The organism is Streptomyces sp. NPDC107498, assembly GCF_055582805.1.
On the sequence record NZ_JBVJPE010000001.1, the window covers coordinates 227184 to 282520 of the forward strand.

The window sequence follows — 55337 nt, forward strand, 5'->3', positions numbered from 1 at the left end:
ACACCGCGCTCAGCCCGCTGACCTCACAGTTGCGCTCCGCACACAGCGAAGCGGGCGCGGGCTTCGGCCTCACCTGGCCGGCATCGTTCCCGTTGGTCCGCATCGACCAGATCCTCGTCAGGGGAGTCAGCCCCGCCTCCTCCTGGTCGCTCCCGGCCACGGGCAGCGACCACCTCCCCATCGCGGCCTCGCTGCGGCTGTGACCAGCCACCCGACCCCCTGACTACGATGACCAATAACCTGTGCCCGCCCATGAGCAGATCGGTGGCATGTCGACCATCCGAGTACCAGGCCCCGTCAGCGTCCTCGTCGTCGAGGACGACGCCGTCATCCGCCGCGCCGTCCAGCTCTTCCTGGAGCGTTACGGCTATCGGGTCGCAGTGGCCGCGGACGGCCTGGCCGGCCTGGAGGCATTCCGAGCCGACGCCCATGACCTGCTGATCCTGGACGTCATGCTGCCCGAGCTCGACGGCATCGGGCTGTGCCAGCGCATCCGGGAGGAGAGCTTGGTACCGATCCTGATGATGTCCGCCCGCGGCGACGCCCTCGACGTCGTCGCAGGCCTGGAAGCAGGCGCCGACGACTACGTCGTCAAACCCGTCGACACCGCTGTCCTCGTCGCCCGCATCCGCATGCTGCTGCGCCGCGCGAACTTCGGACGCCCCGAAGAGGCCGAGAAGCCTCCGACCCGCTCCCCGGACACTCACGTACGCGCCGACCAAGCCGGTGCGGTGCCCCCCGGAGTGCTGGTCTTCGGCGACGTAACCGTGAACACCGTCGGTCTGGAAGTGCACCGCGACGGCCGGCCCGTCCCGCTGACCCCCACCGAACTACGCCTCCTCCTGGAGTTCGCCGCGGCACCCGGCACCGTGCTGGACCGCCGACGGCTGCTCCGCGACGTCTGGGACTACGGCTGGGAAGGGGACTCCCGGGTCGTGGACCTGTGCGTACTGCGCCTGCGCAAGAAGATCGGAACCGGCCGGATCGAGACCGTCCGCGGCTTCGGCTACAAACTCGTCCGCGACTGAGGGACCGAACCGGCCCATGGCACTCCTCAACCCACGCACCCTGCGCTGGAAGATCGCGGCCTTGACCGCGGCTGCCTGCTGCGCGGTGGCCGCGGTGATCGGCGTACTCGTCCACCGAGCCATGTCCGAACGCGGCGACCGCACCGGCGAGCAGCGCGTCGGCGCCCGCCTGACCGCCGCAGAGCGCGAATACAGCCGCACGGGCACCACACCTCTCGACGTCGAGGTCCTCAGCCCCCGACAGCTGGAAGCGCCCCTCGCACACGCACTGGCAGCCAAGAACCCGAACGATCTGTACGTGACCTGGTACGACCGGAAACCCCCCAACTGGTACTGGCTGTGGGCAGCCCAGCCCGTCGCCGGCGACCGGGTACTCGTCGCGCGGACGGACATGAGCACAGAGGTACGCAGCCTCCAGCTCCTGGACCGCAGCATCGTCAAAGCCGTGCTCGCCGCCCTCGCCGTCGTCGTGCCGCTCGCCGCGCTGGCCACCGAACCGGTGAACCGCCGACTGCGCCGTGGTTCCCGCACCGCCCGGGCCATCGCCGACGGCGATCTCGACGCCCGGATCGGCTCCCGCGGCCGGGCCCGTGACGAGATCACCGAGATGTCGGCCGCCGTGGACGTGATGGCCGGAGCCCTGCAGCGCAAGCTGGAGAACGAGCGGCGGTTCACCGCGGACGTCGCCCATGAACTGCGCACCCCTTTGATGGGCCTGTCCACCGCCGCAGGGCTGCTCCCGCAGGACGACGAGGTGGCGGAACTCGTACGCGACCGGGCCCTGGCACTGAACGGCCTGGTCGAGGACCTCCTGGAAATCTCCCGGCTCGACGCCGGCGCCGAACGGGCCCGGACCGACGTCGTACCCCTGGGGGACCTGGTCGCCGACGTCGTGCGCCGGACCGGGACGCGGACCGTCGTCACGACCAGGGACGCCCAGGTCGTGGAGACCGACCCGCGAAGGGTGGAGCGGATCGTGGTCAACCTGGTGACCAACGCACACCGGCACGGAGCCGCCCCTGTCGAGGTCACCGTCACGGGCACGCGGATCGTCGTACGGGACCACGGACCCGGCTTGCCCGCCACGCTCCTCGCCGAAGGACCGCAGCGCTTCCGTACGGGAACCTCCGAGCGGGGACGCGGCCACGGCCTCGGGCTCACCATCGCGCTGGGGCAGGCCGATGTCCTCGGAGCGGGGCTGACCTTCGCCAACGCCCCCGACGGAGGCGCGACCGCCACCCTCGACCTGGTCTCGATCCCGTCTGAAACGTAACCGCAATACGACCCCGCGGCGACGGAAACAGGGGCGCACGAGACCGGAAGCACGAGCCCTCGAAGGTGAGTTCAGGTGCGGGATCCGCACCAGACCCGCCTTGGAGGCACCCCGTGTCCGACAGCCCCCGCCGTTACCGCCCCCGTCCGCGCCGGCCCGCCGTCCTGTACCTGTCCGCCGTCCTCCTCGTGAGCGGCACGGCCGGCGGTCACGCCTTCGGGGGCAAAGACCTCACCGACCTCGGCAGAGAAGCGACTTCCGGCCCAGGCGCCGCAGGCACCGGACCGGGTGCCGTCCTGAGCCGGGCGATGGACCTGCCGTGGCCGACGGAAGGCCAGGCGAGCGCGGAGGTCGAAGGCGTCGGAGGCCTCGGGACCCAAGGCGAACAGACACCGGTGCCGATCGCCAGCATCACCAAGGTCATGACCGCGTACGTGATCCTCACCGACCACCCGATACCGGCGGGGGAGCAGGGCAAGACGGTGACCGCCGACCGGCAAGCCGCCGACGAGTCGTACTCCTCGAGCGAATCGACCGCACCCCTCGTGGCGGACCGCGAGTACACCCAGCGCCAGCTCCTGGAGCTCATGATGCTGCCGTCCGGGAACAACGTCGCCCGGCTTCTGGCCCGTTGGGATGCCGGAAGCCAGGAAGAGTTCGCCAAGAAGATGAACAAGGCCGCCTCGAAGCTCGGAATGGACCGCACGGTCTACACGGGAGCCTCGGGCATAGAGCCCAGCACGAAGAGCACGGCGACCGACCAGCTGAAGCTGGCCCGCGCCGTCATGAAGGACGAGGCCTTCCGCCAGGTCGTCGCCACACCCACCGTCACGGCCCCCGGCGTCGGCGTGCAGATCGACAACAGCAACAGACTCCTCGGCCAGGACGGAGTGATCGGTCTCAAGACCGGCTCCTCCACCCCGGCCGGCGGCAACCTCATGTGGGCCGCCACCAAGGAGATCGAAGGAACCTCCCACCTCATCCTCGGTGTCGTCCTCCACCAGCAGGCCGGCACCGACCCCACCCACGCCATGGCCGCCGCCTTCGACGCGAGCCGCACCCTGATCACCGCCATTCGCAGCGCCCTCCCCCAGGCCCTTGCGGAGCCGTGAACGGGCCTGAGCGTTGTCGAGCCACTCGGCGACGGCGTGGTCGCGACCGGGAGAGGCCGCGACACGCCCCCTCCCACCATCACGGCGACAGCCACAAGCACGGCCGGGCGTTCCCCGTCCCTCCACCGGCCCGACGGAGAAGGCACCGGGTCAGCGACGGACGGGGTTCCCGCGCGGGGCGATCCGGGCGTTGGGCAGGGCGGGGGCGGGGAGGCGGTCGCCGGGGTAGCCGGCGACCTCGCCGAAGCGGTCGGAGGACTTCTCCCACTCCTCGCGGGCCTCGACGACGTCCTCGTGGCTGCGGCCGATGAAGTTCCACCACATCACGATCTCCTCCTCGAACGGGGTCCCGCCGAGGAGGACCGCGCGGGCGGGGGCGTCCGACTCGTTCGTCAGGGTCAGCGCCCCGGCCCCGGTGGGGGCGTATCCCAGTTCGGCCGGGCGCAGGAGCGTTCCGGCCATGCGGACCTCCCCGGCGTCGACGAGCAGACCGTGCTCGAAGCCGGGATCGACGGCGAGGGTGACGGTCGCGCCCGGGTCGACGAGGAGTTCGGCGCCGAGCAGCGGGGTGAAGGTCCGTACCGGAGAGGTCGAGCCGGCGAGCGAACCGAGGAAGACCCTGAGGTCCGCGCCGTCGACGCGGACCGTCTCCGGTGCGTAGTGCTGGAAGTCCCGGGCGGTGTTCCGGTGTTCCTCGGGGAGGGCCACCCACAGCTGGACGCCGTGCAGGACGGTGGTGCGGGGGGTGGAGACCTCGGTGTGGCTGATGCCGTACCCGCCGGTCATGAGGTTCAGCTCGCCGGGCCGTACGTACACGTGGCTGCCGAGGCTGTCGCGGTGCTCGATCTCGCCGTCGAACAGCCAGCTGACGGTCTGCAGTCCGATGTGCGGGTGCGGGGCGACGTCCATGCCGCCGGACTCGGCGACGTCGTCGGGGCCGTAGTGGTCGGCGAAGCACCAGGCGCCGATCAGGGTCCGCGCGCGCTGCGGGAGCGTACGCCGTACGGTCATCGCCCGGGGTCCGCCCAGCGGGACGTCCCGTGCCGTCAGGACCTCGATCTCCGCGATGTCCATGCCAACCCCTCCGATGAAGCCGTGAGATAGTTCCATTTTCAACAATCATGGACGATGATAGCCCCTGCGACGGTGACACGCACCGTTCGCGGAAGCGGCCGGCACGGCCCGGAAGGAGCGCACGGTGAGCGACACGGCAGGAGCCCCGGCGGACGGGCGGATCCACGTCGACAAGCAGAGCCCCAAGGCCTACCACGCGCTGGTCCAGACGGCGGACGCCGTGCGCGCGACGGCCGCCGAGGCCGGGCTCGACCGCGTCCTGGTGGAACTGGTCAACCTCCGCGTCTCCCAGATCAACGGCTGCGCGTACTGTCTCGACGTGCACACCAGGGCCGCCCTGCGCGCGGGCGAGACGACCCGCCGCCTGGGCGTGCTCGCCGCCTGGCGCGACACCGAGCTCTTCACGGACCGGGAGCGCGCCGCCCTGGACCTCGCGGAGGCCACCACCGACCCCGCCGACTCCCTCGCCCGGGAGCGCGCCCACGACGGCGCCCGCCGGTCGCTGAACGACGACGAGATCTCGGCGGTGATCTGGGTCGCGATCACGATCAACGCCTTCAACCGGGTCTCGATCCTGAGCGGGCACCCCGTACGGGAGGCCCCCGCCAAGCCCTGATCCGGGGCGGCGGGAACGACGAAGGCCCGGTGCCGTCGGGGCACCGGACCTTCGGAGGTTCGGTCGGTCGTGTCGGGTCGGTCAGGCGGAGACGGGGAGCAGTGCGGCCACCGGCGCCGCCTGGTCGGTGAGCTGGTGCAGCTGCCCCAGCTCGTTCAGCCGGTCGAGGCCGTTCAGCTGGCCGGCGATGCCCGGGAACCGCCCGCGGGACTCCTCGGGGATGCCGGTCGTGGCGAGCGCGTCGAGCTCGCTGATCGGGTTGATCTTGGGGCCCAGCGGTCCGGTGGCGTCGGCGGCGGTCGCGGCGGACGCCGCGGCTCCGCCGAGGCACGAGAAGGCGGCGGCGACGGCGAGGATCGAGGAGATGCGTCGTGTTGAGGTCACACCCTCACAACGGACCGGCCCGCCGCGGGTCACGGCCCGCCCCCGCTCTCGCCGTTCCCACCGTCCGAACGGGGGTCCCTCCGCACCGGGGCTCAAGGGGCGCTGCGGACGGGGAAGCTGAAGGCGTGTCCGTTCTCCTTGAGCCACGGCAGCACCTGCCGCAGCGCCGCGACGGTCTGGCCCCGGTCGCCGCCGCCGTCGTGGAAGAGGATCGTCGGCCCGTTCGACAGCTCGTTCTTGACGGTGGCGACGATCGAGGCCGTACCGGGCTGCTCGAAGTCCTTCGTGTCCACGTTCCAGCCGAGCGGCCGCATCCCCGCGGCGGCGGCGAGGCGCCGGCTGTCCGGGGTGAAGGCACCGCCCGGGGCCCGGTAGTACTCGACCTTCGCTCCCCCGGCCGCGTCCTCGATCATCTTCTTCGCGTCGAAGATCTGCTGCTTCTGGTACGCGACGGACTTCTTGTCCATCGTCGTGTCGTGGGACACGGTGTGGTCGCAGAGCCGGTGGCCCTCCGCGACGACCCTCTTGACGATGTCGGGGTGCTGCTCGGCCATCGGGCCGACCATGCAGAACACGGCCTTGACGCCGTTCTCCTCCAGGATGTCCAGCATCTGCGGCGTCCACCGCGGGTCGGGCCCGTCGTCGATGGTGATGTTCACGGCCGAACCCCCCGCCTCGGCCGCGTGCGCGATGCTCTCGGGCACCTTCTGCGGCTGCACCCGGGCCGGCTGCCCGGGCTTCCCGGCGGGACCCTGCGAGGCCGGCGCGCCCCCCGCCCCCGCGGCGGACTCGTTGTCCATCAGCGCCGCGGCGCCCCACACCGCCAGGCTCAGTCCCACCGCCGAAGCCACCACCGCTATGTGCGCGGTGTACTTGCCCTGCCCCATGGAATCCCCCACTCCCCGTTTTCCGATCATCTCCCTGGTGAGAGGACGGTACGAGGAGCCGCAAGGTTTCACCGAATCCCGACCAACTGCCGGGACGCGCGGAGGGCCGGACCGCGCGGGGGCCGCTGACCGCGGCTCAGTTCGCGGCGAGGGGGAGGTGGTAGAGCGCGAACGCCCGGCCGATGACGGGCTGGGCCACGTTGCGCACGCGCACCCCGCCGGCCGTCATGCCGTGTTCGGTGCCGAGGTGGGCGTGGCCGTGCACGGCGAGGTCGGCGCCGGCCTCGTCGATGGCCTCGGCGAGGAGGTAGCTGCCCAGGAAGGGGTAGATCTCGACCGGTTCGCCGGCGAGCGTGTCGGGGACGGGCGCGAAGTGGGTGAGGGCGATCCTGGCCGCGCAGCCGTCGGCCGACATGTCGGCCAGCGCCCGGTACAGGCCTTCGGCGCTGCGGCGGGCGCTGCGGACGAAGTCCTTCATCTCGCGCTCGCCGAACTCCCCGGCGCTGCGGCCCGCGAAGCCCCCGCAGAAGCCCTTCGCCCCGGCGATGCCGACCTTGCGGCCCGCCACGGGCAGGACCACCCGGTCGCCCTCCAGGACCGCGACCCCGGCCTCGGTGAGGACGTGGGTGATGTCGGCCTCCCGCTCCGAGTGGTAGTCGTGGTTGCCGAGCACGGCGACCACGGGGACGCCGAGGTCGCGCACCTCCTCCGCGACCACCTCCGCCTCCGGGACGGTGCCGTGCCGGGTGAGGTCTCCGGCGAGGAGGAGCACGTCCGCGCAGTGCGGCAGGGTCTCGAAGGAGGGGCGCAGCAGACCCCGGCAGTCCGGGCTCAGGTGGATGTCGCCCACGGCGGCCACCCGGACGACGGCTCCGTTCCCTTCGGCGCCGGGGGTCATGACAGCTCCTCGGGCCGGTCGGGCGGGTCGGCGCGGGCGACCAGGAGGTCCGCGTGGACGGGGATGCCGGCCAGCTCGGTGCCGGCGAGGCGGAGGATCTCGTCACGGCGGTCGGCCGTGGGGAGGGTGCCGGTCAGCAGGATGCTCGCGCCGCGCACCTCGACGCGGACGCCGAGTTCGGCCACGTCCTCGCGCGCGAGCCGCTCCCTGAACCGGGCGATCCGGTACTCGCTCTCGCCACCGTTCATCGCTGTCCTCCGTCCCGTTCTGCGAGGTGCGGTGCCCGGCGGGCGGTCGCGCAAACCTTCCGGTCAGGCCGGCCGGAGAGCGATCCGGAAGCCGCTGCGCGGCGCGGTGGGGATCCGCCGCAGGGGGATCCCCAGGTCCTGCGGGGGCACCGTCCACTCCTGCCGGGCCAGGGTGCCCGCCAGGGCCGCGAGGACGGCGACGGTGGCGTCCTCGCCGGGGCAGCGGTGCCCGGTACGGGCGTCGCCGCCGCCCTGCGGGATCAGGACGTCCGGGTCCGGGGTCCGGGAGAGGAAGCGCTCGGGGTCGAACCGGTACGGGTCCGGCCAGAGGTCCGGATCGTGGTTCTGGCCGTACACGTCGAGCAGGACCAGCGTGCCCTCGGGGATCCGCTCCCCGTGCCGCTCCAGGTCGCGGGCGGCGAGGCCGCCGACGAACGGTGCGAAGGGGTAGAAGCGGCGGACCTCGTGGGCGAAGGCCGTCGCGTAGGCCCCGGAGCCGTCCTCGCGGAGGCGCTCCCGGGTCCCCGGCCACCGGTGCAGCGCGTGTCCGGCGAACGCCACGAACCAGGCGACGGCGATCGTCGGGCGGGCGATGTTCAGGAGCTCCACGGCCGCGGTGCGGAGGTCGAGCGGAGCTCCGTCGGCCCCGCGGTGCCGGACGAACGCCCCGAACGGCGTGTCCTCGGCGGACGGCGGCGTCGCCCGCGCCCTCCCGACCGCGCCCGCGAGGACCTCCTCCTGGCGGGCGCGGGCGCGGCGGGCCCGCAGATGGCGCGGGCCGGGGGTGGCGAAGCCGTCGACCATGGCGACGCAGTCCCGTGCCAGGCCGCGGACCCGGACGTCGTCGTACGGCAGCCCGGCCCAGTCGCGGACGGCCCGCGCGAGCACGAGCGCCGCCTCGTCGAAGAGCACGACCTCGCGCCCGGCGGAGGCGGCGAGCGCCGTCCGCCAGGCTGCCCCGGCGTGCTCGACGAGGGAGGCGACGGCCGTGGGATCGGTCAACCGGGTGACGAACAGCTCCTTGCGGACGCGGTGGTCCGGGCCGTCCAGGGTGTGGACGGCGCCCCGGCCGAAGAGCGTGTCGAGCACCGGTCCCGGCAGGGCGCCGGCGCGGCGCACGTGGTCCTCGTCGTAGAAGAAGCGCACCGCCTCGGGCCCGTGCAGGGCGACGACGGTCCGGCCGAGCAGCCGGGTCCGGAGGACCTCGCCGTTCCCCGCCCGGCGACGCGCGTCGGGCAGCCAGGCGTATCCCTGGAGCAGCAGGGCGGCGGTGCGGTCCTCCGCCAGGTCCTCGATCAGTCGGATCATGCCCGGTCCGGTACCCCCGCCGGAGCGGGGGCACGCGCGCGTACGGCCGAGTGGCGGCACGCGCGCGTCCGGGCGGGACGGGCCCCGCACGCGTGCGTACCGCCCCGCGTCCCGACCGGCGGGGCCTTCCCCGCGCGCGTCCGCGAGCAGGGTGCGGACGGGCGTGGTCGCGGCGGGCGGCTTCCGGGCTTCCCCCGCGCCTCCGTGAGCAGGTGCGGACGGGCGTGGTCGCGGCCGTCGGCTTCCGGGCCTTCCCCGCGCGTCCGTGGGAGGTTCAGCCTCCCAGGGAGCGGGTGGCCGGGCCCTGGAGGAGCGTGCCGTCGGAGGCGAAGCGCGAGCCGTGACAGGGGCACTCCCAGGTCTGCTCGGCCTCGTCGAAGCCGAGTGCGCAGCCCATGTGCGTGCAGCGCCGGCCGGTGCGCAGGCCGTTCGCGTAGTGGCGGGCCACGGTGGCCTGCCGGCGGACGACCCCGGGGAGTTCGCGGGCGGGCAGGCGGCGGCGCGGGTCGAAGAGCTCCGTCCAGGCCGGACGCGGGCCGCCCGTCAGGTGTGCGCCGAGGAGGCGGCCCGCGGCGACGCCGTTGCTGAGGCCCCAGCCGCCGAATCCGGTGGCGACGTACACGTGCTGGGTGTCGGGGTGTTCGTGGCCGACGCACGGCAGTCCGTCGGTGGTGTGGACGTCCTGGGCCGCCCACCGGTGGACCGTCGGCGCCTCGGCGAAGCCCGGCAGCCGGGCGCGCGCCCAGGACTCCAGGCGCTCGTACCGGCTGCTCACGCCCCCGGCCCCGGGGGCGAACGGTTCGCCCGCGACGATCAGCAGCCGCCGTCCTCCGCCGAGCGGGGCGGTCCGCACCGACCGGGTGCCGTGTTCGTCGGTCAGGTACATGCCGTACGGCGCACGGCGTTCCTCCACGGGGGCCGCGACGACCAGTTCGCGGCGGACGGAGAGCCGGACGAGGAGGGTGGTGGGGCAGCGCAGCGGGAAGTGGGTGGCGAGGACGACGTCCCGGGCGTGGACCGTGCCGCCGCCCTCCAGGGCGAGGCGGCAGTCGGCGCCCTCCCGCAGGCCGGTGACCCGGGTGCCCTCGTGGAGACGGCCGCCGAGCGCGACCAGGTCGTCCGCCAGGGCCAGCAGGAAGCGGCGGGGGTGGAACTGCACCTGCTCCTCGACCCGGACCGCCGCGGCGACCGGGTACGGCAGACCGGTCCCGGTCACCGCCGTGGCCCGCAGGCCCGCCGCGGAGGCGGCCGCCGCCTCCGCCCGGATCGTCCCGGCGCGCGTCTCGTCGAGGGTGTACGTGTACGCCGGCCGGCGCTCGACCTCCGCGTCGACGCCCCGCTCCCCGCAGAAGCGCAGCACCTGCCGCAGGGCGTCCTCCTGGGCCTCGGCGTACGCCTCGGCCGCCGCCTCCCCCCGGCCCTCGCGCAGGCGCTCGTAGCACAGCCCGTGCAGGGAGGTCAGCTTCCCGGTGGTGCGTCCGGTGACCCCGGCCGCGATCCGGTCCGCTTCGAGGACGACGACCTCGCGCCCGGCGCGGGCCAGTTCGCGGGCGGTGCACAGTCCGGCGACACCGGCTCCCACCACGACCACGTCGGCGGCGAGGTCTCCCTCCAGGGGCGGCCGGGCGGCGGCGGGCGGCGCCGACTCCATCCAGTACGAAGTCGCGGACATGATCGCTCCTCTCGGCCCCGGCCCGTGGGGCGACTACCCGGAGCCGGTGCCCGCAGTCGGGCGGGCGCCGGCTCCGGGGAGAGGCGCGCGGGACCGTACGACGGCGCAGTGGGGGGACGCGCCTCAGGACGAGCGATCCGGTCCGGCCGGGCTGGCGGCGGGTCCGCCACGGCCGGGGTTTCCGCCACCTGGACACGGGCGGCACACCCCTGGGTCCGGAGGACCGGGTCAGGGTGGTCGCGCTCGTCGTCCCCCCGGCGTGGCGGGACGTCTGGGTCTGCCCGTGGCCGAACGGGCGCATCCAGGCCATCGGCACGGACGCGGCGGGCCGCCGGCAGTACCTGTACCACCAGGACTTCCGGCGTCGGCGGGAGGAGGCGAAGCACGCGCACGTGCGGCGGGTCGCCCGCGGCCTCCCCCGGCCGCGCCGGGCCGTCGCACGCGATCCGGAGCGGCGCGGACCGTGCCGGGACCGGGTGCCGGCCTGCGCGGTGCGCCTCCTCGACCTCGGCTTCTTCCGGATCGGCGGCGAGCGGTACCGGCGGGACAACTCCTCGTACGGACTCACGACCCTGCTCCGCGAGCACGCGCGCTGCGCCCGCGGGGAGGTCCGTCTCGGCTATCCGGCGAGGTCGGGCCGCCGGCAGGCGCGGTCCCTCGTGGAGGGGCCGGCGTACGAGGTCGTGCGCGCGCTGTTGCGGCGGCGGGGCGGGGGCGACCGGCTGTTCGTGTACGGGGAGGGACGGTCCTGGCACGAGGTCCGCGCGGAGGACCTCAACGCCTGTCTGCGGGAGCACTCCGGGAGGGACATCACCGCCAAGGACTTCCGGACCTGGCACGCCACGGTCCTCGCCGCCGTCGCGCTCGCGGTCTCGGCGCCGGTGGCGGACGGCTCGCGCGCGGCGCGGGCGGAGGCGGAGCGGCGGGCGGTCCAGGAGGTCAGCGGCTACCTCGGCGACACGCCGTCGGTCTGCCGCGCCTCGCACATCGACCCGCTCGTCGTCGAGCGCTTCGAGGAGGGCGTCGCCATCGCCCCGGTGCTGGGGCGGCTGGGCGAGGACGGCGGCTTCGGGCACCCGGCCACGCGGGGCGCGGTGGAACGGGCGGTCCTGCGCCCGGTGGACTGAGGGCGCCGCTCGCGACCGTCGGCCCGAGGACGCCGCCGGCCGGAGCGCGCGGGAGGGACGGCGCTCGCCGGAACGGCGGAAGGGATGCGCTCGCCGGAGCGCGCGGGAGGGGCGGCGCCGCCCGTGGTGTCCCCGCCGTCGGGGGCGTCGCCCGCTCCTCCGGGTGGGTCAGGTGCTCCAGCGCAGGACCGCGCCGAGGCCGCCGGCCGGTCCCTTCGCCTCCTCGGGGACCAGGAGCACCTCGGAGTCCGCGGCGACGCAGGCGCGCAGCAGCGCGTCGTCGGCGCGTGCCTCCCTCGGTCGGCCGAACCCCCAGTTCTTGGCCTCGGTACGGCCCAGGGCGATGTCGTACGGGCCGGGGCCGACCCAGATCAGACGTCCCGCGTCGGCGGCGTCGAGCCCGAGCAGCAGGGTGGCGACCCGGTGCTCGCGAACGGCGTCCAGCACCGCCGGAACGCCTTCGGCGGCCGGGCCGGGAGCGCCGTCCACGGTCCCCGCGCGGTGTTCGCCGGGCCGTCCCCGCGCTCTGCGGAAGTCGTCGAGGGCGCTGCGGACGCGTTCCCGCGTGTACCGCGCGCGGGCGTCCTCTATCTCGCGGTCGAGGGTCTCGGTGGAGGCGCCGGGCGCCCGGCTGCCGTGCTCGACCTCGACGGTGTGGCTCCGCAGCTGCTGCGGGAGCCGGTCCCGCACCGCCTTCCGTTCGCGGGCGTCCCCCGCGAGGACCAGGAGGGTCCCGGCGTCCTGCGGGCAGCGCCGGACGAGCTCGGCGGCGATGATGTCGGCCGTCTCCTCCCAGGCGTTCTCGACCTTGTTGTGGTAGTGCCATTCGTACCGGTCGGCGGGGAGGCCGCGGTGGCCGCGGCCCTGCCACGTCCTGCCCTCCGCCCGGCCCGTTTCCTCCGTGCCGAGGGGGCCGCGCAGTTCGAGGTCGGCGCCGGTGCGGTCGATGAGGGCCACCTGGCAGACCGGTTCGTCGCTCCGCAGGTGCAGGAGCGGGGCGATGTGCGGGAGGCTCGACCACATCGCCTCGACGCCGGACGGCGCCCTCGTCAGGGGAAGGTCGAGGACGACCTCCCCGGCCGTGGCGAAGAGGGCGCGGCCGGGCGGCGATCCGGACGCCGGTTCGCCGCGGAGCCGTTCGGCGACCGCGCCGACGGTGAGGGGGTCCGTCCCCTCGTCGACGAGTTGCCGGGCGACGGCGCGGTCACGCAGCTTCTGGATCTGCGCCCCGTCCTCGGTGTCCCGGCCCGTCTCGACGAAGACGGAGGCCCAGGGGCCGGGGCGTTCCAGGAGGGGTTTGAGGAAGTCGAGGTCCATGGTGTCCCCAAGGGGGTGGGAAGCGGTCACGGGAGACGGTCTGCCGTCGCTGCTCCGGAGGGCGGGTCGTACGGACTCCTCCGCGGCGGCTGCCCACCGCCCCGACCGGCAAACGACGCGGTGCGGACCGACGGGCGGTCCCGGCGGTCCGGACGGTCACGCCCCCTCGTCCTCCGGAAGGCGCTCGTCCTCCGCCTCGGTCTCCACCACGTGGACCGCGGCCTCCTCCGCGGGTACGGCGCCGTCGGCGGCGGGCGGCCGTGCGTCGGGCACCTCCTGGGCCAGCCGTTCGTCGAGCGGCTCGCCCTCCTGCTGCTCCCGCTGGGTGGTGCCGTACCGGTCGACGCCCTCGGGGTGTTCCGGCGGGGAGTAGCCGGGGGCGGCCGGGTCGTCGAGCGGGTCCGTGGCGAGCGCGTTGTCCGGGTCGAGTTCACCGCTGGGGCGGTTGCCCGCGTCCGAGTGGGTGGGCTGGTACACGTCGTCGCCGCGGGCCGCTTGCGGGTCGGGCTCGTTGCGGGCCATGAAGGGGTTCCTTTCGGGTGGGTCGTGTCGGACGGTCCGTGTCGGACGGGTCCGGTCGAACGGGCCGTGTCGAACGGGTCCTGTCGGGCGGATCTTCGGCGGGTCCGGTCGGGCGGGTCTTGTCGGACGGTCGCGGGCTCAGCGGGTCGCGAGGACGATCGCGTACACGAGGAAGAACAGGGCGCACGCGATGACCAGCAGCCACACGATGAGGAGGGGGCCCGTCGCCCAGCCGCGCCGGGGCGGCCGGTAGGGGCCGGTGCCCGTCCCCGTGCCGGACTCCGCCGGCGGCGTCTCGCCCGCGGGGACTCCCCCGCCGGCCTCGACGCCCGGGGTGCGGCGGGGGTCCGGGTCCGGGTTGCTCGGTCCGGTCATGGCGTTCATCTCCCTACGGCTCGCCGGCGCCCGAGGGGGCGCCGTCGGCCGGGACGGTCGCGAAGGGGCTGGTGTCGAGATGGGCGAGGAGGTCGGCCGGGTCCGCGTACACGGCGGCGGCGCCCGCCTCGGTGAGGTCGGCGCGGGGTATGCCGCCGCACAGCAGGCCGGCGCTCACCATGCCGGCGCGGCGGGCGGCCTCCATGTCCCAGACGCTGTCGCCGACGAAGACGGCCCGGTCGGCGGGGACGCCGACGAGCGAGAGGGCGTGTTCGAGCGGGTCGGGGGCGGGTTTGCCCTCCTCGACGTCGTCGGCGGTGGCGGTGTCCGTGAGGGCCTCGTCGGCGTCGAGGGCGCGGCGCAGGGCGGCGAGTTCCCGGTCCTTGGCCGAGGTCACGAGGACGACCTTCCATCCGTCGTCCGCGAGGGTGCGGAGCAGGTCACCGGCCCTGTCGAAGGCCTGGAGCCGCTCGAAGGAGGTGGCGTAGAGGGTGTCGTGGGCGGTGCTGAGCCGGTCGTCGTCCGAGGGGTCGCGGGAGCGGCCGAGCAGGTGGTCGACGAGCTGCTCGCCGGGCAGCCCGATCGCCCGGTGCACGGCGTGCGTCGGCACCTGGTGGCCACCCTGCCGGAGAGCCTCCCACCAGGCCACGACGTGAAGGTGGTTGGTGTCGACGAGGGTTCCGTCGACGTCGAAGAGCGCGGCGCGGTCCATGGGGGCCCCCTACAGGTCGCGGAGGGCGGGCAGCAGCGTCGACTCCGCCCAGCGGAGGAAGGGCAGCTGGTGGTCGCCGCCGATCTGGACGAGGGCGAGGTCGGTGAAGCCGGCCTCCGCGTAGGGGCGGGCCGCCTCCAGGACGGCGTCCACGTCGTCCCCGCAGGGGATGTTCTTCGCCACGTCCTCCGGGCGGATGTGCTGGGAGGCCTGTGTGAAGCCCGCCGGGAGGGGGAGTTCGGCATTGAGGCGCCAGCCCCCCAGCATCCAGCGGAACTGTTCGTGGGCGCGGGCGATGGCCGCGTCGCGGTCGGGGTCGTAGCAGACGGGCAGCTGCCCGAGGCGGGGCTTTCCGGCGCCTCCCTGGGCGTCGAAGGCGTCGAGGAGTTCGCGTTTCGGCTCCGTGGCGACCACCAGGTCGGCGTGACGTCCCGCGACCTCGCAGGACCGCGGCCCGGAGACGGCGATGCCGAGGGGCGGGGGCGTGGGCGGGACGTCCCAGAGCTTGGCGTCGTCGACCTGGAAGTGGCGGCCGTGATGGGTCACGTACTCCCCGCCGAACAGGGCGCGGATGATCTCCACCGCCTCGTCCAGCATCTCGAGGCGTACGCGGGCCGAGGGCCAGCCCCTGCCGACGATGTGTTCGTTGAGGTTCTCGCCCGAGCCGAGGCCGAGCCGGAAGCGGCCCCCGGACAGGAGTTGCAGGGTGGCGGCCTTCTGCGCGATCACCGCGGGGTGGTAGCGGAAGGTCGGACAGGTCACCAGGGTCATGAGCGGGATCTCGGAGGTCGCCTGCGCCGCCGCGCCCAGCACGCTCCACGCGTAGGGGGCATGTCCCTGAGAGGGCAGCCAGGGGAAGAAGTGGTCCGAGATCACGGAGAACCCGAATCCCGCCCGCTCCGCCTCGACCACGTGCTCGACCAGCTCACGGGGGCCTGCCTGCTCGGTCATCATCGTGTACCCGATACGCATCATGTCCGGCGACTTGCCGCGACCGCGGGGTCCGAAACGGGAAAGGGCCGGCTCCGAGGAGCCGGCCCTTCCCGCCGCGGTCCGTGAGGGGGCTGTCAACGCGTGCCCGGCTCGTCGTCCGGCGGCAGCGACCAGGACTCCGTCTCCCGGGCCGGGCGCGTCCGTCCGGGCGTCTCCACCGGCCCGGGCGGCTCCTTCATCGCGTCGGGGCCCTTCCCGGTGGACTCCATGGAGGGGTCGGCCCCCATGGACCTCCCTCCCATGGGCCTCTCTCCCATGGACCGGTCGCCCATGGACGGGTCGGTCCCCATGGGCCTGTCTCCCATGGAGGGGTCGCCCATGGACGGGTCGGTCCCCATGGGCCTGTCTCCTATGGAGGGGTCGCCCATGGGCCTCTCTCCCATGGACCGGTCGCCCATGGAGGGATCGGCCCCCATGGACCGCTCCGTTCCCATGGACCCGCCGGACGGCGCGGTGCCGGCGTCCTGGGGGCGGATCCGGCCGCGCCAGCCGCCCGAGGCGTCCCCGTGTTCCTCGATGAAGCCCTTGAACCGCTTGAGGTCGCCCTTGACCCTGCGGTCGAGCACCCCCATCGCGTCGCCGGCCTTCTCCACCATGCCCTCGGGCTCCACGTCCATCGCGAGCCGCACCCGGGTGTGCGCCTCGTCCAGCGGCTGGAAGCTGACGACGCCCATCTGCCGTACGTCGCCTCCCGTGGTGCGCCAGGCGATGCGCTGGTCCGGGAGCTGGTCGACGATCTCGGTGTCGAACTCCCGCCGGACCCCGGCGACCTTGGTCTGCCAGTGACAGTGCCGGTCGTCGATCTGCCGGACGTCCTCGACGCCCTCCATGAAGCGCGGGAACTCCTCGAACTGCGTCCACTGGTCGTACACGTCCCGCAGGGGAACGTCCACATCGATCGTCTGCTCGACCTTGCTCATGCTGCGGCCTCCTTCACGTCGTCACGGCGTTGTGAGAGCCGGGTACCACGGCCGCCGTCAGTGGGCGGCGGCTCCGAACTCGGCGTGCTGGGTACGGAGGGCGAAATCGGGCTCCGCCCGGGGCGGCCGGCCGAAGGAGTGGCGTCGCGCCTCGGCGTGCGCCTCTTCCATCAGCGACCGGAACTCCTCGTCGCTGAGCCCGCGGCCCCGTGTCGTCCTTCCGCCCTCGGCGTTCCCTCGCATGGGGTCCGCCTCCTTCCGGTCGTACTCCCTCGCTCCGCGACTGCCCGCTCCCGCGGAACCGAATCAGCCGGACGGACCCCGACGTGCCGGCTCCGCGGTCCCGGCGGGGTGCGCTCAAGGGCACGGGCAGGGCGGCGGCATGCGGGGCCCCGGGGCGGGTAGTCGCGCGCCGAGGCGAGGAGGAGCCCGAGATGAAGATCCTGACGATGGGTGTCGAGGAAGAGTTCGTGCTGGTGGACCGGGTGACCCGGGCCCCGGAGGTCATCCGGCGGGTGGGCCCCGGACTCGGCGAGCGGGTGCAGACCGAGTTCTTCAACGCCCAGGTCGAGATCTGCACGAAGGCCACGGCGAGCCGCCACGCCCTGCGCGACGAGCTCTCCCGGCTGCGCGCGACGGTGGGCACGGCCGCGCACGACGTGCACTGCATGCCGGTCGCCCGGCCGGGCCTCGACGCCACCGGCGACACCGACTGGGTGGACGAGCAGCGGGAACGGATCCGCGCGGGCGGCGGCGGGGCCGCCCGTCAACGCGCCGTCTTCCGTCGGCACAGCCGGTTCAGCGCGGTGGTCGACGCGCTGGCCGCCGCCACGGTGGGGAGCTGATCGCATGGGTTTCCCCGTCTCCGTACGCCGCTCCGCTCCCGCCGGGGAACAGCCGTCCGGTCTCCGGATGTACCGGCTCCCCGGCGTGTACGCGCCCCAGGCGGACTCCGGGCTCCTGGTGTCACAGGTACGGCGCGAGGAGCTGCGGCCCGGGGTCCGCTCGCTCGACCTGTGCACGGGCACGGGCATCGTCGCGGTCGCCTCCGCCCTGCGGGGCGCGCGGGCCACCGCCGTCGACGTCTCGCGCGCCGCGGTCGCCGCCTCCCGGCTCAACGCGCTGCTGCACGGCTGCCGGATCCGGGCGCTGCGCGGCGACCTGGACGGGCCGGTGGGGCGGGAGCGCTTCGACCTCGTCACCGTGAACCCGCCGTACGTGCCGAGCGAGGACCCGGAACTGCCCGCGCACGGCGCCCGCCGGAGCTGGGACGCCGGGACCGACGGCCGGCTGCTCCTCGACCGGATCTGCGCGCGTGCACCCCGCCTCCTGACGCCCTCAGGCGTGCTGCTGCTCGTCCAGTCCTCGTTGTCGGGGGTCGCCGCCACGCTCGACGCGCTCGGACACGGCGGGCTGCGGGCCCGTGTCGTCGAGCGGCGCACCGAGCCGTTCGGTCCGGTGATGTCGGCCCGGGCCGAGTGGTTCGCGGCCCGGGGCCTGGTCCCGCCGGGAACCCTCACGGAGGAACTCGTCGTGATCCGCGCGTGCCGAGCATGATTCGGAACCGAAGAGCCGGGCAGTCGCGCGGTACGGACGCAAGCCGAGCTGATGGGTGGTGTGTGATGTCTGCTTCCCCGCACGAGGGCGCCCCGAGGGTGAGGATCCCGGAGGACGACGGAACGAACGGCCCGGGAAGCGCCCGGTCGCGGACGTCCCCTCCCCGCTTCCGTCCGCTCCCCGAGGGGCCGCTGCTCGTGGAGGGGCCCGCGGAGATCGTCATGCCGGACGGTTCGGTGATCCGCTGCGATCGGCCCGTCATGGCCCTGTGCACCTGTCGGCGGAGCCTGCGGGCGCCGTTCTGCGACACCAGCCACCGACCACGCCTCCGCAACCGCACCGGTGCTCCGGACAGTGCGGCCCGGGGCACACCCCGCCCGGAGCGGGGCCGGACCGGGGAGGCCGAGGCGTCATGACACTGCTCTCGACGGCCGTCGCGGCGTCCGAGGCGCCCGAGGCCCGCGGCGAGATCTCCCATCTGGTCCGGAGCAGGCTGCTGGGCGGCGACCACCTGCCCGAGGCGGCGGACATCGCGCGCTCCTCCCCGTACGGGGAGGACCTCCAGCTCGCCCTCCACCTCTGCTACGAGCTGCACTACCAGGGCTTCGCGGGCGTTCCCGACACCCTGGAATGGGACCCCGGCCTGCTCGGGGTCCGGGCCCTCATGGAGCACCGCTTCGAGAGCGCGCTGCGCCACGACTGCCGCCACCACGCGAACGTCGACGAGGCGCTGGCCGCCCTCCTCCTGGAGCCGGTCGACGGCACGGGCGTCTCCCACTTCCTGGCGTCCTCGGGCGAGGCGTGGCACCTGCGCGAGTACGTCGCGCTGCGCTCCGTGCACCAGCTGCGGGAGGCCGATCCGCACCTGTGGGTGGTCCCCCGGCTGCGCGGCCGCGCCAAGGCGGCGATGGTGGCCATCGAGTACGACGAGTACGGCTGCGGGCGGGCCGAACGGATGCACTCCCGGCTCTATGCGGAGCTCATGGCCGACCTGGGCCTCGACCCCTCGTACGGGCGCCACGTGGACGCGGCCGGAGCCGAGGCCCTCGCGGCCTCGAACCTGATGTCGATGTTCGGCCTGCACCGGAGGCTGCGCGGGGCCCTCGTGGGGCACTTCGCCGTCGTGGAGACGACGTCGCCGCCCGCCGCCTCGCGCATCGCCGCGGCGATGCGCAGGACCGGTGCCGGACCGGCCGCGGAGCGGTACTACGAGGAGCACGTGGAGGCCGACGCCGTCCACGAGCAGGTCGTCCGCCGTGAGGTCGTCGGCGGCCTCCTCGACGACGAGCCGGACCTCGCCGAGGACGTCGCCTTCGGCATCGCCGCGACCTCCTTCCTGGAGGACCGGCTCGGCGACCGGGTGCTGGACGCCTGGTCGCGGGGCGAGAGCGCCCTGCGCGCGCCCCTGCCGCAGTCGCCCGTGAACGAGCCGTAGAACGACCCGGCCGCCGGGGACGCGCTCCTCGACGGTCCGACGGCCCGGAGCCGACGGCACCCCCGGTGCCGTCGGCTCCGTCGTTCCGGCCCTCGGGGCCGTCGAGGGGTTCCCAAGGGTTGCGGGCACGGCGCCGGGGTGCGGCGCGCGGGCCGGCGCTCGTGGAGGACGACCAGGCCCTTCAGGAGGGTCTCCGGGGCCGGAGCCCGCGTGCCGGGGCGGAGGGGCGGGGGACGTGCCGGGCACGACGGGCGGATGTCGTCGGCGTCCTCCCGTCGGGGGGTGCGAGGCACCTGCCCGGCCCGGCGGCGGGCGACCGCGGCGCGGATGGGGTTCCCTGGGGTGGGTAGACGCCGGTCCCCTCCGCGAGGGCCGTCGCGATCAGCCACGAGATCCAGCGGCGAGATCCAGCTGCGAGATCCAGCTGCGAGAAGAGGAGCAGGCCATGAACCTCATGGAAGGCCCGCCCGCACGCCCGGAGGCGGGCGGAGCGGCATCCTCCCGGAACGGCTCGCCGCACCACGCGTCCGCGCCCGCGTCCGGCGCGCCCTCCCCCGCCCTGCCGCCCGACCACACGCAGGCGATCCTGGAGACGACGAAGGAGGTCGGGGCCGTGCTGAAGGAGTCCGGCCGCCCGTTCGCCCTGGTCGGCAGTGTCGCCGCGTACGCGCACGGCATTCCGGTCCGGCTCCAGCACGACACGGACTTCGCGATCCTGCGCGAGGACGCCGAGGTCGTGACGGAGTCCCTGCGGGAGCACGGCGTACGGATCGTCGACCCGCCCGAGGACTGGCTCGTCAAGGCCCGCGCGGGCGGCGAGCAGATCGACCTGATCTTCTCGCTCGCCGGGCGGCCGGTCACGGCGGAGCTCCTCGCCCGTGCCCAGACGCTGCCGGTGGACTCGGTGCACATGCCGGTGCTGGCGCCGACCGACCTCATGGTCTGCCGTCTCCTCGCGCTCTCCGAGCACCACTGCGACTTCGGCCCGCTGTTGCCGGTGGCCCGGGGGCTGCGCGAGCGGATCGACTGGGAGCGGGTGCGCGAGGACACCGCGGGCTCGCCGATGGCGGAGGCCTTCCTGTACCTGCTCGAACTGATGGACGTGCTGCCGCACCGCGACGGTGGGTGACCGGGGCGCTCCGGGGGCGTGGGCGCGGCACGAGGACCCGGAATCGTGGGCGGCACCACGAGGGCGCCCGCCCGAGGTGGGCGGGCGCCCTCGTGGTGCCGGGCCGGCCTTCCGGGCTCAGGTCTCCTCGGAGACCGTCTCGACGAGGTCGCCCACCTGCTGTCCGGGCATCGCGCGGGCGACGTCGGCCTGGGCGATGATCCCGACGAGGACGTGCTTGTCGATGACGGGGACCCGCCGGATCCGGTGCTCGCTCATGACGCGCATCACCTGCTCCGCGCTGTCGTCCGCGCCGACGGTGACGATCTCGTCCTGGGCGAACTCGTCGACCGTGCACTGCTGCGGGTCCTTGCCCAGGGCGACGCACTTCACGACGATGTCGCGGTCGGTGAGCATGCCCTTCAGCTTCTCGTCGGGACCGCAGATCGGCAGCGCCCCGACGTCGAGCCCGGCCATCTTCCGTGCGGCGTCCACGAGGGTCTCGGACGAACGGACGCAGGTCGTGTTCGGGGTCATGATGTCTCGTGCGGTGGTCATGATCGTCACCTGTCATGGGTCATGTCGCTGGGTCTGTCACGTCACCGGGCCGTCATGCCGCCTTCCCGGCGCTGTCGAGGGCCTCGACGATCGCCGCGGCGAAGGCGTCGAGGTCGTCCGGCCGACGGGAGGTGATCAGGGTGTGGCCCGCCGAGGTGTCGACCACGACCTCCCGGTCCACCCAGTGACCGCCGGCGTTCTCCAGGTCGGGGCGGAGGGACGGGTACGAGGTCAGTTCGCGGTCCCGGACCAGGCCGCTGTCCACGAGGAGCCAGGGCCCGTGACAGATCGCGGCCACGGGTTTGCCGGCCTCGGCGAAGGCGGAGACGAGACGTCGCGCCTCGTCGTCGGTCCGCAGCTGGTCGGCGTTGACGGTGCCGCCGGGCACGACCACGGCGTCGAACCCGTCCGCCGTCGCCTCCGCCAGGGTCGTGTCCGGCTGGACGACGGCGCCGGGCTCCTGGTCGGAGACGAGGGTCCGGACGGATTCGTCCTTCTGGGCGGCGACGGTGACACGGGCACCGTTCTCCCGCAGGACGGCCACGGGCTTCTGCAGCTCGTCCTGTTCCGTCCCGTAGTTCGTCGTGAGGACGAGGACGTTCTTTCCGTCGAGCTTTCCGTCGGACGACACGATGTGTTTCCTCTCGGGTGCGACTGTCCCCCGCCGTCTCTGCGCCTCACCCACACCGACTGCCTCAAACCTCACATATCGGCCCGCATATTCTCCGAGGATGGGGGAAACCGCGCTGTTGACGAGTTCCCGTGCCGAGACCTACCGGCCGGGCCCCGCAGGCGGCGGAGGTGCAGCCATGGTTCCCCTTCTTCTCGTTCTCCTCGTGATTCTGGTGCTGTTCGGCGCGGGATTCGCCCTCGACGTGCTCTGGTGGATCGCCATCGCCCTGCTCGTGGTGTGGGTGCTCGGCTTCCTGATGAGGAGCGGCGGCGGGCGCTGGTACCGCTGGTGAGCGGACCCGCGATCCCGAGATCACGCCACGGCCGCCCCGGAGGATCCTCCGGGGCGGCCGTGGCGTGATCTCGGGGGCGGTGCGATCTCCGGGCCGGGACCCGGCGCCTCACTCGTCCGTCCGCGATTCCGCGGTCCGGCGCTTCGCCCAGCGGACGGCCAGGAGCAGCGCCGTGACCAGGGTGAGCACCCATACGGAGGCGAACGCCCAGATGAGTCCCGGCGCCTCGGTGTCGACCGCGAGGACGAGCAGGGCGAGGGTCATGACGCCGAGCGCCACGACGCCGAAGGAGGGAAGGCGCCCGCGGGCACGGACGACCGAGGGCACGGGCAGGTGCGGGGTCCGTCGCATCGTGCGCAGGCGGCGCGCGAGCGACGCGTCCTGACTCAGCTGCTCCTCGATCTCCGCCAGAACGCGCCGCTCGTGCGCGGAGAGCCGGGCATCGTCCATCGCGGACACCTCCTCCCGATCCCTGCGCGTCGGCGTGGACGCGTCGTGTCTCTGCGGATTCCCAGACAATTCGTGTCAAATCCCCCCAAGCGGGGCATCATTTCCTCAGGACGCTCGACCGACGGACCACGCCGTTGATCTTCCCGTCACGACGCAGGCCCATCGCCCCCCGTCGAAGGAGCACTCATGTCCACCGCCGGAGAACGCTCCGACACCATGCTCGCCACCGCCGGCCCCGGCCCCGCCACCACGGGGGCCGCCACCCGCCGGACGGCGCTCGACGGACTTCCCGAGCCCGCCTGCCCGACCGCCGTCTCCACCGACGACGCCCGGGTCCTGTCCGTCGCGCTGTTCTCCCGGCTCCGGGCCCTGGAGGAGGGGACGCCGGAGTACGCCTACGTCCGCAACACCCTGGTCGAGCTCAACCTCAGCCTCGTCAAGTTCGCCGCCCGGAGGTTCCGGAACCGCGCCGAGCCCGTCGAGGACATCGTCCAGGTCGGCACGATCGGCCTGATCAAGGCCATCGACCGCTTCGACCCCGACCGCGCCGTCGACTTCTCCGCCTTCGCGCTCCCCACCATCGTGGGCGAGATGAAACGATTCTTCCGGGACACCAGCTGGGCCGTACGGGTCCCCCGCCGACTCCAGGAGCTGCGGATCGACCTCGCGAAGGCGGCCGACGCCCTGGAACAGGGCCTCGGGCGCCGCCCCACCCGGGCGGAGCTGGCCGCACAGCTGCACCTCACGGAGGACGAGGTCTCCGAGGGCCAACTCGCGGCCCACGGCTACGCGGCCCGGTCCCTGGACCTCCCCGCCGGCGACGAGGACGCCGCGCCCGGCGCGGGCGCCCGTCACCTGGCCAGCTCGGAGCCCTCGTACGAGCTGATCGAGTCGCTGACCGCGCTGCGGCCGCTGCTCGCCCGGCTCGACGGCCGCGACCGCCGCATCCTGGAGCTCCGCTTCGGCGAGGAGCTCACCCAGGCGGAGATAGGCCAACGGATCGGCCTCTCCCAGATGCACGTCTCGCGCCTGCTCACGCGCATCCTCGGTGAGCTCAGGGACGGTCTCCTCCAGGACGACGCCGAGGCGGACGGCGCGGACCGCTGACCGTCCGGCCGTCGCGCGGACCGAATCGAATCGGCCGGCCGGCCGAAGAATGGCCGACGGGATCCGGGGCAGCCGCCGTCACGTGGCGAAGCAGCATCACGAGGACGAGGGACCCGACCGCTCCCAGGTACCGCCCGAGGAGTCGATGGACGAGGTCGCCACCAGGATCCGCAAGGAGGTCGGGGAAGCCGCCCGTCGCCTGCGCCGCGCCGCGACCCGGTTCGAGAAGGGGCCGCCGCCCGATCAGGGAGACGACGACGGAGCCGGTCGCGCCTAGGCGGTGTCCGTCAGGGCGACCGGAACGCCACGTGCGCGGATCCGGCCGCGGTGCGGGCCCGTCGGCACGCGGCCGGGCACACGGGGACGGACGAGGGTCGCCCGGCCCGCGAGATCCCTGCCCGTCCGCGCCCGTCCGTGCGGGCGCGGCATCGCGGTGACGGTCCCGGACCGGACCGACGGGCGCCTCCGCCACGGCGAGCCCCGCCGCCACCTCGACCGGCCGCCCCACCGGCGCCGCGACGCGGTCGAACGCCGCTTCAGCCGACTCGGACAGGACCGGGCCCCGGCCACCCGTCACGACGCACGAGCCGCCTCCTACCGGGCCGCGGGCGTGTGCGGCGGGGGCGCGGCGCGCTCCGGCCGGGCCTGCTGGTGGACGAGGCGGAAGCGGTGGTGCTCCCGGCCGAGCACCCGCCCGGCGGAGTCGGTGAAGCGGCCCGTGACCTCGTAGACACCGCAGTTCGCCCGGCCGACGGGCAGCCGCTCGGCCGGCAGGTGGACCTCGTACGGCCCGCCCGCCCGGTATCCGCCGAGCACGGTCCTGGTGGTGCCGATCACCCTCCCGGCGTATCTGCGGGTCTCCTCGAAGACCAGTCCGTCGACCGCCTCGCCCACGCGGAAGGCGAGGGCGACGCTGATCGTCCCGCCCTCCGGGAGCTCGACGGGGTCACCGCCCCCGTCCAGGGGCAGGACGGCCGTTCCCCGCTCCTCCTGGGCCAGGCTCACGCGCATCAGCTCGAAGGGTGCCATGAGGTCCTCACGTCCTCTCGGTGGTGTCCGGGCGGACGATGACGACGGAGCAGGGCGCGTGCAGGGCGCACTGCTGGCTGACGGAGCCCAGGAGCAGGCCGGCGAACCCGCCGCGGCCCCTGCTGCCCACCACGAGGAGTTCCGCGCCCGACGCCGCCCTCGTCAGGACCTCGGCCGGGTCGCCGCGCACCACGTGCTCGCGCAGCCGCACGTCGTCGGCTCCGACGAGGACGGTCTGGATCTCGTCGGCGAGCGTCCGCTCCGCCTGGGCGCCGTCGAAGCCGGTGTCCACCGGCGGGGCCGACCAGCCCGCGGCCCCGGGCAGCTCGTGCGCCGCCACCGCGTCCACGGTGGCCCCGATCAGCCGGGCGTGGCGCACCGCCCACCGGAGCGCCTCGTAGGAGGCGGGAGATCCGTCGATCCCGACGACCACGCGGCGGCCCTGCCCGTTGGTGTCCATCCTCGGCTCCCTCCTGCCTCCCGGCTGCTACCCCGGGAACCGTGACGTAGACCCCATGGCGTAACGAATACGCCCGAGATGTCATAAACGGGTGAAAAGGGGCAGGAGTGGGGTAGAAGCCTCCGACCATGGAGCGACCCGGCACCGGAGGCGTCCGGCGTCGGAGACGGCCGGATTCGTGCGCGAGGAGACGGGTGAGCCCCATGGAGGCTGTGGGCCGAGCGGGAGAGGCGAGGGTCTCGCGGGAGGACCGTCTCCTGGTGGTGAGCCGACGCGGCGGACGTCCCCGGACCGTCCTCCTGACACTCGACGGCGAACTCGACCACGACACCGTGAAACCCCTCCGGAAGGCGCTGGGGGAGAGCACGGGAGCCGTGCGCGTCGTCGTCGACTGCTCGGGGCTGCGGTTCTGCGACTCGACCGGTCTGAACGTGCTCCTGCGGACGCGGTTGCGGCTGCTCACGGAGGGTGGACGGGTGGACCTGGCCGGGCTGCGGTCGCCGGTGCGCCGCATCTTCGAGATCACCGGGGCGCTGAACGTCTTCCGGGTGTACGACGACGTCGACGCCGCCCTCGCGGACACCGGCGCCGGAACCTGACGCGGGGAAGATTCCGCGCCGCACGGTTCGGCGGGCCGCCCCGGGGCAGCAGCCCCTCATGACCGGCCCACGCATCCGGCAGGCGACCGCTCGCACCCGCCGCTACGAGCTGGCGGAGGGCGACGGGGTGGTACGGGAGTGCCGCGACCTCGCCCAGCGGGCCCTGAGCGAATGGTTCGGGCCCGCCGGGGCACCGGGACGGGTCGCCGTCGAGGACGCCCTGCTGCTGGTCTCCGAGGTCGTCACCAACGCCTTCACCCACGGCGGCGTCCCGTACGAGCTGCGGCTCGACGGCGCCGACGGCCGACTGTGGGTCCAGGTCAGCGACACGAGCCCGGTACGGCCCCGGCCCCACGGGCGGCACCGCCCGACCCTCCCCTCCGGGCACGGGCTCTACCTCCTGGAACGGCTGGCGGCGGCCTGGGGCTGCGTCCCCCGGGCCCACGGCAAGGCCGTCTGGTTCGAGGTGGAGGTGACGGCCCGGCCCGACGAGCCCGACCCGGCCTAAAGTGGAGGTGATGCGGGACCCCCGTGCACCCCGTGCCCGGGCCCGCGCCGCTCTCCCTGTGCGAGGTCGTTCATGACAGAGCGCGGTTCCACCCCGGACGCGGCGGTGCCGCGGACGGAACTAGGCCAGGACGGCCTCGGGCAGCTGCTCGCCGGGCTCACCGCCGTGCGGGAGGGGGACCTGTCCGTCCGGCTCCCCGACGCCGCCGGCGGCATCCTCGGCGAGATCGCCGGCGTCTACAACGACATGGTCGGCCACCTCTCGCTGGTCACCTCCGAGGTCACCCGGGTCGCCGACGAGGTCGGCGCCCAGGGGCTGCTCGGCGGCCGGATCCGCGAACCCCGCTCGCGCGGGGTGTGGCGCGAGCTCACCTCCGGCGTCAACACGATGGCCGACAACCTGACCTCCCAGGTGCGCTCCATCGCCCAGGTCGCCACGGCCGTCGCCGGCGGGGACCTCACGCGGAAGATCCGGGTGGACGCGCGCGGCGAGATCCTGGAGCTGAAGGAGACCATCAACACGATGGTCGACCGGCTGTCCTCGTTCGCCGAGCAGGTCACCCGGGTCGCCCGCGAGGTCGGCACGGAGGGCAAACTCGGCGGCCAGGCCACCGTGCACGGCGTCTCCGGCACCTGGAAGGACCTCACCGACAACGTCAACTCGATGGCCGACAACCTCACCAACCAGGTGCGGAACATCGCCCAGGTCACCACGGCCGTCGCCCAGGGGGACCTGACCAGCCGGATCGACGTCTCCGCACGGGGCGAGATCCTCGAACTCAAGACCACCATCAACACGATGGTCGACCAGCTGTCCTCGTTCGCCGCCGAGGTCACCCGGGTCGCCCGCGAGGTCGGCACGGAGGGCAAGCTCGGCGGCCAGGCCGAGGTGGAGGGCGTCTCCGGCACCTGGAAGCGGCTGACCGAGAACGTCAACGAGCTCGCCGGGAACCTGACCCGACAGGTCCGCGCCATCGCCGAGGTCACCAGCGCCGTCGCCGAGGGCGACCTGACCCGCTCGATCACCGTCGACGCCCCCGGCGAGGTCGGGGACCTGCGCGACAACATCAACTCGATGGTCGAGTCGCTGCGCGCCACCACCCGCGCCAACGAGGAGCAGGACTGGCTCCAGACCACCCTCGCCCGGATCACGGGCCTGCTGCAGGGCACCCGGAACCTGCCCGAGATCGCCGAGCTGATCATGGCCGAGGTCCCGCCGCTGATCGGCGCCCAGTACGGGGCCTTCTTCCTCGCCACGGACGGCGAGAAGGGCACCGAGCTCGTCATGACCGCCTCCTACGGCTCCCCCGACGACCCGGACGCCCCGCCGCGCCGCTTCCGGATCGGCCAGTCCCTCGTCGGACAGTCCGCCCACGACCGGCGCGCCCTCGTGGTCGAGCACGTGCCCGCCGGATACGCCCCCATCGCCTCGGGAGTGGGCTCCGGCGACCCGGGGATGCTGATCGTCCTGCCCATCGTGGTCGAGGAACAGGTGCTCGGCGCCGTCGAGTTCGCCGCGCTGTCCCCCTTCTCGCCCCTGCGACGGGAGTTCCTCGACCGGTTCGTGGTCAGCGCGGGAGCCGTCCTCAGCTCCCTGGTCGCCAACCTCCGCACCGACGAACTCCTCGGCCAGTACCGCAAGCTGGCCGACGAACTGCGCTCCCGTTCCAAGGAGTTGCAGACCGGTCAGCAGGAACTCCAGCGTTCCAACGCCGAGCTGAAGGAGAAGGCCGCGCTGCTGGCCGAGCGCAACAAGGACATCGAGTCGAAGAACCTGGTCATCGAGCAGGCGCGCCAGGAGCTGGAGGCCCGGGCCCAGCAGCTGTCCCGCACCTCCATGTACAAGTCCGAGTTCCTCGCCAACATGAGCCACGAGCTGCGCACCCCGCTCAACAGCCTGCTCATCCTCGCGCGGCTGCTCGCCCAGAACACCGAGGGGAACCTGACGGAGAAGCAGGTCGACTACGCCGAGGTCATCCACTCCGCCGGCTCCGACCTCCTCCAGCTGATCAACGACATCCTCGACCTGTCGAAGGTCGAGGCCGGCAAGATGGACATCCGGTACGAGCCGTTCCCCCTGCGCCAGCTGGTCGAGTACCTGGAGGCGACGTTCGGCCCGGTCGCCGACGAGCGGCACCTCGACTTCGCCGTCACCCTGGCCGACGATCTGCCCGAGGCGCTGAACAGCGACGAGGCGCGCATCCGCCAGATCCTGCGCAACCTGCTCTCGAACGCGCTGAAGTTCACCGACAAGGGCCGGGTGTCGCTCACCGTCGAGCACGCGTCCCCCGCCGAGACGGCGCCCGCCCTGGCCGGGCCCGGGCGGTTCCTCGCCTTCCGGGTCGCCGACACCGGCATCGGGATCCCCCCGGAACAGCTCCAGCACGTCTTCGAGGCCTTCCAGCAGGGCGACGGCACGGCCGCCCGGCGCCACGGGGGCACCGGCCTCGGGCTGTCGATCAGCCGGGAGGTGGCCGGTCTCCTCGGCGGGGCCATCAAGGCGCAGAGCGTCGCGGGCCACGGCAGCACCTTCACGTTCTACCTGCCGGTGCCCAGGACCGCGGAGCTCGCTGCGGCCGGCGCGGCCTCCACCGCGCGGGCGCTGGCCGCCCCCGGCCCCCCGTTCGCCGTCCGGCCGGCCGGTGTCGGCTCCCCGGACGGGCTGGCGGGCCGGACCGTGCTCGTGGTGGACGACGACGCGCGCAACGTGTACGCCCTCACCGAAGTCCTCGAAAGGCGCGGGCTCCGCGTCCTCACGGCCGACGGCGGCCGTGCCGGCCTCGACGTGCTCGCCGCGCACGACGAGGTCGCGCTCGTGCTGATGGACGTCATGATGGCCGGGATGGACGGCTACTCGGCCATCAAGGCCATCAGACGGCTGCCGGACCACACGGGCCTCCCCGTCATCGCGGTCACCGCGAAGGCGATGCCGGGCGACCGCGCCCAGGCCCTCGCGGCGGGCGCCGACGACTACGTGTCGAAGCCGGTCGACGAGGAGGAACTGACCGGCAAGATCCGCACCTGGCTCGTCGGCTGAGCGACGGCGCGTCCCCCGGGGAGCGGCCGGGCGGCGGGGTCAACGGGCCGGCGACCTGCCCCGGACCCGTACGGCGACGATGCTGGTGTCGTCGTCGGTGTCACCGGCCGCCGTGGCCAGCAGGGCGTCGACGAGCGTGTCCGGAGCGTGGCCCGCGAGCCGCCCCGCTTCGCCGGCGAGCCGTGCCACGCCCTCGTCGAGGCCGGCGTGACGGCGCTCGATCAGCCCGTCGGTGTACAGCAGCAGGGTGTCCCCGGGGCGCAGCCCGACCCGCTGCTCGCGGTAGGCGTACGAGGGCACCGCGCCGAGCAGCAGGTCCCGGGGCGGTTCGAGCAGCCGTGCCCCGCCGTCCCTGAGCAGCACCATCGGCAGGTGTCCGGCGCTCGTCCAGAGCAGACCGCGGTCCTCGGGGTCGTACAGGGCGCAGACGGCGGTCGCCGTGACGCCGCTCGTGCGCAGGGTCACCTCGTTGAGCCATCCCATCAACCGTCGGGGCGAGTGGCCGGTGAAGGCGAGGGCCCGCTGGGCGTTGCGGAGCGCCACCATGCCCGTGACGGCGTCGATGCCGTGCCCCGCGATGTCCCCGACGGCCACGAGGATCTTTCCGCTGGGCAGCGCGAGCACGTCGTACCAGTCGCCGCCGACCCGGTACTCCTCCGCCGCCGGCCGGTACCGGGCGGCCACCACCAGGTCCCCGGGCATCTCCTGGAGCCCGGGCACCTCGGGCACGATCGCCTGCTGGAGCTGGAGCGCCAGCTGATGGCGCAGCTCCGCCTGGTCGTGCAGCGCGGTGAGGTGGTCGAAGGTCGCGGTGAGCGCGGCCTCGGTCCTGCGGCTGTCCGAGACGTCCTGGTACACCCCGGCGAGGCCGGTGACGGTCCCCTCCGCGATCAGCGGCTCGGCCGCCACGCGCACGTGGCGCACGGCCCCGTCGGGGAGCACGACCCGCAGGACCGTCTGCTCGCCCGTCTGCCGTTCGGTCACGGCCGTCACCAGGTCGGCGAGGGCCTCCCGGTCGTCCGGGCGCACCCGGTCGCGCAGGTCCGCGAGCGGCACCGGCGGCTCGTCCCGCGCCATGCCGAAGATGCCGTACGCCTCCGGCGACCACACCGTCCCGCCGCCGGTCAGGCTGTCCTGGAAGAGCGCCACGCTCTGCAGCCGGGCGACCGCCCGGGTCACGGCGAGCCCGGTCGCGCCCACGGTGTTCCACAGCACCACGGCGTGCCGCCCGCCGGCCGGCAGCACCCGCACGTCGAGGATAGGCGGCGGGTCCCCGGGCGCGGCGGACACCGGCAGGCGGGCGGCCCGCTGGGTGCGCGCGGTGCCGACGGCGCGCCGCACCATGCGCGCCAGGTCGGCGTGGACGAGGGGGAAGGCGCGCGCCAGGGCGGCGTCGCTCCCCGAGGAGGTGCCGCCGAGGACGCCGGCCCCTTCGTCGTTGAGGTGCTCCACGGTCGGCTCCCCCGACGCACCGGGCACGGCGAGCAGCATCGCCGGTTGGGCGAGGGAGTCGAGCACGTCGACGAGGACGGGGACGGCGGTCGGCGGCGAGCCGGTGGTGTCGAGCACGGTGGCCGCCACGTCCATGAGCCCGGTGAGGGCCCGGCGGGCCGTCGCGTCGAGTCGCGTCGGGCCCGGCCAGCCGACGAGGGCGAGGCCGACGGTCCTGTCGCGCCGGCGCAGCGGGAGCAGGGCGCGGGCGGTGCGGGCGCCGGGCCCGGGCAGGGGTTCGCCGGCCGGCGGCCCGTCCTCCAGCCAGGCGGGGGCGTTCTCGGCGAGGACGGCGCGGAACGGCTCGGGGGCGGCGGGCGGGATCCACTGCCAGGCGGCGGCCTCGGCGGCTCCCACGCCCGCGGAGCCGACGAGCCGCAGACAGCCGTGGTCGACGCCCTGCCACAGCCAGAGGCTGTCCGCGCCGAGGGGGGCGAGGCCCTCCTCCAGAAGGGTCCGTGCCGCCTCGCCGACCGTGTCGGCGGCCTCCGCGGCGGCGGCCGTGCGGCGGGCCCGGCGCGCCTCGGCGGGGCGCTCGGCGGTCCCGCCCCCGCGCTCGGGGCCGAGGCTCCCGGGTGGGACGGTGCGGGCGTGCACGCCGTCGCCGGCGGCCGCGTTCACGATGTCGGCGGCGAGGTCCTCCGCGGACAGGCCGGTCGCCTGCGCCAGCGCGGAGAGGTATGCGGTCGCCTCGGAGGGGGGCAGCCGCAGCTGGGCGGAGAGCACGCCGGCGGCGAGGTCGAGCAGGTGGCGCCGGGCGAGCTGGTCGCGCAGCCAGCGGTTCTCGGCGGCGAGTGCGGGGAAGCCGCGGTCGGCACGGGCGGTGGAAAGGGATCCCGTGGAGTCTGCGGAACCGGTCAAGGGGACCTCCGTCCCGCCTGGGCGCGGGCGTCCGGAGTCTGTGGGTCGATCCGTTCCGGATTCTACCCGCGCGTCCCCGACCGCGACCGCTCGCGGGCGGCGGCCCGGACGGCGAGGACCTCGACGGGCCCGCCACGGGGTGTGGGGGACGGCCCCGGCGCCCACCGCTCCCCGTCGGTCGGCCGGCTCGCCCGGGGCGGGGTGCCCGGGGTGGACGGTGCCGTGGCGCGGCCGGCCCCGGGGGCCCGGGCCGGCCTCGTCGGCGTCCGGCGGGGTCTCCCCCCGGTCGGCGTCGGTGACGGGGACGGTCAGGGCGTCCTCCTCCGTGGCCTGCCGGCCCTCGGGGTCCCGGGGAAGCGGTTCGTCCGCGCCCGGGCTCCGCTGCCCGCTCGTCCCGATCTCCTTCCTTCCGTCACGGGTTCACAGCGGCGGTGGGCTGCCTCCGTCGCTCCCGCCCTCTCCCTCGTCGCTGAGCGGCATGAGACCGATGCACTCGGCGTCGATCCTGTCGGCGACCTCCGTCAGGGCGCCGACCAGCGCCTCGACCGTCTCCGGTTCGAGGTCCGAGTCGTCGGCGTCGGCCGAGTCCATCCAGTGGGACGCGAGGTGTCGCAGGAGGAGGGTCACTTCGTCGGCGGGGAGCAGGAGAGGGCCGCCGGGGATGTGGACGAGGGACATCGACGCGTTCATGGGGAACCGACCTCCGCGATACGGGACGGGCGTCAGGGGGTCAGGCCCGCGGAGTCCGCCTCTTCCGGGGCGTCCGCGCGGACGGTGACGACGGGAACGGGACGCGTGCGCGGCGCGCTGCCGGTGTTCACGACCGTGCTCCCTTCCCTCGGATCGGGCCCGACGGGGTGGACGGGGCGCCGCTCCCGCCCTCCTCCCCCCGACCGACTACCCGGTGCCCGGTCCCGTACGCCTGGGTTCCCTCCGTGCGCGTGCCGGTACGCGTGAGTGCCGGACCGTGCGGGTAGACGCGGGCCGAAGAAGGGCGGGGCGGCGGAGGAGCGTGCCGCGACGACCGGGGACAGCGCCCCCGCCGTCACCACTTCCGCTTCGGGCACCGGCGGCGTCCGCGCCCGCCGGCCCGCCCGGCGGGCGGGCGGAGGCGCCGCGAGGCCCGGCACGGACGGAAAGGACCCGGTCATGACCGCACCACCCACCACCCCCACCACGCTCGGCCCCGACAGCGACCTCTCCCAGGTCTTCGAACTCGCCCAGCAGCTACGGGTGGACTCGGTGCGCGCCAGCACGGCCGTGGGCTCCGGCCACCCCACCTCCAGTCTGTCGGCGGCCGATCTGATGGCGGTCCTGATGGCACGCCACCTCCGCTACGACTGGTCGGCGCCCGACCATCCGGACGGCGACCACCTGGTCCTCTCCAAGGGGCACGCGTCGCCCCTGCTGTACGCGATGTTCAAGGCCGCCGGGGCGATCGGCGACGACGAGCTGATGACGACGTACCGCCGCTTCGGCCACCGCCTCCAGGGCCATCCCACGCCCGAGCTGCCCTGGGTGGACGTGGCCACCGGCTCCCTCGGCCAGGGCATCGGCTACGCGGTGGGGATCGCGCTCGCGATCCGGGACCTGGAGCGGCGGTCCTCCCGGGTGTGGGTGCTGTGCGGTGACAGCGAGACGGCCGAGGGCTCCGTGTGGGAGGCCCTCGACAAGGCGGGCCACCACCGGCTGGCCAACCTCACCGTCCTGCTCGACGTGAACCGCCTCGGCCAGAGCGGGCCCACCGAGCTGGAGTGGGACACCGACACGTACGCCCGCCGCGTCGAGGCCTTCGGCTGCCGGGCGCTCGTGGTCGACGGCCACGACCTCGAGGCGGTCGACCGGGCCCTGACCACGGCCGCCGACGGACGGGCCCCCACCGTCGTCGTCGCCAGGACCGTCAAGGGCCGTGGCGTGACGGAGGTGGCCGACAAGGCCGGCTGGCACGGCAAGGCGCTGCCCGAGGACCTGGCCGCACGTGCCGTCGCCGAGCTCGGCGGCGCCCGCGACCTGCGGGTGCGCGGCCCGCGCCCGCCCGCGCACCCCGGCCCCGCCCGTCCCGACGGCCGGCGCGCCGGTCCGGTGGAGCCGCCCCGCTACGAGGTCGGCGACGAGGTCGCCACCCGGGTCGCCTTCGGCGCCGCCCTGGTCGCCCTCGGTGCCCGCCCCGAGGTCGTCGCCCTGGACGCCGAGGTCGGCAACTCGACCCATGCCGAGGACTTCGGGAAGGCCCACCCGGAGCGGTACTTCCAGACGTACATCGCCGAGCAGCAGATGATCGCCGACGCCGTCGGCATGGCCGTGCGCGGCTTCCGCCCGTACGCCACGACCTTCGCCGCCTTCCTCACCCGCGCGCACGACTTCATCCGGATGGCCGCCGTCTCCCGGATCACGATGGCCCTGTGCGGGACGCACTGCGGGATCGAGATCGGCGCGGACGGCCCTTCGCAGATGGGCCTGGAGGACCTCGCCATGATGCGCGCCGTCCTCGGCTCCACCGTGCTCTACCCCTGCGACGCCACCTCCGCTGCCGCCCTGACCACGACCATGGCCGACCTGGACGGGATCTCCTACCTGCGCACCACCCGCGGGGCCTACCCCGTCCTCTACGACGGCGACGAGACGTTCCCCGTGGGCGGCTCGAAGACCCTGCGCGAGAGCGCGGACGACCGGGTCACGCTCGTCGGCGCCGGCGTCACCCTGCACGAGTGCCTGGCCGCCGCCGAGGACCTGGCCGCCGAGGGCGTACGGGCCCGGGTCGTCGACCTGTACTCCGTCAAGCCCGTCGACGTGGACACCCTCGTCCGCGCGGCCCGGGAGACCGGGGCGCTCGTCGTCGTCGAGGACCACCATCCCGAGGGCGGGCTCGGCGAGGCCGTCCTGTCGGCCCTCGCCACGGGCGCCGACCGGTCCGTCCCGCCGCCGTTCGCCTTCGCCCATCTCGCCGTCACGGTGCTGCCCGGCTCCGGCAGCACCGAGGAGCTCCTCGACGCGTGCCGCATCTCCCGTACCCACATCGCCGGGGCCGCCCGGGCGCTGGTCGCCCGGTAGGCCCCCGCGGGCCTCCGCCCGTCGACTCCCGCCCGCAGGCCTCCGGCTCCCGGTCGTGAATTCCTTCTTTCCGATGATTTCTGTCGGTTGGCCGGGTCCTGCGTGTTATCACCCCCGCGCGGTCCGCCGTACGCGACCATGACGGACGCCGAAACCGTCACGATGAGCGGAAGAAGGACCCACGTGCCCGGCAGCGAGAGCGAGAACCCGGCGATCCCCGCGCCCACCCCCACCGAGACCCGGCCCAAGACCAACATGGACTGGTGGCCGAACCAGCTGGACCTCCAGGTCCTCCACCAGCATTCGCCCCTGTCCGATCCGATGGGCCCGGACTTCGACTACGCGAAGGAGTTCGCGGAGCTCGACGTCGACGCCCTGAAGCGGGACGTCACCGCGGTGATGACGGACTCCCAGGACTGGTGGCCCGCCGACTACGGCCACTACGGGCCGCTCTTCATCCGGATGAGCTGGCACGCCGCGGGGACGTACCGCATCGCGGACGGCCGGGGCGGCGGCGGCCAGGGCGCCCAGCGCTTCGCCCCGCTCAACAGCTGGCCGGACAACGCGAGCCTCGACAAGGCGCGCCGGCTCCTCTGGCCGGTCAAGCAGAAGTACGGGCGGAAGATCTCCTGGGCCGACCTGCTGGTCTTCGCCGGCAACTGCGCCATGGAGTCCATGGGGTTCAGGACCTTCGGGTTCGGCTTCGGGCGCCCGGACGTCTGGGAGCCCGAGGAGATCTTCTGGGGCCCCGAGGACACCTGGCTCGGGGACGAGCGCTACAGCGGCGACCGGGAGCTCACCGGCCCCTTCGGCGCCGTGCAGATGGGCCTGATCTACGTCAACCCGGAGGGCCCCAACGGCAACCCGGACCCGATCGCCGCCGCCCGGGACATCCGGGAGACGTTCGGGCGCATGGCGATGAACGACGAGGAGACCGCCGCGCTCATCATCGGCGGCCACACGTTCGGCAAGTGCCACGGCGCGGTCGACCCCGAGTACATCGGCCCGGAGCCCGAGGCCGCCCCCCTCGAACAGCAGGCCCTCGGCTGGCGGAACTCGTACGGCAGCGGCAAGGGCTCCGACGCGCTCACCAGCGGGCTCGAAGGCGCATGGACGAACGAGCCGACGACGTGGGACAACGGCTATCTGGAGAACCTCTTCCGGTACGAGTGGGAGCTGACGACGAGCCCCGCCGGCGCAAAGCAGTGGACGCCCAAGGACGCGTCGGCGAAGGACACCGTGCCCGACGCGCACGATCCGTCGAAGCGGCACGCCCCGATGATGCTCACGACGGACCTCGCACTGCGGACGGACCCGGTCTACGCGCCGATCGCGAAGCGCTTCCACGAGAACCCCGACGAGCTCGCGGACGCGTTCGCCAAGGCCTGGTACAAGCTGCTGCACCGCGACATGGGCCCGCTCTCGCGCTACCTCGGCCCGTGGATCCCCGAGCCGCAGATCTGGCAGGACCCGGTTCCCGCGGTCGACCACCCGCTGGTCGGGGAGGCGGACGTCGCCGCCCTCAAGTCCAGGATCCTCGACTCCGGGCTCTCCGTCTCCCAGCTGGTCACCACCGCCTGGGCGTCGGCCGCGAGCTTCCGGGGCACCGACAAGCGCGGCGGCGCCAACGGGGCACGGATCCGGCTCGCGCCGCAGAAGGACTGGGAGGTCAACGACCTGCCCGAGGTGGCCCGGACGATCGAGGCCCTCGACGGGATCCGCGAGGACTTCACGGGCTCGGACGGGGCGAGGATCTCGCTCGCGGACCTCATCGTGCTCGGCGGCTGCGCGGCCGTGGAGCGGGCGGCGAAGAACGCCGGGTACGACCTCACGGTCCCGTTCGCGCCGGGGCGCACGGACGCCTCGCAGGAGCAGACCGACGTGGAGTCGTTCGCGGTCCTCGAACCCCGGGCGGACGGCTTCCGCAACTACCTCCGGGCGGGAGAGAAGCTGTCGCCGGAGACCCTGCTGCTCGACCGCGCCAACATGCTGACGCTGACCGCCCCCGAGATGACGGTGCTCGTCGGCGGCATGCGGGTGCTCGGCACCGGGTTCGGGCAGTCGTCCCACGGGGTCTTCACCGACCGGCCGGAGACGCTGACCAACGACTTCTTCGTCGGACTCCTGGACATGGGCACGGAGTGGAAGGCCTCCTCGTCCGAGGAGAACGTCTTCGAGGGCCGCGACCGCGCCACGGGCGAGGCGCGGTGGACCGCCACCCCCGTCGACCTCGTCTTCGGCGCGCACTCCCAGCTGCGGGCCCTCTCGGAGGTGTACGCGTCCGCGGACGCGGGCGAGAAGTTCGCGCGCGACTTCGTGGCCGCGTGGGACAAGGTGATGAACCTCGACCGGTTCGACCTGCGCTGAGCACGGCGCGCCCGGCCGGCCCACGGGCCGGCCGGGCGTTCTTCCGCGTCAGGTGCTGAGGAGCCGGTTGAAGAACGAGCGGTACTGGCGCAGGGCCGTGCGCAGGGCCTCCGTGTCGACGTCCTGGCCCTCGCTCCACTGCCCTTCCAGGTCCCTCTTGCGGTCGGCGAAGGTGTCGGCGAGCTTTCGGATCACCTCGGTGACCAGCTCGTCGGCCTCGTGCACGGCTCCGCGGGGGTCGTCGACGAACCGGCTCTGGATCTCGTGCCAGCGCGTACGGAACGTCTCGTCGGCCTCGGCGTCCAGGAGGCGCGGCAGCTCTTCCCCGGCGCCGGGCCCGGCGCCGGTGCCGGTGCCGGTGCCGGTTCCCTTGTCACGCGGTTCGGCCTCACGCGCGCGGTCGTCGGTGTCCTCACGCATGCCCGTACCGGTGTCCTCACGCATGCCCGTACCGGTGTCCTCGCCCGTACCGGCGCCGGCGTCCTCGCGCATGCCGCCGTCGGCGTCGGCGTCCTCACGCGCGCCGACGACGGCGTCCTCCCACGCGGCGTCCTCGGCGTTCGTGCCGGCCGGTGCGTCGTTCCCGGCGTTCTCGGCGTTCTCGGTGTTCTCGGTGTTCTCGGTGTTCCTACCGGCCGGGATGTCGGCGCTCTCCCCGGGGTACATGGGCGGGGTGCCGGCGCCACCGGCTCCCTCCGGTGTGTCGTACTCGCGTCGCATGGCGCGTCCTCCTGGTCAGCTCCGGCCCTGTCCGGGTGCGTCGCCGTTCGAGAGAAGTTCGTCGAACAGCGCCCGGTAGTGGACCATCGCGCCCCTCAACTGCTCGGTCGTGGCCTGTCGCGAGGAGCTCAGGGTGTTGATCTCGTGCGCTGCCTGATAGTGCTCCAGGGTGCGGCCGTGTTCCACGGAGAGGTCCCTCATCTGCTGCTCGAAGCCCTCCGTGGGATAGCCCCGCTCGTGCATGAGCGAGGTCACCAGCGTGTCCGCGTCGTGCACCGCGCCGTCGGGACGGTCCACGAACTGCTCCTGCACACTGCTCCACTGCTGGGCGTAGCGCTCCCGCGCCCCGCTCGACAACGGCTTGATGTCCAGGTCCTCGTGGCGCTTCTCCCGCTCCCCGAGTTCGCGCTCGGCGGCCCGCCTGCTCCCGGCGTCCTCGACGGCGCGGTCGTACTCGGGCCCGAAGCGCTCGCGCAGTCGGCGACGGCGGCGGCGGTCCAGGGCGACGGCCAGCACGATCAGCACGATCACCACCACGACGGGTATGACGATGGCCAGAATCGTTCCTGTCGACATCGGGCTCGCTCCCTCGGCACTTCGTCGTTGTCCACGGCCACTGCCCAGGCGCGCCGCACTGAAACGGCCGCCGCGACCGTGGTCTGCCTGGTGGTGTCGACACCAGGTGCGGTACGCACTCCCTCGCGCCGCCGGGCGCTGCCACCGTCGTCGCATGAACCGGCACACCACCCTGATCACCGGCGTCACCACGGGAATGGGACGCGCGCTCGCGCTCGACCTGGCGCCCCGCGGCGGCACCCTCCTCCTGCACGGCAGGAACGCCTCGCGCCTTGGGGCCGTGGCCGCCGAGGCCCGGGCCGCGGGGCCGGGCACCACGGTCCGGACCTATCTCGCCGACCTCTCCGACCTGGACCAGGTGCGGATGACGGCCGCCCGGATCCGGGCGGCGGAGCCGCGCCTCGACGGGCTGGTCCACAACGCGGTGGCGGGCGGCGGTTCGCGGCCGCTCGCCCGGGAGCTGAGCGGCCAGGGCCATGAACTCCGCTTCGCGGTGAACCACCTGGCGCCGTACGCGCTCACCCGCGCCCTGCTGCCCCTGCTCACCGCCTCGGCTCCGGCGCGGGTCGTCAACGTCGCCTCCATCGGTCAGGAGGCCGTCGACTTCGACGACGTGATGCTGGAGCGGGACTACGAGGGCCTGCGCGCCTACTGCCGGAGCAAGTTGGCCATGATCATGGCGACCTTCGAGCTGGCCGCCGAGCTGGAGGACACCGGCGTCACGGTGAACGCCCTCCACCCCGCCCACCTGATGGACACGCCCGGCGTCCGCTCCTACGGCCTCACGCCCGTCACCACCACGGAGGAGGGCGTCCGCCCCACCGTACGGCTGCTCCTGGACCCGGACCTGGCCACGGTCACCGGCCGTTACTTCGACCGGTTCACCGATGTGCGGGCCCACGAGCAGGCGTACGACCCCGGGGCGCGCGAGCGGCTGATGAAGCTGACGCACGAGCTGACGGAGCAGGTCTGGCGGGACGCGTGACGAGGTCCGGCGCCGTCGGGGGTGAGCGTCCTGCCCCGTTCCGCCGCCGTCCGTCTCCGGCGCCGGGCGTCGGAGCGCCGTGGCGTCGGCGGCTACCGGGAGCCGCTGAACCCGGCGACGGTCCGCCCCGCGCAGACCGAGGCCACCCCCTACGGCCTGGGGCCGCTCGTGCTGAACGGCCGGGTGTCCCAGCACCCGTTGTTCTTCGGCTGCTCGGCGTCCCAGGCGTACCTGCCGTCCAGGCGGCCGGCCATCGCGGTCTCGACCACGAACGGCCCGAACGCCGCGGACGGCCACTCGGCCCACGCGATCGCCCAGCGGATCGCGGCCGTTCCGGCCCCGGCCCGCCCCGTCCCCGACTTCGGCTGACGGCCGCCTCAGACCGCCGCCGGGTCCGCGTCCGGCAGACGCCCGGCGGCCTCGTCGACGGCCTCGGCCTCGGCCTCGGCGGCGGTGTAGGAGGAGGCGAAGGTGAAGGCGCGCGGGGACGGGCCGTGCGCCCGCAGGTCCGCCAGTCGTTCGACGGCCTCGTCGACGGTCGGGACGTGCCCCGCGGGGACCCACCAGAGCACCAGGTGCGCCTCGACGTGCCGGTGGAACCAGTCACGGCGCCTGCGCACGACCTCCAGGTGTCCGCTGCGGTAGGCGAAGTCCCACAGGGCCTCCCGGCTCTCCCAGACCGACAGGTTGACGATGACGTCGTCGCCCAGCGGGCGCAGGCCGGTGGCGTCGGCCTCCCCCTCGCCCACGAGCCGCCACACGAAGCCGGGGGCCGCGTCGGCGGCGGCGTTGACCGGGTCGAGCATGTCGACGAACGGCGCCACGCGCGGGTCGTCGAGGGGGTGGAGGAGCCGGGAGACGTTGAGCTGGGCGAGGTGGGCGGAGTGCCGGGCCGTGGTCATGGCCCCATCCCAGCACGCACCGCTTTTCTATGTCAATCAGCGTTGTTTTTAGAAGCTTCGACCACCACGCAGCACTCCCCCGGCCGGGCGTCCATCCGGGCGCGGACGGGACCCTCCGCACCGAGCAGCCCTTCGAGGAGCGCGAGGTTCATGCCGCAGACGAGGGGCGGAAAGCTCTCGGCGACGGCGTGGAAGGGGCAGTTGCGCATCCGGACGACGTCCGCGGCCTCCCCCTCGACACCTTCCCGGTACGGCTCGTAACCGCGCGCCGCCAGCACCTCCACGGCCTCTTCGAGATCCCCGCAGGGGCCCGCCGGGCCGCGCAGCGCCTCGCCCCGGCGGCGGGCCGCCGCGCAGAGACCGGCGTCGAGCCCGGCCTGCTCGGCGGCCTCGGCGAGCAGCTCGGCGGCGGTGCGGTAGTCGCGGGCGGGCAACGACACCGACCGCTCGCCCCGCGCCCGCGTGTACACCTTGGCGGGGCGACCGGCCCCCGGCCCCGACCGTCCCGACAGGCGGCGGCTGCCGCTCTCCAGCAGCCCGGCCCCGGTCAGCTTGTCCAGATGGTGCGCGGCGAGGGTCCGCGCCACCCCGGTCGCCTCGGCGGCCTCGTTGCGGCCGACCTCGCGGCCCTGCGCCGCCACGTACTCGTACAGGCGGCGGCGTACGGGATCCTGCAGCACCGCGATCGCGTCGATGTCCTCCACGGGACCATTCTAGGAACAACGCGGATTGGCGATAGAGAGTACGCTTCCCGGCGCTGGAACAGCCGGAGGACCGGGAGCGTGTGGTGACGGAAGCGACGGAGCCGGAGGCGCGGCCGCGCGTGCGCAGGCAGCCGCAGCAGGCGCGCAGCCGGGCCCGGGCCGAGGCCGTCCTCGACGCGGCCGACCGGATCCTGTCCCGGGAGGGGTACGAGGCGCTGACGATGCGGCGGATCGCCGAGGAGGCGGGCGTGCCGGTCGGCAGCATCTACCAGTTCCATCCCGACAAGGGCGCGGTGGTGGACGCGCTCGGCCGACGGTACCTGGAGGCCTTCGGGACGGCCGTCGACGAGCTCGTCGAGCGGGCCGTGGCGGGCGAACTGACCGACCCGGTGGGCACGGTGGTCGACGTCTACGCCGAGCTGTTCCGGTCACAGCCGGGCGGCATGGCGCTGTGGGCCGGCCGGCACCTCAGCCCCGAGCTCGCCCGGGCCGACGAGGCGAGCAACGCGCTCGTCGCCGAGGGACTGCGCCGCATCGTGGAGCACCTGACCGGCGGCCCCGGCGGCGAGCGGGCACGACGGGCGGCACGGATGGCGGTGTGGGCCGCCAACGCCGTGCTGCACGAGGTGTTCAAGGGCGAAGGCGAGCCGGACCTGGAGACCGTGGACGAGCTGAAGCGGATGCTGCACCGCTACTGGGAGGACCTGCGCGGCCGGCTGACGGCCGAGGAGGGGTGAACCCGCCGCCGGCCGGGGGCGGAAGGCGCCGACAGCCGGGCCCGGGTGGATCCGCCCCACCTCGCGTCCGTCCCGTCCTGCCCCGCCCACCCATAGAACGTGAACGTGCGTTCATGTTACGGTGCGGCCCACCCCGGACGGCGAGCCGGCAGCGAAGGCAGGTGCCCGTGACAACCAGCCCCACCGACCCCACCCGACTCCCCCGGCTCCCGGCCGGCTTCGTCTGGGGCGCCTCCACCGCCGCGTACCAGATCGAGGGCGCGGCCGACGAGGACGGCAAGGGGCCGTCCGTCTGGGACACCTTCGTGCGGCGGCCCGGGGCCGTCCGCGACGGCCACACCGGGGACGTCGCCTGCGACCACTACCACCGGTTCGGCGAGGACGTGGCGCTGATGCGCCGGCTCGGGCTCGGCGCGTACCGTTTCTCCGTCTCCTGGCCGCGCGTCCTGCCGACCGGCGCGGGCGAGGTCGAGCCGCGCGGCCTCGACTTCTACGACCGGTTGGTCGACGCGCTGCTCGACGCCGGGATCGAGCCCACCCCCACCCTCTTCCACTGGGACCTGCCGCAGGCCCTGGAGGACGGGGGCGGGTGGCTGAACCGGGAGACCGCGCACCGGTTCGCCGAGTACGCGGCGGTGACGGCGGACCGGCTCGGCGACCGGGTGAAGCGGTGGATCACCCTGAACGAGCCCTTCGTGCACATGTCCTTCGGCTACGGTTTCGGCGTCCATGCCCCGGGCCGCGCCCTGCTGCTCGGCGCCCTGCCCGTCGCGCACCACCAGCTGCTCGGCCACGGCCTCGCGACCGCGGCGCTGCGGGCCGCCGTCCCGGACGCCCAGGTGCTGATCGCCAACAACTGCACGCCCGTACGGCTGCGCACGGACGCCCGGTCGGACGCGGACACGGCGGCGGCCTCGGCGTACGACGTCCTGCACAACCGCCTCTTCAACGACCCGGTCCTCCTGGGACGTCACCCGGACCTCTCGGCCTACGGCATGGCCGACCCGAGCTGGGGAGGAGTGGTGCGCGACGGCGACCTCGCCGCCATCGCCGCGCCGCTCGACGGTCTGGGCGTCAACTACTACAACCCGACCTGGGTGACCGCCCCGGCCGATCCGGCGGCGGGCCTGCCCTTCGACCTGGCCGAGCCCCAGGAGGCGCATCCCCGCACCGCGTTCGGGTGGCCGGTCGTCCCCGACGGGCTCACGGAGCTGCTCACCGGCCTGGAGGACCGCTACGGCGACGCCCTTCCGCCGGTGTGGATCACCGAGAACGGCTGCTCGCTCCCGGCCGGCACGGACGACCGGGAGCGGGTCGACTACCTCGCCGGGCACATCGGCGCCGTCGCGGACGCCGTGGCCCGGGGGGTGGACGTGCGCGGCTACTTCGCCTGGTCGCTGCTCGACAACTTCGAGTGGGCCGAGGGCTACCACCAGCGCTTCGGTCTGGTCGAGGTGGACTTCGCCACCGGACGTCGCACGCCCCGGACGAGCTTCGCGTGGTACCGGGACCTGATCGCCTCCCAGCGGTCCCGGACGTCGCCCTGACCCGGGCCGGGCGCGGCGGCCGCGGCGGACGGTCCGACCGCGTCGGCACCGCCGGGGGGCCGGGCCGCGTCCCAGCTGCTGAAATTGTTCATTCAGAGTATTGATCCCTGTTGGCCTCTATGCGAGATTCGGCGCACCGCAGTGCGGGTCGACCCCTGCGGTTCGTCCGGATCCACAGGAATCGCTGCCGGGAGAGGTCTCCAACATGCCGGTCCAACACACCCCCGGGGAACGACTCGCGATGGAGAGGCGCACCATCGAGGTCATCCCCGACGCCGAGCGGCACGGCACGCCGCGCAGCCAGTTCACGCTGTGGTTCGGCGCCAACATGCAGATCACCGCGATCGTCGACGGCGCCCTGTCCGTCGTCTTCGGCGCCGACGCGCTGTGGGCGATACCGGCGCTGCTGATCGGCAACGTGCTCGGCGGCATCGTCATGGCGCTGCACTCCGCGCAGGGCCCGCGCCTCGGCGTTCCGCAGATGATCTCCAGCCGCGCGCAGTTCGGCGTCCACGGCGCGGTCCTGCCCCTGGTCCTCGTGATCCTCATGTACCTCGGCTTCGCCGCCACCGGCAGCGTCCTGGCCGGCCAGGCCCTGTCCGAGCTGCTGCACGTCGACGACACGCGGATCGGCATCCTCGTCTTCGGCGTGCTGACCGCCGTGGTCGCCGTCACCGGCTACCGGCTCATCCACGCCGCCGGCCGGGTCGCCACCGTCGCCGGCGTGCTCGGCCTCGGCTATCTGCTGGTGCGGGTGTTCACCCAGTACGACGTCGGCGCGCACGTCGGGGCCAAGGGCTTCGAGGCGGCGACCTTCCTGCTCGCCGTCGGGCTCGGCGCCGGCTGGCAGCTGACCTTCGGCCCGTACGTCGCCGACTACTCGCGTTATCTGCCGCGCGACACCGGCACGCGCGCGACGTTCTGGTCCACGTTCGCCGGTTCCGTGATCGGCTCCCAGTGGGCCATGACCCTCGGGGCGCTCACCGCGGCCGTCGCGGGCGAGGCCTTCCTCACCGACCAGGTGGGCTTCCTCGGCGACCTGGCCGGGCCGGCGGCCCTCGCCCTCCTCGTCCACCTGGTGATCGTGGTCGGCAAGCTGACCGTCAACTGTCTCAACGCGTACGGCGGCTTCATGTCGATCCTGACGACCGTCACCGCCTTCGACGGCCGCTCGCGGATCTCGGCCACGGCCCGCGCCGTCTCCATCGTCGGCTTCACCGCCGTGTCGATCGGCATCGCGCTGGCCGCCAGCGCCGACTTCCTGAACAACTTCAAGAACTTCGTGCTGCTGATCCTGATGGTGTTCACCCCGTGGAGCGCGATCAACCTGGTCGACTACTACCTGGTGTCCCGCGAGCGCGTGGACATCCCCGCCCTGTACGACCCGGACGGCCGCTACGGACGCTGGAACGTCACCGCGCTGACCTGCTACGTCGTGGGCGTCGCCGTGCAGGTGCCGTTCCTGGCCACGAAGCTGTACACCGGCGCGATCACCAAGAGGCTCGACGGCGCCGACATCTCGTGGATCGTCGGCCTGGCCGTCACCGCGGCGCTGTACTGGCTGTGGGTGCGGCGCACCGCCGACCCGCCCGCCGAGACCGTGCACCCGGCCGCCCTCGCCGGCGGCGACCGGTCGACGGCGCCCGTCGGCTGACCCGTCCTCATCCCACCGGCACGACGTCCGCCCACAGGGCGGCGGCGTCGGGCGAGAGCGGCACGACCGCTCGGCCCGGCGCCCCGTCGTTCCCGTCCCACCACACGCCCTGGCCCGCGACCAGCGGGCTTTCCCCGGCGCCCGTGCTCCACCGGCCGCGCAGCACGTGGAACACCCCGGCACGGCCGGCGGCCGGCACGACGGGCCCGGCGACCCGGCCCACCCGGGCCACCGCGCGGCCGCGCCGCACCATGATGTTGAGGACCCGGCACGCGCCGCCCCGCAGCTCGGCGGTCAGCTCCAGGTCACCGGAGAACGCGAGGGGCTCCTCCGCGCGCGCCGTCCGGTCGAACGTCCCGGGGGCCGTCAGCCGCACGCCGTCGCCCGCCAGGAGGGTCAGCGTCCGGTCGATCCCGGGAAACGCCGAGAACGGCCCGTCCCGGTCGATGTCGGCGACGCTCGCGCGCCACCGGAACTCCTCGGCGCCCACCGGCCACGAGACGATCTCCCGGGTGGCGCCCCCGCCGTTGCGCCACCGGCCGGCCGCCAGCGTCTCGACGTCGAAGCGGTGCATGCGGACTCCCGGGGGCGCGTACGGTGCGGGTGCGGATCACCCTCGCGGCCAACGATAGGGGGCCGACCCGCACCGCCCGCGTCAGAGGCCGGCCCGGCGCCTGCCCCGCACGCGGCGGGGGTACGGGAAGAGCCGTGGCGGGCGCTTGGCGGCCACGTCCTCGATCCAGCCGAAGGTCAGCACCAGCAGTCCGATCAGCGGGATCCCCACCATCAGCGGGAACCACTGGCTGGTCAGCAGCCACCGGCCGTGCTCGTAGAAGAACTCGACGGACCAGAGGGGGTCGATCAGGGGGATGGCGGCCACCAACGCGGCCTCGTGCCAGAGGTAGACGCTGACCGCGCGTGAGTTGAGCAGGCTGACCAGGCCGTTCCACCGTTCCAGCGGTCTGGGCCACTGCTCCCAGGAGGGGCTGACGTGGAGCAGGACGGCGACGAAGCCGAAGGACCACAGGGCCTGGGCTATCGGCCAGCTCTCGATGTCGGTGGGCACGGTCGGATCGACCGGTCGGGTCTGCAGGTACCACCAGCCGGCCACCATGACCAGCGGCGCGACGGACGGCACGACGTACTGCGGGATCTTCTTGAGCAGGCCCTCCTGGTGGGCCATGCCGAGGATCCAGCAGGAGCCGAAGGTGGCGAAGTCGCTGACGGTCTCCCAGACCCGGCTGTAGATGAACTCCTGGTCGATGAAGAACGTGTTCATGACGATCGCCAGCGCGATCGGCACGGACAGCGTCACCACCGGCATCCGCCGCAGCGCCCACAGCATCAACGGCGAGAGCAGGACGTACCAGAGGTACGCGCGGAGGTACCAGAGCGGGACGATGACCTGCACCGCCCAGCCCTGGCCCACGAGGTGGTCGAAGCCGTTCAGCGACTCGGCGTACGGCGGAGTGCTCAGCGGCACGAGCCAGAACAGCAGCTTGCCCCACCACCAGTCGGGGTGACCCTCGGCGTCGGGCCCCCAGCCGTCGGCGATCTCGAGGGTGAGCATGACCGCGCCGAACAGCCACATCGGCGGCAGCAGTCGGCGCAGACGGCCCCGGATGACGCCGAGGGCGGGACGGCTGAGCGAGCGCGTCATCAGCGACCCGGCCAGCGCGAACATCACGCCCATCGACGGGAAGACGATGGGCAGCCAGAACCAGCCGAAGTTGTGGTAGAGCACCACACGGACCAGCGCCAGCGCGCGCAGCAGGTCGAGATAACGGTCCCGGCCGCCCTTGCGCGGGGCCGGTGCCGCCGGCTCGGGCTCGGGCTCCCGGGGCAGGATGACGGGGATCCGGAGCTGGACGGTGTCCTGGGTGCCCCGGTACTCGAAGGATGCGGTCACGGTCAGACCTCCATCGGTACGGCGACCTCGCCGGTGCGCCGGAGCTTCTGCCAGCGCAGTCGGCCACCGGTCAGCGCCGTGATCGCGGACTGCAACAGGACGATGTACATCAGCTGCCGGTAGACCACCTGCTGGATCGGCAGGCTGATCAGGTGCAGGGGCTTCTCGCCGTCGAGCCGGAAGGCGTACCAGGACAGTGCGGCCTGGAGCAGGATGAAGCCGCCCCAGCTGGCGAGGGTGATCGGGGCGTCCGCGAACAGCACCCCGTACAGCAGGAACATGTCGACCAGCGGCGCGAGCAGCGGGGCGACCACGCCGAACAGCACCACGAGCGGCAGCCCGATCCGGCCGAAGCGCCCGGCCGGGCCCCGGGAGACCACGGCGCGCCGGTGCTTCCACATCGCCTGCATGCTGCCGTAGCTCCAGCGGTACCGCTGGGACCAGAGCTGCTGGACGCTGGCGGGGGCCTCGGTCCAGGCGCGGGCGCGCTCGGCGTAGACGATCCGCCAGCCGTCGCAGAGCACCGCCATGGTGATGTCGGTGTCCTCGGCGAGGGTGTCGTCGCTCATCCCGCCGACCCGCCGCAGGGCCTCCTTGCGGAAGGCGCCGACCGCGCCGGGGATGGTCGGGATGACGTTGAGCATGTCGTACATCCGGCGGTCCAGGTTGTGGCCGAGGACGTACTCGATGTGCTGCCAGGCGCCGATCAGGCTGTCGCGGTTGCCGACCTTGGCGTTGCCCGCGACCGCGCCGATCCCCGGGTCGCCGAACGGCTGGACCAGCTCGCGCACGGTGGACGGCTCGAAGACGGTGTCGCCGTCCATCATCACGATGATGTCGTGCGACGCGGCCGCGACACCGGTGTTGAGCGCGGTGGACTTGCCGCCGTTGACCTGGCGGATCAGCCGGACGAACGGCAGGGCCATCGCCTCGACGATGTCCGCCGTGCCGTCCGTGGAGCCGTCGTCGATGACGATGACCTCGATCGGATAGTCACTGGCGGCCAGCGAGTTGAGGGTGTTCGCGATGCACTCGCGTTCGTTGTAGGCCGGGACGAGGACGGTGACCGGCTCGGTGACGGGTGGCCCCCAGGCGTTCCGGCGCCGGGAGCGCCGGGCGTGGAGCGGCGCGAGGACGAGCATCAGCGCGAACCGGCCGAAGTTGAGGAAGCCGACGACGGCGAGGAGGGCGACCAGCACCGGCAGGGTGAGCACGGCGGCCTGGCTGGCCCAGATGAACCCCTTGCCCGCCCACAGCTGGTAGCCGTGCACCGGCACGGTGGCGTTGGTCGCGCCGAGCGCCTCGGAGACGGTGGCGAAGCGGTACCCCTCGCCCTGCAGCTTCTCGATGATCTGCTCGAGCGCGTCGATGGTCTCGCTTCGGTCGCCACCCGCGTCGTGCAGCAGGATCAGCTCGCCCGCACCGGGCTTGCGCGGCATCGCCGCCTTGACGATCTCGTCGGCGCCGGGACGCTTCCAGTCGTCGGTGTCGCGGTCGATGAACGCGGTGAGGTAGCCGTGGGAGCCCACGTACTTGATCACCGGGTAGTTCCAGTCGTCGAGCGCCGAGGCGTCGGAGGAGTACGGCGGGCGGAACAGCGCGCTGTGGACGCCCGCGACGCCGGCCAGCGCCAGCTGCGTCTGCGCCAGCTCCCAGCTGATCCGGGTGTGGGACTGGTAGGCCAGGTCGGGGTGGGTGAAGGTGTGCACGCCGATCTCGTGGCCGCCCGCGACGATCTGCCGGATCAGCTCCGGGTGGCGCGTGGTCATCGCGCCGGTCACGAAGAAGTCCGCGTGGATGTCGTGGTCCGCGAGCACCTTCAGGATCTTCGGGGTCCACTCCGGCGAGGGGCCGTCGTCGAAGCTCAGGACCACGGTGTGGTCGGGGATCCGATAACTCGTCGGGCGCTCGTTCTTGGCGCCTCGCGCGTCGATGATCGGGCCGCCCTTGAGCAGGTTCTCCGGCACGGTCGTCTTGTCGACCGAGGTCGCGATCCGGGTGTCGTGGAACGCCTCGTTGGTGGCGAGGCCGCGCAGGACGAGGAGCGCCAGCAGGCAGGCCAGCAGGGACAGCGGCATGAAGAAGCGCAGCGGCGGCGCAGCCAGTCGGCGCGGTCTCAGCAGGGACTGCCGACGACGCTGGTGGCGGGACAAAGGCGCTCCTGGAAATGGGTGGTGCGGACGATCAGGCACGCGCGGCCGGCCCGCGGGCGTTGCTCCGGGCGGCACGATGGTCGCGGTGTGTCGTGGAATGTCGCGGGCTTCGGCGCGGTGGCCGAACTTTCGGGTGGGGCGTCGGAGGCCGCGCCCGCTAGGGCGAGGAGGGCGACAAGGGGCCCTTGGCAGGCAGGTACGAGGGCTCCGGCGGTATCCCCATCGCCGGGGCGTCCGACTGCATGCCGATCAGACTGCTGGCCATGGCGGCCGCCAGGATCGCGCCGACCACGGAGAGCGGCCAGCCGAAGCGCCGCAGCAGACGGCTGCGCAGACCCGACTGGTCGACGAACACCGGTGCCGGGGCGGGCAGTGCCCGGGGTATCGCACCGTGTTCGACGGACGTGATGACTTGGCGCATCTCTTGTGGCCTTTTTGTGCAGGGTTCGTAAACCGCTGAAGCGTAGAGCGGACAGTAGTGCACGACCCAAAGGAAATTGGGCACGATGTACTGATTTGACATGATCCGATCAGGCGTTGTAATCGGATCGGTATGTCGATCGCGGGTTCGGGGGACGCGGAGCGGTGAGGCTTGGGCCCTTCGCTAGGATGACGCCTCGATTCGATGTGATCATCGCGTGATCATCACGCAGAGGGCGTGCCCAGGTACCGCCTCGACATCCCCAAGGAGCCCGTGTGAGCCAGCCCCGCCGCACCCCTCGTCGCCGCGCGTGGACCGTGCTCACGCTGCCCGCCCTCCTGTGCGTGCTCGCCGCGTGCTCCGCCGACCCCGCGTCCGGCGGGGACGCCGACGCCGCCCCGCCCGCGCGGGACGCCTCGCCGACCCCGACCGGACCGCCGGGAACGCTGTTCGACGACTTCCACTACGACGGCGCCGACGACCCCTCGCTCGCCGCCCACGGCTGGGAGATCCGTACCGGCGGGGGCGGCCCGGGGATCAAGGACACCTGGTCCGCCGCCGGCGTCGGCTTCCTCTCCGACACGACCGCCCAGGGGGGCAGGGCCCTGCGCCTGCGGTCCTCCACCGACGGCACCGCGCAGGGCACCGAGCAGGTCGAGGTGCAGACCACCGGCAGGAACCTCTTCACGGGGACCTTCGCCGCCCGGGTCCACCTCAGCGACAAGCCCACGAGCGGGCGCAACGGCGACCACGTCGTCCAGACCTTCTTCCCGATCTCCTCCTCGGACTCCTCGGAGAACTACAGCGAACTCGACTTCGAGTACATGCCGAACGGCGGCTGGGGCTCGGTGGGGCCGCGGCTCGACAACGTCAGCTGGTACAAGGCCGATCCGCCGGACCGGATCAGCCACACGCTCAACCAGCGGCTCGGGGGCTGGCACACCATGGTGATCACCGCCATGGACGGAAAGGTCACCTACTCCCTGGACGGCAAGAAGCTGTTCACCAGCTCCGGCAAGTACGTCCCGCGCGAGAAGATGGACATCCACTTCAGCAACTGGTTCGTCGACCTGCCCTTCACCGGCGGTCCGCGCAGCTGGGACGTGAAGGTCAACTGGGTGTACTACAAGGCCGACGAGGTCGTCTCCCCGGCGGACGTCCAGAAGACGGTGGACGGCTTCTACAGCGCCGGAACCGACTACGTCAACACCGTCCCGACCTCCTGACCCGGCCCGGGGCCCCGCCCCGGCCGACTCCACCGCACGCCTGACGCCCCGGGGAAGTCCTCACGGTCCCCGGAGCGACGGTGCCCCCCGGTCCGCCGAGGTGAGGTCGGGCATCAGGACACGCCGACGTGGACGGGGCACGCTGCCGACGGGTCGGGGACCGACAGGACGCGCGGCGCACCGTGACGTGAGAGCGGCCGCGACGTCCTGGCCACGGCCGATGCCGGTCCGGCTCGCCGATGCGCCCGTCCAGGTCACCTCCGGAGGTCCACCGAGCGGGAGACGCCCGGCGGGGGTATGCCGTTTCGTGCAAGGTGACCTTGGGATCCATGAGGAGATCAGCTGTGTACGCAGTGATTCGTCGTTACGAAGGAGTGACCGACTCCGCCGAGGCAGGACGTCGAGTGGACGAGGGATTCGTGCCCCTCCTGCGCCGGGTCCCCGGTTTCGTGGCTTACTACTGGGTGGACGCCGGGGACGGGGTGATGGTCTCCACCAGCGTCTTCGAAGACCGGCCCGGGGCCGAGGAGTCGATCGAGCGGGCGGCGGACTTCGTGAGGGACAACCTCGCGCCGCTGCTCCCCCACGCCCCTCAGGTCACTGCCGGCCCGGTCGTGGCTGCGGGGTAGCGGCCCGCGAAGCGCGGAGACCCTGTGGGGCGGCCCCGACGCGTACGGTGAGCACCGGGAGACCCGGCCGCGGGGAGGTGTTACAACTGGGGTTGTGAGCCCGTCTTGTCTCTCGCGTCCGGCGTACCGGTGCGGTCGAGCCTAGGCAGAAGATCCGGAAGCGTCGCCGGGCAGGTCTTCGTCCTTCAGGTGGCGATCGTGGTGCTGCTCGCCGCCGGGGCCCTGCTGGCCCTGCTGTTGCAGTCGCGGCACGACATCGACCGGGAGGCGCGCAACCGGTCGGTCTCCGTGGCGCAGACCTTCGCGAAGTCCCTGGGCCTGCGGGAAGCGCTGAGGGCGCCGGACCCGTCCTCGGTCCTGCAGCCCCTCGCCGAGGAGACGCGCAAGGCCGCAGGGGTCGACTTCATCGTGGTGATGGACACCCACGGCGTCCGCTACAGCCACCCCCAGCCCGATCTCATCGGCAAGCAGTTCGTCGGCACGATCGAGCCCTCGCTCGCCGGTCGGGTGTACACCGAGAGCGTGCAGGGGCCGCTCGGCAAGGAGATCCAGGCGATCGTGCCGGTCGACTCGCCCGAAGGCGATGTCGTCGGCCTCGTCTCGGCGGGTCTGACGGTGAAGAACGTGACCGGCGCCGCCAACCGACAGCTTCCGGTCATCCTCCTGTCCATCGCCGGCGGCCTGGCGCTGGCCACCGTCGGCACGGCGCTGATCAGCCGAAGACTCCGCCGCCAGACACACGGGCTCGGCACGCAGGAGATGACCCGCATGTACGAGCACCACGACGCGGTGCTCCACGCCGTCCGCGAAGGGGTGCTGATCACCGACGGCGAAGGACGGCTGCTCCTGGCGAACGACGAGGCCGGAAGGCTGCTCGACCTGCCGGACGACGCCGAAGGACGCCCCGTCGACGAGGTCGGCATGGACCGCCGGATGGCGGACCTGCTGCTGTCCGGCCGGATCGCCACCGACGAGGTGCTGGAGGCCGGGGACCGGCTGCTCGTCGTCAATCAGCGGCCCACCCGCCCCGGGGGCCGCCCGCAGGGCTCGGCGGTCACCATCCGCGACTCCACCGAGATGCGGCTCCTGAGCAGCCGGGCGGAAACGGCCCGCAGACGGCTCAAGCTGCTCTACGACGCCGGAGGTGACATCGGCACCACGCTCGACGTGGTGCGGACCGCCGAGGAGCTGGCCGACGTCGCCGTTCCCCGGTTCGCGGACTTCGTGACGGTCGACCTGGCCGACCCGGTGCTGAACGGCGACGAACCCGGCCCGGGCGACGACATGCGGCGCACGGCGGTCAACGGCATCCGCTCCGATCACCCGCTGTACCCGCTCGGCAGTCTGATCGGCTTCCTGCCGTCCACGCCGCAGGCCCGCGGTTACGGCACGGGCGCAGTCGAGCTCGTACCCGATCTGCGGGACGCGCCGGGCTGGCACGCCCAGGACCCGCGCCGGACGTCGGCGATCGTCGCCTACGGGATCCACTCGCTCATCGCCGCTCCGCTGAAGGCCAGGGGCGTCGTGCTCGGGGTGGTCAACTTCTGGCGGTCGCAGAAGCCGGAACCGTTCGACGAGGACGACCTGTCCTTGGCGGAGGAGCTCGTCGGCCGCGCCGCGGTCACCATGGACAACGCCCGCCGCTACACGCGCGAACACCATCTCGCCGTGACGCTCCAGCGCAGCCTGCTGCCACGGGGCCTGCCCGAGCAGAGCGCCGTGGACGTCGCGCATTTCTACCAGCCCGCCCAGTCCGGAGTGGGCGGGGACTGGTTCGACGTGATCCCGCTGTCGGGAAGCCGCGTCGGGCTCGTCGTCGGAGACGTCGTCGGGCACGGTCTGCACGCCGCCGCCACCATGGGGCGGCTGCGCACGGCCGTGCACAACTTCTCCTCCCTGGACCTGCCGCCCGACGAACTCCTCGCCCGTCTCGACAACCTCGTCCAGCGCATGGACCAGGAAGGCGACGGCACCGCCCCCGAGGGCGGCGTCCTGGGCGCGACCTGCCTGTACGCCGTCTACGACCCGATCTCCCGGAACTGCACCATGGCACGGGCCGGACACATGCCACCGCTCGTGGTCGCCCCGGACGGCACGACGACGATCTCGGAGCTGCCGGCCGGCCCCCCGCTGGGGCTGGGAGGCATGCCGTTCGAGACCGCGGAACTGCGCCTGGCGGAGGGCAGTCAGCTCGTCCTGTACACCGACGGGCTGGTCGAGGAGCGGAGCCGGGACATCGCAGACGGCCTGGAGAGGCTGCGTACGGCACTGAGCCGCCCCGACCGGGACCCGGACGCCAGCTGCCGCGCCGTACTCGACGCCCTGCTCCCCGGCCAGCCGTCCGACGACATCGCGCTGCTCATCGCCCGGACACGCACCCTGGGGCCCGACCGGGTCGCCCGGTGGGACGTTCCGTTCGACCCGCGCGAGGTCGGCACCGTGCGCGTCCGCGCGGCCGAGCAGCTCGCGGAGTGGGGCCTGGACGAACTCGCCTTCAGCACGGAACTGATCCTCAGCGAGCTCGTCACCAACGCCATCAGGTACGGCGCGGCGCCGGTTCACGTGCGTCTCCTGCGCGATCGCACCTTGACCTGCGAGGTGTGGGACAGCAGTAGCACCGCCCCGCACCTGCGGTACGCGGCCGGAATGGACGAGGGAGGCCGCGGACTGTTCCTGGTGGCACAGATCAGCGAGCACTGGGGCACTCGGTACACGCCGGAAGGCAAGGTCATCTGGGCCGAACAGGCCCTGCCCGCTGCCGACCGGACCCTCTCCTAGAGCGCGTGGCCTCCACCGGCCGGTCCTCGCCCTCGGGAGGGCGATGCGGAGGACGACCGCTCGACCTCCTCGGGGCCGTGGTGCGGACGCCGTCGGGACCGGGGGCGCCGGTGGACGGAGGCGCCCGGTCCGACGGTGCGGGGCGCGCGGGGCTCCGGCGGGAACTGCCGCGGCTTGCCGCAGGACCGATGGACGACGTCGCGCGACCGGGCCCCGGGTCCGGCCGTTCGCCCCTGCCGCTCCGCGGTAACCGCTGCTTCCACCGTACGGGTCGCACGGCACCGGCCCTGCCTGGATTCACCAGGAGGGCCGGCGGGTCGGGTGTTCCGGGGGAAGCCGGCCCCGGGGGTTCCGTCAGAACGCGAAGACCGCGCTGTCCGCCGTGCGGGCCCGCAGTTCACACGGGTTGCCGTACGTCGCCGACCAGGTGACGCGCCGGCCCTGCCAGACGCCGTCACCGGTGAGCGTGACCGGGTTCCACTCGCGCGTACAGGGGCGGCCTCCCCGTAAACCCGTCAGGTCCGTGAAGTCGCCGTCCACGGAGGCCAGTTCCCCGCAGGCCTCCTCCGGCGCGGGGTGGCTGCCGGACGGCACGGGGGCGCAGGTCAGGGTGACCGCGCGGACGACGGTGCCGGTCGCCGGGTGCGCGCCCTCAGCGAGGGTGAGCACGAGCGCGGACGGCGCGTAGAGGCTCGCGGGCGCCGCCTCGGCGGTGCCGGTGCCGGTGAAGGCGGTGCCGACGAGCGCGAGGCCTGTCGCGGTGGCGAACGCGGTGGCACCGAGGGTACGGAAGTAACGCACGGGGGTGTCCCTTCGTGGGGTGACGGGGGTGATGCGAGCCGATCGGCCGCGCACCGGAGTCTTGTCGACGCGGAGGGTGATCGCACACGTGGTCGCACCTTTCCGGCCGCGCCCTCCGACAGCCTCCTACCAACCGATCGTTCGGCCAGTTGAGAGGCGGTGTTCCGGTACTCCGCCCCGCCTCCCGGGCGCAGACGCCGCGGGCGGTCCAAACTCGAACGACCCCCTGACCTGCACCATCGCGGAAATGGTTCGGAATTCGACTGCCCGCATCCCCTCGTGATCGTCCGGAACCCAAGGCCCCGACACGTCACCCGTGTTCGCGGAAGGCGCGGCACGGGCGGCGGAGAAGCTCGGCATCACCCCGACGCCACCGCTCACCGGCGTCGGTGTCACCGCTCTGGCCGACCCCGGCCGCCTGGTCGAGGTCGAAGCCACGGCGGTCCTCGACCGACGGGGCTGGACAGCGCGACGTACGAGGCGGGGCCGGCGAACGCCTCGTCCCGGACGGCCGGCGCCCTGGACGGCACCGGGTCGCCGACCCGCA

The 55337-nt window shown here is 73.4% G+C and carries 56 protein-coding genes and 2 pseudogenes (1 of these 58 only partly in view); 28 read left to right on the forward strand and 30 right to left on the reverse strand.

Annotated elements, in window-relative coordinates:
- The 4 genes from ACZ66Z_RS01035 to ACZ66Z_RS01050 form a co-directional block, all read left to right on the forward strand.
- A protein-coding gene (locus ACZ66Z_RS01035; RefSeq protein ID WP_469931840.1) for an endonuclease/exonuclease/phosphatase family protein crosses the window boundary here: on the forward strand, positions 1–203 show its 3' end. 805 nt of this gene lie to the left of the window's left edge; only the last 203 of its 1008 coding nucleotides appear in the window; the start codon falls outside the window, past its left edge; its stop codon occupies positions 201–203.
- Positions 204–269: 66 nt separating this feature from the next.
- The gene (gene cseB, locus ACZ66Z_RS01040) at positions 270–1028 is read left to right on the forward strand and encodes a two-component system response regulator CseB (protein ID WP_469931841.1); all 759 of its coding nucleotides are present in this window, start codon (positions 270–272) and stop codon (positions 1026–1028) included.
- Between the two features lie 16 nt (positions 1029–1044).
- Positions 1045–2301, forward strand: a complete 1257-nt coding sequence (locus tag ACZ66Z_RS01045; protein WP_469931842.1) for a sensor histidine kinase — start codon at positions 1045–1047, stop codon at positions 2299–2301.
- 113 nt (positions 2302–2414) lie between these two features.
- A complete protein-coding gene (locus ACZ66Z_RS01050; protein WP_469931843.1) occupies positions 2415–3413 on the forward strand; it encodes a D-alanyl-D-alanine carboxypeptidase family protein in 999 nt (332 codons plus the stop codon).
- A 150-nt stretch (positions 3414–3563) separates the two neighbouring features.
- Here the strand turns inward: ACZ66Z_RS01050 and ACZ66Z_RS01055 are convergent, their stop codons facing one another.
- A complete protein-coding gene (locus ACZ66Z_RS01055) occupies positions 3564–4487 on the reverse strand; it encodes a pirin family protein (protein ID WP_469931844.1) in 924 nt (307 codons plus the stop codon).
- A 124-nt stretch (positions 4488–4611) separates the two neighbouring features.
- On the opposite strand from ACZ66Z_RS01055, the gene ACZ66Z_RS01060 reads away from it, so the two are divergent.
- Positions 4612–5103 carry a carboxymuconolactone decarboxylase family protein gene (locus ACZ66Z_RS01060; protein ID WP_469931845.1) on the forward strand — a complete coding sequence of 164 codons (492 nt, stop codon included), beginning with the start codon at positions 4612–4614 and terminating at the stop codon, positions 5101–5103.
- An 81-nt stretch (positions 5104–5184) separates the two neighbouring features.
- On the opposite strand, the gene ACZ66Z_RS01065 is transcribed toward ACZ66Z_RS01060, so the two are convergent.
- From ACZ66Z_RS01065 to ACZ66Z_RS01090, 6 genes are all read right to left on the reverse strand, one after another.
- On the reverse strand, positions 5185–5487 hold the full coding sequence (locus ACZ66Z_RS01065; protein ID WP_469931846.1) for a hypothetical protein: 303 nt from the start codon (positions 5485–5487) through the stop codon (positions 5185–5187).
- 92 nt (positions 5488–5579) lie between these two features.
- On the reverse strand, positions 5580–6374 hold the full coding sequence (locus ACZ66Z_RS01070; protein ID WP_469931847.1) for a polysaccharide deacetylase family protein: 795 nt from the start codon (positions 6372–6374) through the stop codon (positions 5580–5582).
- 136 nt (positions 6375–6510) lie between these two features.
- Positions 6511–7272: a metallophosphoesterase family protein gene (locus ACZ66Z_RS01075; protein WP_469931848.1), complete on the reverse strand. Its 762-nt coding sequence runs from the start codon at positions 7270–7272 to the stop codon at positions 6511–6513.
- Positions 7269–7520, reverse strand: coding sequence for a hypothetical protein (locus tag ACZ66Z_RS01080; protein WP_030690424.1), 252 nt, complete (start codon positions 7518–7520; stop codon positions 7269–7271). The genes ACZ66Z_RS01075 and ACZ66Z_RS01080 overlap by 4 nt, the downstream gene beginning before the upstream one ends.
- 63 nt (positions 7521–7583) lie before the next feature.
- On the reverse strand, positions 7584–8828 hold the full coding sequence (locus ACZ66Z_RS01085) for a cytochrome P450 (protein WP_469931849.1): 1245 nt from the start codon (positions 8826–8828) through the stop codon (positions 7584–7586).
- A gap of 274 nt (positions 8829–9102) precedes the next feature.
- Positions 9103–10500 (reverse strand): FAD-dependent oxidoreductase, encoded by a 1398-nt coding sequence (locus ACZ66Z_RS01090; protein ID WP_469931850.1) that lies wholly within the window; start codon positions 10498–10500, stop codon positions 9103–9105.
- Positions 10501–10688: 188 nt separating this feature from the next.
- On the opposite strand from ACZ66Z_RS01090, the gene ACZ66Z_RS01095 reads away from it, so the two are divergent.
- Positions 10689–11627 (forward strand): DNA topoisomerase IB, encoded by a 939-nt coding sequence (locus tag ACZ66Z_RS01095; protein WP_469932243.1) that lies wholly within the window; start codon positions 10689–10691, stop codon positions 11625–11627.
- A gap of 168 nt (positions 11628–11795) precedes the next feature.
- Here the strand turns inward: ACZ66Z_RS01095 and ACZ66Z_RS01100 are convergent, their stop codons facing one another.
- From ACZ66Z_RS01100 to ACZ66Z_RS01130, 7 genes and pseudogenes are all read right to left on the reverse strand, one after another.
- On the reverse strand, positions 11796–12974 hold the full coding sequence (locus tag ACZ66Z_RS01100; RefSeq protein WP_469931851.1) for a baeRF2 domain-containing protein: 1179 nt from the start codon (positions 12972–12974) through the stop codon (positions 11796–11798).
- Positions 12975–13100: 126 nt separating this feature from the next.
- Positions 13101–13466, reverse strand: coding sequence for a DUF5709 domain-containing protein (locus tag ACZ66Z_RS01105; protein ID WP_469931852.1), 366 nt, complete (start codon positions 13464–13466; stop codon positions 13101–13103).
- Positions 13467–13604: 138 nt separating this feature from the next.
- Positions 13605–13841, reverse strand: coding sequence for a DUF6480 family protein (locus ACZ66Z_RS01110; protein ID WP_469931853.1), 237 nt, complete (start codon positions 13839–13841; stop codon positions 13605–13607).
- 13 nt (positions 13842–13854) lie between these two features.
- Positions 13855–14553 carry an HAD family hydrolase gene (locus ACZ66Z_RS01115; RefSeq protein ID WP_469931854.1) on the reverse strand — a complete coding sequence of 233 codons (699 nt, stop codon included), beginning with the start codon at positions 14551–14553 and terminating at the stop codon, positions 13855–13857.
- 9 nt (positions 14554–14562) lie between these two features.
- Complete coding sequence (locus ACZ66Z_RS01120) at positions 14563–15528, reverse strand: LLM class F420-dependent oxidoreductase (protein ID WP_469931855.1); 966 nt, start codon at positions 15526–15528, stop codon at positions 14563–14565.
- Positions 15529–15998: 470 nt separating this feature from the next.
- Positions 15999–16466 (reverse strand): annotated as a pseudogene (locus tag ACZ66Z_RS01125) (SRPBCC family protein); the annotation flags it as partial.
- A 57-nt stretch (positions 16467–16523) separates the two neighbouring features.
- Positions 16524–16709 (reverse strand): hypothetical protein, encoded by a 186-nt coding sequence (locus ACZ66Z_RS01130; protein WP_469931856.1) that lies wholly within the window; start codon positions 16707–16709, stop codon positions 16524–16526.
- A gap of 191 nt (positions 16710–16900) precedes the next feature.
- Between ACZ66Z_RS01130 and ACZ66Z_RS01135 the strand changes: the two genes are divergently transcribed.
- The 5 genes from ACZ66Z_RS01135 to ACZ66Z_RS01155 all read left to right on the forward strand — a co-directional run bounded on the left by ACZ66Z_RS01135 (position 16901) and on the right by ACZ66Z_RS01155 (position 20587).
- Positions 16901–17311: a glutamate-cysteine ligase family protein gene (locus ACZ66Z_RS01135; protein ID WP_469931857.1), complete on the forward strand. Its 411-nt coding sequence runs from the start codon at positions 16901–16903 to the stop codon at positions 17309–17311.
- 4 nt (positions 17312–17315) lie between these two features.
- Positions 17316–18023, forward strand: coding sequence for a HemK2/MTQ2 family protein methyltransferase (locus ACZ66Z_RS01140; protein ID WP_469931858.1), 708 nt, complete (start codon positions 17316–17318; stop codon positions 18021–18023).
- A 65-nt stretch (positions 18024–18088) separates the two neighbouring features.
- Positions 18089–18439, forward strand: coding sequence for a CDGSH iron-sulfur domain-containing protein (locus ACZ66Z_RS01145; RefSeq protein ID WP_469931859.1), 351 nt, complete (start codon positions 18089–18091; stop codon positions 18437–18439).
- A complete protein-coding gene (locus tag ACZ66Z_RS01150) occupies positions 18436–19458 on the forward strand; it encodes an iron-containing redox enzyme family protein (RefSeq protein WP_469931860.1) in 1023 nt (340 codons plus the stop codon). The genes ACZ66Z_RS01145 and ACZ66Z_RS01150 overlap by 4 nt, the downstream gene beginning before the upstream one ends.
- A 445-nt stretch (positions 19459–19903) precedes the next feature.
- Positions 19904–20587, forward strand: coding sequence for a nucleotidyltransferase family protein (locus ACZ66Z_RS01155; RefSeq protein WP_469931861.1), 684 nt, complete (start codon positions 19904–19906; stop codon positions 20585–20587).
- A gap of 117 nt (positions 20588–20704) precedes the next feature.
- On the opposite strand, the gene ACZ66Z_RS01160 is transcribed toward ACZ66Z_RS01155, so the two are convergent.
- On the reverse strand, positions 20705–21124 hold the full coding sequence (locus ACZ66Z_RS01160; RefSeq protein WP_469931862.1) for a CBS domain-containing protein: 420 nt from the start codon (positions 21122–21124) through the stop codon (positions 20705–20707).
- 52 nt (positions 21125–21176) lie between these two features.
- Positions 21177–21755, reverse strand: a complete 579-nt coding sequence (locus ACZ66Z_RS01165) for a type 1 glutamine amidotransferase domain-containing protein (RefSeq protein ID WP_469931863.1) — start codon at positions 21753–21755, stop codon at positions 21177–21179.
- 178 nt (positions 21756–21933) lie between these two features.
- On the opposite strand from ACZ66Z_RS01165, the gene ACZ66Z_RS01170 reads away from it, so the two are divergent.
- On the forward strand, positions 21934–22089 hold the full coding sequence (locus ACZ66Z_RS01170) for a hypothetical protein (protein WP_030690448.1): 156 nt from the start codon (positions 21934–21936) through the stop codon (positions 22087–22089).
- Between the two features lie 108 nt (positions 22090–22197).
- Here the strand turns inward: ACZ66Z_RS01170 and ACZ66Z_RS01175 are convergent, their stop codons facing one another.
- Complete coding sequence (locus ACZ66Z_RS01175) at positions 22198–22539, reverse strand: DUF3040 domain-containing protein (RefSeq protein ID WP_469931864.1); 342 nt, start codon at positions 22537–22539, stop codon at positions 22198–22200.
- A gap of 186 nt (positions 22540–22725) precedes the next feature.
- Here ACZ66Z_RS01175 and ACZ66Z_RS01180 point away from each other — a divergent pair, with 186 nt between their 5' ends.
- Positions 22726–23646, forward strand: coding sequence for a SigB/SigF/SigG family RNA polymerase sigma factor (locus ACZ66Z_RS01180; protein ID WP_469931865.1), 921 nt, complete (start codon positions 22726–22728; stop codon positions 23644–23646).
- An 82-nt stretch (positions 23647–23728) separates the two neighbouring features.
- Positions 23729–23923, forward strand: a complete 195-nt coding sequence (locus ACZ66Z_RS01185) for a hypothetical protein (protein ID WP_469931866.1) — start codon at positions 23729–23731, stop codon at positions 23921–23923.
- A gap of 317 nt (positions 23924–24240) precedes the next feature.
- On the opposite strand, the gene ACZ66Z_RS01190 is transcribed toward ACZ66Z_RS01185, so the two are convergent.
- Positions 24241–24675: a rho GDP-dissociation inhibitor gene (locus ACZ66Z_RS01190; protein ID WP_469931867.1), complete on the reverse strand. Its 435-nt coding sequence runs from the start codon at positions 24673–24675 to the stop codon at positions 24241–24243.
- Positions 24676–24682: 7 nt separating this feature from the next.
- Positions 24683–25135, reverse strand: coding sequence for a universal stress protein (locus tag ACZ66Z_RS01195; RefSeq protein WP_469931868.1), 453 nt, complete (start codon positions 25133–25135; stop codon positions 24683–24685).
- A 260-nt stretch (positions 25136–25395) separates the two neighbouring features.
- Between ACZ66Z_RS01195 and ACZ66Z_RS01200 the strand changes: the two genes are divergently transcribed.
- From ACZ66Z_RS01200 to ACZ66Z_RS01210, 3 genes are all read left to right on the forward strand, one after another.
- Complete coding sequence (locus ACZ66Z_RS01200; protein WP_469931869.1) at positions 25396–25734, forward strand: STAS domain-containing protein; 339 nt, start codon at positions 25396–25398, stop codon at positions 25732–25734.
- Positions 25735–25792: 58 nt separating this feature from the next.
- A complete protein-coding gene (locus ACZ66Z_RS01205; RefSeq protein ID WP_469931870.1) occupies positions 25793–26242 on the forward strand; it encodes an ATP-binding protein in 450 nt (149 codons plus the stop codon).
- 72 nt (positions 26243–26314) lie between these two features.
- Positions 26315–29278: a HAMP domain-containing protein gene (locus tag ACZ66Z_RS01210; RefSeq protein WP_469931871.1), complete on the forward strand. Its 2964-nt coding sequence runs from the start codon at positions 26315–26317 to the stop codon at positions 29276–29278.
- A gap of 39 nt (positions 29279–29317) precedes the next feature.
- Here the strand turns inward: ACZ66Z_RS01210 and ACZ66Z_RS01215 are convergent, their stop codons facing one another.
- Together ACZ66Z_RS01215 and ACZ66Z_RS01220 are read right to left on the reverse strand one after the other, a co-directional pair.
- Complete coding sequence (locus ACZ66Z_RS01215) at positions 29318–31630, reverse strand: SpoIIE family protein phosphatase (protein ID WP_469931872.1); 2313 nt, start codon at positions 31628–31630, stop codon at positions 29318–29320.
- A gap of 420 nt (positions 31631–32050) precedes the next feature.
- On the reverse strand, positions 32051–32320 hold the full coding sequence (locus ACZ66Z_RS01220; protein WP_469931873.1) for a DUF6213 family protein: 270 nt from the start codon (positions 32318–32320) through the stop codon (positions 32051–32053).
- A gap of 459 nt (positions 32321–32779) precedes the next feature.
- On the opposite strand from ACZ66Z_RS01220, the gene ACZ66Z_RS01225 reads away from it, so the two are divergent.
- Positions 32780–34681 (forward strand): transketolase, encoded by a 1902-nt coding sequence (locus ACZ66Z_RS01225; RefSeq protein WP_469931874.1) that lies wholly within the window; start codon positions 32780–32782, stop codon positions 34679–34681.
- A 183-nt stretch (positions 34682–34864) separates the two neighbouring features.
- Positions 34865–37048 carry a catalase/peroxidase HPI gene (gene katG, locus ACZ66Z_RS01230; RefSeq protein ID WP_469931875.1) on the forward strand — a complete coding sequence of 728 codons (2184 nt, stop codon included), beginning with the start codon at positions 34865–34867 and terminating at the stop codon, positions 37046–37048.
- 48 nt (positions 37049–37096) lie between these two features.
- Here the strand turns inward: katG and ACZ66Z_RS01235 are convergent, their stop codons facing one another.
- Complete coding sequence (locus ACZ66Z_RS01235; RefSeq protein ID WP_469931876.1) at positions 37097–37768, reverse strand: hypothetical protein; 672 nt, start codon at positions 37766–37768, stop codon at positions 37097–37099.
- A gap of 15 nt (positions 37769–37783) precedes the next feature.
- On the reverse strand, positions 37784–38344 hold the full coding sequence (locus tag ACZ66Z_RS01240; RefSeq protein ID WP_469931877.1) for a hypothetical protein: 561 nt from the start codon (positions 38342–38344) through the stop codon (positions 37784–37786).
- Positions 38345–38498: 154 nt separating this feature from the next.
- On the opposite strand from ACZ66Z_RS01240, the gene ACZ66Z_RS01245 reads away from it, so the two are divergent.
- A complete protein-coding gene (locus ACZ66Z_RS01245; RefSeq protein WP_469931878.1) occupies positions 38499–39329 on the forward strand; it encodes an SDR family NAD(P)-dependent oxidoreductase in 831 nt (276 codons plus the stop codon).
- A gap of 21 nt (positions 39330–39350) precedes the next feature.
- Positions 39351–39698 carry a hypothetical protein gene (locus ACZ66Z_RS01250; RefSeq protein WP_469931879.1) on the forward strand — a complete coding sequence of 116 codons (348 nt, stop codon included), beginning with the start codon at positions 39351–39353 and terminating at the stop codon, positions 39696–39698.
- An 8-nt stretch (positions 39699–39706) separates the two neighbouring features.
- Here ACZ66Z_RS01250 and ACZ66Z_RS01255 read toward each other — a convergent pair whose 3' ends face one another.
- Positions 39707–40231 (reverse strand): DUF3291 domain-containing protein, encoded by a 525-nt coding sequence (locus ACZ66Z_RS01255; RefSeq protein WP_469931880.1) that lies wholly within the window; start codon positions 40229–40231, stop codon positions 39707–39709.
- A 32-nt stretch (positions 40232–40263) separates the two neighbouring features.
- On the reverse strand, positions 40264–40935 hold the full coding sequence (locus tag ACZ66Z_RS01260; RefSeq protein WP_469931881.1) for a helix-turn-helix transcriptional regulator: 672 nt from the start codon (positions 40933–40935) through the stop codon (positions 40264–40266).
- Positions 40936–41018: 83 nt separating this feature from the next.
- Here ACZ66Z_RS01260 and ACZ66Z_RS01265 point away from each other — a divergent pair, with 83 nt between their 5' ends.
- The 3 genes from ACZ66Z_RS01265 (at position 41019) to ACZ66Z_RS01275 (ending at position 44873) form a co-directional block, all read left to right on the forward strand.
- The gene (locus ACZ66Z_RS01265) at positions 41019–41672 is read left to right on the forward strand and encodes a TetR/AcrR family transcriptional regulator (protein ID WP_469931882.1); all 654 of its coding nucleotides are present in this window, start codon (positions 41019–41021) and stop codon (positions 41670–41672) included.
- A gap of 161 nt (positions 41673–41833) precedes the next feature.
- Entirely contained in the window at positions 41834–43219 is a 1386-nt protein-coding gene (locus ACZ66Z_RS01270) for a GH1 family beta-glucosidase (protein WP_469931883.1), read from the forward strand.
- A gap of 205 nt (positions 43220–43424) precedes the next feature.
- Positions 43425–44873, forward strand: coding sequence for a purine-cytosine permease family protein (locus ACZ66Z_RS01275; RefSeq protein WP_469931884.1), 1449 nt, complete (start codon positions 43425–43427; stop codon positions 44871–44873).
- Between the two features lie 7 nt (positions 44874–44880).
- Here ACZ66Z_RS01275 and ACZ66Z_RS01280 read toward each other — a convergent pair whose 3' ends face one another.
- From ACZ66Z_RS01280 to ACZ66Z_RS01295, 4 genes are all read right to left on the reverse strand, one after another.
- A complete protein-coding gene (locus ACZ66Z_RS01280) occupies positions 44881–45447 on the reverse strand; it encodes a HutD/Ves family protein (RefSeq protein WP_469931885.1) in 567 nt (188 codons plus the stop codon).
- 81 nt (positions 45448–45528) lie between these two features.
- The gene (locus ACZ66Z_RS01285) at positions 45529–46782 is read right to left on the reverse strand and encodes an acyltransferase family protein (RefSeq protein WP_469931886.1); all 1254 of its coding nucleotides are present in this window, start codon (positions 46780–46782) and stop codon (positions 45529–45531) included.
- Positions 46783–46784: 2 nt separating this feature from the next.
- Positions 46785–48935, reverse strand: coding sequence for a bifunctional polysaccharide deacetylase/glycosyltransferase family 2 protein (locus ACZ66Z_RS01290; RefSeq protein ID WP_469931887.1), 2151 nt, complete (start codon positions 48933–48935; stop codon positions 46785–46787).
- Between the two features lie 157 nt (positions 48936–49092).
- Positions 49093–49356, reverse strand: coding sequence for a hypothetical protein (locus ACZ66Z_RS01295; protein WP_469931888.1), 264 nt, complete (start codon positions 49354–49356; stop codon positions 49093–49095).
- Between the two features lie 275 nt (positions 49357–49631).
- On the opposite strand from ACZ66Z_RS01295, the gene ACZ66Z_RS01300 reads away from it, so the two are divergent.
- From ACZ66Z_RS01300 to ACZ66Z_RS01310, 3 genes are all read left to right on the forward strand, one after another.
- Positions 49632–50582: a glycoside hydrolase family 16 protein gene (locus ACZ66Z_RS01300; protein ID WP_469931889.1), complete on the forward strand. Its 951-nt coding sequence runs from the start codon at positions 49632–49634 to the stop codon at positions 50580–50582.
- 344 nt (positions 50583–50926) lie between these two features.
- Positions 50927–51211: an antibiotic biosynthesis monooxygenase family protein gene (locus tag ACZ66Z_RS01305; protein WP_469931890.1), complete on the forward strand. Its 285-nt coding sequence runs from the start codon at positions 50927–50929 to the stop codon at positions 51209–51211.
- Positions 51212–51400: 189 nt separating this feature from the next.
- Complete coding sequence (locus ACZ66Z_RS01310) at positions 51401–53989, forward strand: SpoIIE family protein phosphatase (protein WP_469931891.1); 2589 nt, start codon at positions 51401–51403, stop codon at positions 53987–53989.
- Between the two features lie 354 nt (positions 53990–54343).
- Here ACZ66Z_RS01310 and ACZ66Z_RS01315 read toward each other — a convergent pair whose 3' ends face one another.
- Positions 54344–54790 (reverse strand): SSI family serine proteinase inhibitor, encoded by a 447-nt coding sequence (locus ACZ66Z_RS01315; protein WP_469931892.1) that lies wholly within the window; start codon positions 54788–54790, stop codon positions 54344–54346.
- A gap of 301 nt (positions 54791–55091) precedes the next feature.
- On the opposite strand from ACZ66Z_RS01315, the pseudogene ACZ66Z_RS01320 reads away from it, so the two are divergent.
- Positions 55092–55241: pseudogene (locus tag ACZ66Z_RS01320) on the forward strand (RidA family protein); the annotation flags it as partial.
- Positions 55242–55337: the final 96 nt, after the last annotated feature.

Coding starts and splice junctions, on each gene's coding strand:
- ACZ66Z_RS01235 (WP_469931876.1), bottom strand. CDS start 37,768: ATGCGACGCGAGTACGACACACCGGAGGGAGCCGGTGGCGCCGGCACC.
- ACZ66Z_RS01175 (WP_469931864.1), bottom strand. CDS start 22,539: ATGGACGATGCCCGGCTCTCCGCGCACGAGCGGCGCGTTCTGGCGGAG.
- ACZ66Z_RS01210 (WP_469931871.1), top strand. CDS start 26,315: ATGACAGAGCGCGGTTCCACCCCGGACGCGGCGGTGCCGCGGACGGAA.
- ACZ66Z_RS01080 (WP_030690424.1), bottom strand. CDS start 7,520: ATGAACGGTGGCGAGAGCGAGTACCGGATCGCCCGGTTCAGGGAGCGG.
- ACZ66Z_RS01295 (WP_469931888.1), bottom strand. CDS start 49,356: ATGCGCCAAGTCATCACGTCCGTCGAACACGGTGCGATACCCCGGGCA.
- ACZ66Z_RS01105 (WP_469931852.1), bottom strand. CDS start 13,466: ATGGCCCGCAACGAGCCCGACCCGCAAGCGGCCCGCGGCGACGACGTG.
- ACZ66Z_RS01075 (WP_469931848.1), bottom strand. CDS start 7,272: ATGACCCCCGGCGCCGAAGGGAACGGAGCCGTCGTCCGGGTGGCCGCC.
- ACZ66Z_RS01255 (WP_469931880.1), bottom strand. CDS start 40,231: ATGACCACGGCCCGGCACTCCGCCCACCTCGCCCAGCTCAACGTCTCC.
- ACZ66Z_RS01195 (WP_469931868.1), bottom strand. CDS start 25,135: ATGGACACCAACGGGCAGGGCCGCCGCGTGGTCGTCGGGATCGACGGA.
- ACZ66Z_RS01120 (WP_469931855.1), bottom strand. CDS start 15,528: ATGATGCGTATCGGGTACACGATGATGACCGAGCAGGCAGGCCCCCGT.
- ACZ66Z_RS01245 (WP_469931878.1), top strand. CDS start 38,499: ATGAACCGGCACACCACCCTGATCACCGGCGTCACCACGGGAATGGGA.
- ACZ66Z_RS01140 (WP_469931858.1), top strand. CDS start 17,316: ATGGGTTTCCCCGTCTCCGTACGCCGCTCCGCTCCCGCCGGGGAACAG.
- ACZ66Z_RS01225 (WP_469931874.1), top strand. CDS start 32,780: ATGACCGCACCACCCACCACCCCCACCACGCTCGGCCCCGACAGCGAC.
- ACZ66Z_RS01150 (WP_469931860.1), top strand. CDS start 18,436: ATGACACTGCTCTCGACGGCCGTCGCGGCGTCCGAGGCGCCCGAGGCC.
- ACZ66Z_RS01145 (WP_469931859.1), top strand. CDS start 18,089: ATGTCTGCTTCCCCGCACGAGGGCGCCCCGAGGGTGAGGATCCCGGAG.
- ACZ66Z_RS01180 (WP_469931865.1), top strand. CDS start 22,726: ATGTCCACCGCCGGAGAACGCTCCGACACCATGCTCGCCACCGCCGGC.
- ACZ66Z_RS01220 (WP_469931873.1), bottom strand. CDS start 32,320: ATGAACGCGTCGATGTCCCTCGTCCACATCCCCGGCGGCCCTCTCCTG.
- ACZ66Z_RS01110 (WP_469931853.1), bottom strand. CDS start 13,841: ATGACCGGACCGAGCAACCCGGACCCGGACCCCCGCCGCACCCCGGGC.
- ACZ66Z_RS01155 (WP_469931861.1), top strand. CDS start 19,904: ATGAACCTCATGGAAGGCCCGCCCGCACGCCCGGAGGCGGGCGGAGCG.
- ACZ66Z_RS01115 (WP_469931854.1), bottom strand. CDS start 14,553: ATGGACCGCGCCGCGCTCTTCGACGTCGACGGAACCCTCGTCGACACC.
- ACZ66Z_RS01280 (WP_469931885.1), bottom strand. CDS start 45,447: ATGCACCGCTTCGACGTCGAGACGCTGGCGGCCGGCCGGTGGCGCAAC.
- ACZ66Z_RS01070 (WP_469931847.1), bottom strand. CDS start 6,374: ATGGGGCAGGGCAAGTACACCGCGCACATAGCGGTGGTGGCTTCGGCG.
- ACZ66Z_RS01045 (WP_469931842.1), top strand. CDS start 1,045: ATGGCACTCCTCAACCCACGCACCCTGCGCTGGAAGATCGCGGCCTTG.
- cseB (WP_469931841.1), top strand. CDS start 270: ATGTCGACCATCCGAGTACCAGGCCCCGTCAGCGTCCTCGTCGTCGAG.
- ACZ66Z_RS01160 (WP_469931862.1), bottom strand. CDS start 21,124: ATGACCACCGCACGAGACATCATGACCCCGAACACGACCTGCGTCCGT.
- ACZ66Z_RS01190 (WP_469931867.1), bottom strand. CDS start 24,675: ATGGCACCCTTCGAGCTGATGCGCGTGAGCCTGGCCCAGGAGGAGCGG.
- ACZ66Z_RS01135 (WP_469931857.1), top strand. CDS start 16,901: ATGAAGATCCTGACGATGGGTGTCGAGGAAGAGTTCGTGCTGGTGGAC.
- ACZ66Z_RS01275 (WP_469931884.1), top strand. CDS start 43,425: ATGCCGGTCCAACACACCCCCGGGGAACGACTCGCGATGGAGAGGCGC.
- ACZ66Z_RS01205 (WP_469931870.1), top strand. CDS start 25,793: ATGACCGGCCCACGCATCCGGCAGGCGACCGCTCGCACCCGCCGCTAC.
- ACZ66Z_RS01055 (WP_469931844.1), bottom strand. CDS start 4,487: ATGGACATCGCGGAGATCGAGGTCCTGACGGCACGGGACGTCCCGCTG.
- ACZ66Z_RS01130 (WP_469931856.1), bottom strand. CDS start 16,709: ATGCGAGGGAACGCCGAGGGCGGAAGGACGACACGGGGCCGCGGGCTC.
- ACZ66Z_RS01170 (WP_030690448.1), top strand. CDS start 21,934: ATGGTTCCCCTTCTTCTCGTTCTCCTCGTGATTCTGGTGCTGTTCGGC.
- ACZ66Z_RS01090 (WP_469931850.1), bottom strand. CDS start 10,500: ATGTCCGCGACTTCGTACTGGATGGAGTCGGCGCCGCCCGCCGCCGCC.
- ACZ66Z_RS01085 (WP_469931849.1), bottom strand. CDS start 8,828: ATGATCCGACTGATCGAGGACCTGGCGGAGGACCGCACCGCCGCCCTG.
- ACZ66Z_RS01240 (WP_469931877.1), bottom strand. CDS start 38,344: ATGTCGACAGGAACGATTCTGGCCATCGTCATACCCGTCGTGGTGGTG.